This is a genomic window from Holdemanella porci (assembly GCF_019052655.1).
Taxonomy (GTDB): domain Bacteria; phylum Bacillota_I; class Bacilli_A; order Erysipelotrichales; family Erysipelotrichaceae; genus Holdemanella; species Holdemanella hominis.
In genome coordinates this window covers 1-49,242 of record NZ_JAHQVB010000008.1, presented here as the reverse complement: position 1 = coordinate 49,242, position 49,242 = coordinate 1, and the positions used below count along the sequence as shown (strand labels likewise).

The 49,242-nt window shown below is 36.0% G+C and carries 63 protein-coding genes and 3 tRNA genes; 43 read left to right on the top strand and 23 right to left on the bottom strand.

The features are described from left to right. Window positions 1–24: 24 nt before the first annotated feature. Both KTQ83_RS03005 and KTQ83_RS03000 read right to left on the bottom strand, forming a co-directional pair. On the bottom strand, window positions 25–828 hold the full coding sequence (locus KTQ83_RS03005; protein WP_217255970.1) for a DeoR/GlpR family DNA-binding transcription regulator: 804 nt from the start codon (window positions 826–828) through the stop codon (window positions 25–27). After that, complete coding sequence (locus KTQ83_RS03000; protein WP_217255969.1) at window positions 825–1,607, bottom strand: hypothetical protein; 783 nt, start codon at window positions 1,605–1,607, stop codon at window positions 825–827. The genes KTQ83_RS03005 and KTQ83_RS03000 overlap by 4 nt, the downstream gene beginning before the upstream one ends. Before the next feature lie 213 nt (window positions 1,608–1,820). Between KTQ83_RS03000 and ulaG the strand changes: the two genes are divergently transcribed. From ulaG to cysK, 11 genes are all read left to right on the top strand, one after another. Further along, window positions 1,821–2,924, top strand: coding sequence for an L-ascorbate 6-phosphate lactonase (gene ulaG, locus KTQ83_RS02995; protein ID WP_117925471.1), 1,104 nt, complete (start codon window positions 1,821–1,823; stop codon window positions 2,922–2,924). A 15-nt stretch (window positions 2,925–2,939) separates the two neighbouring features. Then, a complete protein-coding gene (locus KTQ83_RS02990) occupies window positions 2,940–3,392 on the top strand; it encodes a PTS sugar transporter subunit IIA (protein ID WP_217255968.1) in 453 nt (150 codons plus the stop codon). 17 nt (window positions 3,393–3,409) lie between these two features. Next, window positions 3,410–4,876 (top strand): PTS ascorbate transporter subunit IIC, encoded by a 1,467-nt coding sequence (locus tag KTQ83_RS02985; RefSeq protein WP_117925467.1) that lies wholly within the window; start codon window positions 3,410–3,412, stop codon window positions 4,874–4,876. A gap of 14 nt (window positions 4,877–4,890) precedes the next feature. Beyond that, a complete protein-coding gene (locus tag KTQ83_RS02980; protein WP_117571377.1) occupies window positions 4,891–5,187 on the top strand; it encodes a PTS sugar transporter subunit IIB in 297 nt (98 codons plus the stop codon). Between the two features lie 69 nt (window positions 5,188–5,256). Further along, the gene (locus KTQ83_RS02975; RefSeq protein ID WP_117925465.1) at window positions 5,257–6,291 is read left to right on the top strand and encodes a hypothetical protein; all 1,035 of its coding nucleotides are present in this window, start codon (window positions 5,257–5,259) and stop codon (window positions 6,289–6,291) included. Window positions 6,292–6,294: 3 nt separating this feature from the next. Then, on the top strand, window positions 6,295–6,996 hold the full coding sequence (locus KTQ83_RS02970) for an L-ribulose-5-phosphate 4-epimerase (RefSeq protein ID WP_117925464.1): 702 nt from the start codon (window positions 6,295–6,297) through the stop codon (window positions 6,994–6,996). Then, the gene (locus KTQ83_RS02965; RefSeq protein WP_227402401.1) at window positions 6,980–7,828 is read left to right on the top strand and encodes an L-ribulose-5-phosphate 3-epimerase; all 849 of its coding nucleotides are present in this window, start codon (window positions 6,980–6,982) and stop codon (window positions 7,826–7,828) included. The genes KTQ83_RS02970 and KTQ83_RS02965 overlap by 17 nt, the downstream gene beginning before the upstream one ends. Then, the gene (locus KTQ83_RS02960; protein WP_217255966.1) at window positions 7,829–8,647 is read left to right on the top strand and encodes a transketolase; all 819 of its coding nucleotides are present in this window, start codon (window positions 7,829–7,831) and stop codon (window positions 8,645–8,647) included. Continuing rightward, on the top strand, window positions 8,647–9,573 hold the full coding sequence (locus KTQ83_RS02955; protein WP_217255965.1) for a transketolase family protein: 927 nt from the start codon (window positions 8,647–8,649) through the stop codon (window positions 9,571–9,573). Before KTQ83_RS02960 ends, KTQ83_RS02955 begins: the two co-directional genes overlap by 1 nt. After that, the gene (locus KTQ83_RS02950) at window positions 9,564–10,343 is read left to right on the top strand and encodes an HAD family hydrolase (RefSeq protein ID WP_117925456.1); all 780 of its coding nucleotides are present in this window, start codon (window positions 9,564–9,566) and stop codon (window positions 10,341–10,343) included. The genes KTQ83_RS02955 and KTQ83_RS02950 overlap by 10 nt, the downstream gene beginning before the upstream one ends. Before the next feature lie 159 nt (window positions 10,344–10,502). Then, window positions 10,503–11,432, top strand: a complete 930-nt coding sequence (gene cysK, locus KTQ83_RS02945; RefSeq protein WP_186999569.1) for a cysteine synthase A — start codon at window positions 10,503–10,505, stop codon at window positions 11,430–11,432. A 22-nt stretch (window positions 11,433–11,454) separates the two neighbouring features. On the opposite strand, the gene KTQ83_RS02940 is transcribed toward cysK, so the two are convergent. The 3 genes from KTQ83_RS02940 to KTQ83_RS02930 all read right to left on the bottom strand — a co-directional run bounded on the left by KTQ83_RS02940 (window position 11,455) and on the right by KTQ83_RS02930 (window position 14,289). Then, window positions 11,455–12,435: a homoserine O-succinyltransferase gene (locus tag KTQ83_RS02940; protein ID WP_186999568.1), complete on the bottom strand. Its 981-nt coding sequence runs from the start codon at window positions 12,433–12,435 to the stop codon at window positions 11,455–11,457. A gap of 80 nt (window positions 12,436–12,515) precedes the next feature. Beyond that, a complete protein-coding gene (locus KTQ83_RS02935; protein ID WP_117925450.1) occupies window positions 12,516–13,793 on the bottom strand; it encodes an O-acetylhomoserine aminocarboxypropyltransferase/cysteine synthase family protein in 1,278 nt (425 codons plus the stop codon). 67 nt (window positions 13,794–13,860) lie between these two features. Beyond that, on the bottom strand, window positions 13,861–14,289 hold the full coding sequence (locus KTQ83_RS02930; protein WP_186999567.1) for an RrF2 family transcriptional regulator: 429 nt from the start codon (window positions 14,287–14,289) through the stop codon (window positions 13,861–13,863). 68 nt (window positions 14,290–14,357) lie between these two features. Between KTQ83_RS02930 and KTQ83_RS02925 the strand changes: the two genes are divergently transcribed. Further along, on the top strand, window positions 14,358–15,182 hold the full coding sequence (locus KTQ83_RS02925) for an HAD-IIB family hydrolase (protein WP_186999566.1): 825 nt from the start codon (window positions 14,358–14,360) through the stop codon (window positions 15,180–15,182). Here KTQ83_RS02925 and KTQ83_RS02920 read toward each other — a convergent pair. Continuing rightward, entirely contained in the window at window positions 15,160–15,681 is a 522-nt protein-coding gene (locus KTQ83_RS02920; RefSeq protein WP_117925444.1) for an HdeD family acid-resistance protein, read from the bottom strand. The two genes, KTQ83_RS02925 and KTQ83_RS02920, sit on opposite strands and share 23 nt — an antisense overlap. Before the next feature lie 56 nt (window positions 15,682–15,737). On the opposite strand from KTQ83_RS02920, the gene KTQ83_RS02915 reads away from it, so the two are divergent. Beyond that, window positions 15,738–16,289 (top strand): DJ-1/PfpI family protein, encoded by a 552-nt coding sequence (locus KTQ83_RS02915; protein WP_244975747.1) that lies wholly within the window; start codon window positions 15,738–15,740, stop codon window positions 16,287–16,289. 35 nt (window positions 16,290–16,324) lie between these two features. Here the strand turns inward: KTQ83_RS02915 and uraA are convergent, their stop codons facing one another. Beyond that, the gene (gene uraA / locus KTQ83_RS02910) at window positions 16,325–17,578 is read right to left on the bottom strand and encodes a uracil permease (protein WP_186999565.1); all 1,254 of its coding nucleotides are present in this window, start codon (window positions 17,576–17,578) and stop codon (window positions 16,325–16,327) included. A 91-nt stretch (window positions 17,579–17,669) separates the two neighbouring features. On the opposite strand from uraA, the gene KTQ83_RS02905 reads away from it, so the two are divergent. The 3 genes from KTQ83_RS02905 to KTQ83_RS02895 all read left to right on the top strand — a co-directional run bounded on the left by KTQ83_RS02905 (window position 17,670) and on the right by KTQ83_RS02895 (window position 18,473). Beyond that, a tRNA-Arg gene (locus KTQ83_RS02905) sits at window positions 17,670–17,746 on the top strand. Between the two features lie 12 nt (window positions 17,747–17,758). Beyond that, complete coding sequence (locus tag KTQ83_RS02900) at window positions 17,759–18,385, top strand: HAD family hydrolase (protein WP_217255963.1); 627 nt, start codon at window positions 17,759–17,761, stop codon at window positions 18,383–18,385. Window positions 18,386–18,396: 11 nt separating this feature from the next. Beyond that, a tRNA-Arg gene (locus KTQ83_RS02895) sits at window positions 18,397–18,473 on the top strand. Between the two features lie 58 nt (window positions 18,474–18,531). Here the strand turns inward: KTQ83_RS02895 and KTQ83_RS02890 are convergent. Further along, window positions 18,532–18,801: a Fic family protein gene (locus KTQ83_RS02890; protein WP_217255962.1), complete on the bottom strand. Its 270-nt coding sequence runs from the start codon at window positions 18,799–18,801 to the stop codon at window positions 18,532–18,534. A gap of 193 nt (window positions 18,802–18,994) precedes the next feature. Here KTQ83_RS02890 and KTQ83_RS02885 point away from each other — a divergent pair, with 193 nt between their 5' ends. Beyond that, window positions 18,995–19,288 carry a hypothetical protein gene (locus KTQ83_RS02885; RefSeq protein ID WP_425331020.1) on the top strand — a complete coding sequence of 98 codons (294 nt, stop codon included), beginning with the start codon at window positions 18,995–18,997 and terminating at the stop codon, window positions 19,286–19,288. Window positions 19,289–19,368: 80 nt separating this feature from the next. Here KTQ83_RS02885 and KTQ83_RS02880 read toward each other — a convergent pair whose 3' ends face one another. Then, window positions 19,369–20,589: an MFS transporter gene (locus KTQ83_RS02880; protein WP_002584949.1), complete on the bottom strand. Its 1,221-nt coding sequence runs from the start codon at window positions 20,587–20,589 to the stop codon at window positions 19,369–19,371. Between the two features lie 778 nt (window positions 20,590–21,367). Here KTQ83_RS02880 and KTQ83_RS12220 point away from each other — a divergent pair. From KTQ83_RS12220 to KTQ83_RS02865, 3 genes are read left to right on the top strand one after another with little or no spacing between them, the layout of a single operon-like run. After that, window positions 21,368–21,619, top strand: a complete 252-nt coding sequence (locus tag KTQ83_RS12220) for a DUF2500 domain-containing protein (RefSeq protein WP_330601554.1) — start codon at window positions 21,368–21,370, stop codon at window positions 21,617–21,619. Between the two features lie 21 nt (window positions 21,620–21,640). After that, a complete protein-coding gene (locus KTQ83_RS02870; protein WP_009247028.1) occupies window positions 21,641–21,883 on the top strand; it encodes a hypothetical protein in 243 nt (80 codons plus the stop codon). Window positions 21,884–21,911: 28 nt separating this feature from the next. Then, the gene (locus KTQ83_RS02865; RefSeq protein ID WP_009247027.1) at window positions 21,912–22,145 is read left to right on the top strand and encodes a PF20097 family protein; all 234 of its coding nucleotides are present in this window, start codon (window positions 21,912–21,914) and stop codon (window positions 22,143–22,145) included. A 32-nt stretch (window positions 22,146–22,177) separates the two neighbouring features. Here KTQ83_RS02865 and KTQ83_RS02860 read toward each other — a convergent pair whose 3' ends face one another. The 5 genes from KTQ83_RS02860 to KTQ83_RS02840 all read right to left on the bottom strand — a co-directional run bounded on the left by KTQ83_RS02860 (window position 22,178) and on the right by KTQ83_RS02840 (window position 27,777). Beyond that, window positions 22,178–22,600 carry a hypothetical protein gene (locus KTQ83_RS02860; protein WP_002801797.1) on the bottom strand — a complete coding sequence of 141 codons (423 nt, stop codon included), beginning with the start codon at window positions 22,598–22,600 and terminating at the stop codon, window positions 22,178–22,180. A gap of 38 nt (window positions 22,601–22,638) precedes the next feature. After that, a complete protein-coding gene (locus KTQ83_RS02855; protein ID WP_002801799.1) occupies window positions 22,639–23,211 on the bottom strand; it encodes a hypothetical protein in 573 nt (190 codons plus the stop codon). A 658-nt stretch (window positions 23,212–23,869) separates the two neighbouring features. After that, the gene (gene tet(40), locus KTQ83_RS02850; protein WP_009247026.1) at window positions 23,870–25,090 is read right to left on the bottom strand and encodes a tetracycline efflux MFS transporter Tet(40); all 1,221 of its coding nucleotides are present in this window, start codon (window positions 25,088–25,090) and stop codon (window positions 23,870–23,872) included. Window positions 25,091–25,140: 50 nt separating this feature from the next. Further along, window positions 25,141–27,060 carry a tetracycline resistance ribosomal protection protein Tet(O) gene (tet(O), locus tag KTQ83_RS02845; protein WP_000691758.1) on the bottom strand — a complete coding sequence of 640 codons (1,920 nt, stop codon included), beginning with the start codon at window positions 27,058–27,060 and terminating at the stop codon, window positions 25,141–25,143. A 366-nt stretch (window positions 27,061–27,426) separates the two neighbouring features. Further along, the gene (locus KTQ83_RS02840; protein ID WP_039930742.1) at window positions 27,427–27,777 is read right to left on the bottom strand and encodes a TnpV protein; all 351 of its coding nucleotides are present in this window, start codon (window positions 27,775–27,777) and stop codon (window positions 27,427–27,429) included. Between the two features lie 11 nt (window positions 27,778–27,788). On the opposite strand from KTQ83_RS02840, the gene KTQ83_RS02835 reads away from it, so the two are divergent. Together KTQ83_RS02835 and KTQ83_RS02830 are read left to right on the top strand one after the other, a co-directional pair. Next, window positions 27,789–27,929 carry a hypothetical protein gene (locus KTQ83_RS02835; RefSeq protein WP_244975746.1) on the top strand — a complete coding sequence of 47 codons (141 nt, stop codon included), beginning with the start codon at window positions 27,789–27,791 and terminating at the stop codon, window positions 27,927–27,929. A gap of 30 nt (window positions 27,930–27,959) precedes the next feature. Then, a complete protein-coding gene (locus tag KTQ83_RS02830; RefSeq protein ID WP_008976817.1) occupies window positions 27,960–28,136 on the top strand; it encodes a glycine zipper domain-containing protein in 177 nt (58 codons plus the stop codon). 104 nt (window positions 28,137–28,240) lie between these two features. Here KTQ83_RS02830 and KTQ83_RS02825 read toward each other — a convergent pair whose 3' ends face one another. The 6 genes from KTQ83_RS02825 to KTQ83_RS02800 form a co-directional block, all read right to left on the bottom strand. After that, window positions 28,241–28,450 (bottom strand): helix-turn-helix domain-containing protein, encoded by a 210-nt coding sequence (locus tag KTQ83_RS02825; protein WP_009247025.1) that lies wholly within the window; start codon window positions 28,448–28,450, stop codon window positions 28,241–28,243. Window positions 28,451–28,533: 83 nt separating this feature from the next. Further along, window positions 28,534–28,947, bottom strand: a complete 414-nt coding sequence (locus tag KTQ83_RS02820) for a dUTP diphosphatase (protein ID WP_009247024.1) — start codon at window positions 28,945–28,947, stop codon at window positions 28,534–28,536. Beyond that, window positions 28,937–29,716 (bottom strand): FAD-dependent thymidylate synthase, encoded by a 780-nt coding sequence (locus KTQ83_RS02815; RefSeq protein WP_217255961.1) that lies wholly within the window; start codon window positions 29,714–29,716, stop codon window positions 28,937–28,939. Before KTQ83_RS02815 ends, KTQ83_RS02820 begins: the two co-directional genes overlap by 11 nt. Continuing rightward, entirely contained in the window at window positions 29,703–30,029 is a 327-nt protein-coding gene (locus tag KTQ83_RS02810) for a hypothetical protein (RefSeq protein ID WP_217255960.1), read from the bottom strand. Before KTQ83_RS02810 ends, KTQ83_RS02815 begins: the two co-directional genes overlap by 14 nt. A 27-nt stretch (window positions 30,030–30,056) precedes the next feature. Further along, a complete protein-coding gene (locus tag KTQ83_RS02805) occupies window positions 30,057–31,604 on the bottom strand; it encodes a relaxase/mobilization nuclease domain-containing protein (RefSeq protein WP_016439441.1) in 1,548 nt (515 codons plus the stop codon). After that, a complete protein-coding gene (locus tag KTQ83_RS02800; protein WP_016439442.1) occupies window positions 31,576–31,968 on the bottom strand; it encodes a plasmid mobilization protein in 393 nt (130 codons plus the stop codon). Before KTQ83_RS02800 ends, KTQ83_RS02805 begins: the two co-directional genes overlap by 29 nt. Window positions 31,969–32,333: 365 nt before the next feature. On the opposite strand from KTQ83_RS02800, the gene KTQ83_RS02795 reads away from it, so the two are divergent. The 18 genes from KTQ83_RS02795 (at window position 32,334) to KTQ83_RS02720 (ending at window position 43,532) form a co-directional block, all read left to right on the top strand. Beyond that, window positions 32,334–32,753: a peptide deformylase gene (locus tag KTQ83_RS02795; protein ID WP_330390373.1), complete on the top strand. Its 420-nt coding sequence runs from the start codon at window positions 32,334–32,336 to the stop codon at window positions 32,751–32,753. Between the two features lie 30 nt (window positions 32,754–32,783). Beyond that, a complete protein-coding gene (locus KTQ83_RS02790) occupies window positions 32,784–33,056 on the top strand; it encodes a hypothetical protein (protein ID WP_009247019.1) in 273 nt (90 codons plus the stop codon). A 100-nt stretch (window positions 33,057–33,156) separates the two neighbouring features. Further along, window positions 33,157–33,333 carry a helix-turn-helix domain-containing protein gene (locus KTQ83_RS02785; protein ID WP_009247018.1) on the top strand — a complete coding sequence of 59 codons (177 nt, stop codon included), beginning with the start codon at window positions 33,157–33,159 and terminating at the stop codon, window positions 33,331–33,333. Window positions 33,334–33,433: 100 nt separating this feature from the next. Further along, on the top strand, window positions 33,434–34,393 hold the full coding sequence (locus tag KTQ83_RS02780) for a helix-turn-helix domain-containing protein (RefSeq protein WP_009247017.1): 960 nt from the start codon (window positions 33,434–33,436) through the stop codon (window positions 34,391–34,393). Between the two features lies 1 nt (window position 34,394). Beyond that, window positions 34,395–35,786 carry a site-specific integrase gene (locus tag KTQ83_RS02775; RefSeq protein WP_039925177.1) on the top strand — a complete coding sequence of 464 codons (1,392 nt, stop codon included), beginning with the start codon at window positions 34,395–34,397 and terminating at the stop codon, window positions 35,784–35,786. Between the two features lie 188 nt (window positions 35,787–35,974). Next, the gene (locus KTQ83_RS02770; RefSeq protein ID WP_244975745.1) at window positions 35,975–37,036 is read left to right on the top strand and encodes a Fic family protein; all 1,062 of its coding nucleotides are present in this window, start codon (window positions 35,975–35,977) and stop codon (window positions 37,034–37,036) included. An 84-nt stretch (window positions 37,037–37,120) separates the two neighbouring features. Further along, window positions 37,121–37,597: a DUF4869 domain-containing protein gene (locus tag KTQ83_RS02765; protein WP_244975744.1), complete on the top strand. Its 477-nt coding sequence runs from the start codon at window positions 37,121–37,123 to the stop codon at window positions 37,595–37,597. Between the two features lie 15 nt (window positions 37,598–37,612). Next, window positions 37,613–38,071: a Fis family transcriptional regulator gene (locus KTQ83_RS02760; RefSeq protein ID WP_008977274.1), complete on the top strand. Its 459-nt coding sequence runs from the start codon at window positions 37,613–37,615 to the stop codon at window positions 38,069–38,071. Window positions 38,072–38,112: 41 nt separating this feature from the next. Beyond that, window positions 38,113–38,553 (top strand): DUF4869 domain-containing protein, encoded by a 441-nt coding sequence (locus tag KTQ83_RS02755; RefSeq protein ID WP_009247014.1) that lies wholly within the window; start codon window positions 38,113–38,115, stop codon window positions 38,551–38,553. Between the two features lie 99 nt (window positions 38,554–38,652). Beyond that, window positions 38,653–38,787 carry a hypothetical protein gene (locus tag KTQ83_RS12480; protein WP_279217270.1) on the top strand — a complete coding sequence of 45 codons (135 nt, stop codon included), beginning with the start codon at window positions 38,653–38,655 and terminating at the stop codon, window positions 38,785–38,787. 293 nt (window positions 38,788–39,080) lie between these two features. Continuing rightward, window positions 39,081–39,158: transfer RNA gene (locus tag KTQ83_RS02750), tRNA-Arg, on the top strand. 429 nt (window positions 39,159–39,587) lie between these two features. Next, the gene (locus KTQ83_RS02745; RefSeq protein WP_217255959.1) at window positions 39,588–40,202 is read left to right on the top strand and encodes a class I SAM-dependent methyltransferase; all 615 of its coding nucleotides are present in this window, start codon (window positions 39,588–39,590) and stop codon (window positions 40,200–40,202) included. A 106-nt stretch (window positions 40,203–40,308) separates the two neighbouring features. Then, a complete protein-coding gene (locus KTQ83_RS02740; protein ID WP_217255958.1) occupies window positions 40,309–40,665 on the top strand; it encodes a hypothetical protein in 357 nt (118 codons plus the stop codon). 432 nt (window positions 40,666–41,097) lie between these two features. Then, the gene (locus KTQ83_RS02735) at window positions 41,098–41,934 is read left to right on the top strand and encodes an ATP-binding protein (RefSeq protein WP_244975743.1); all 837 of its coding nucleotides are present in this window, start codon (window positions 41,098–41,100) and stop codon (window positions 41,932–41,934) included. After that, complete coding sequence (locus KTQ83_RS12215) at window positions 41,918–42,067, top strand: hypothetical protein (RefSeq protein ID WP_244975742.1); 150 nt, start codon at window positions 41,918–41,920, stop codon at window positions 42,065–42,067. The genes KTQ83_RS02735 and KTQ83_RS12215 overlap by 17 nt, the downstream gene beginning before the upstream one ends. 309 nt (window positions 42,068–42,376) lie before the next feature. Continuing rightward, the gene (locus KTQ83_RS02730) at window positions 42,377–42,673 is read left to right on the top strand and encodes a transposase (RefSeq protein ID WP_217255957.1); all 297 of its coding nucleotides are present in this window, start codon (window positions 42,377–42,379) and stop codon (window positions 42,671–42,673) included. A 184-nt stretch (window positions 42,674–42,857) separates the two neighbouring features. Continuing rightward, window positions 42,858–43,238: an integrase core domain-containing protein gene (locus KTQ83_RS12615; RefSeq protein ID WP_333791012.1), complete on the top strand. Its 381-nt coding sequence runs from the start codon at window positions 42,858–42,860 to the stop codon at window positions 43,236–43,238. Between the two features lie 57 nt (window positions 43,239–43,295). Continuing rightward, window positions 43,296–43,532: an ATP-binding protein gene (locus tag KTQ83_RS02720; RefSeq protein WP_342367244.1), complete on the top strand. Its 237-nt coding sequence runs from the start codon at window positions 43,296–43,298 to the stop codon at window positions 43,530–43,532. Window positions 43,533–43,914: 382 nt separating this feature from the next. Here KTQ83_RS02720 and KTQ83_RS02715 read toward each other — a convergent pair whose 3' ends face one another. From KTQ83_RS02715 to KTQ83_RS02705, 3 genes are read right to left on the bottom strand one after another with little or no spacing between them, the layout of a single operon-like run. Further along, the gene (locus tag KTQ83_RS02715; RefSeq protein WP_217255955.1) at window positions 43,915–44,121 is read right to left on the bottom strand and encodes a hypothetical protein; all 207 of its coding nucleotides are present in this window, start codon (window positions 44,119–44,121) and stop codon (window positions 43,915–43,917) included. 20 nt (window positions 44,122–44,141) lie between these two features. Next, window positions 44,142–45,239, bottom strand: coding sequence for a M56 family metallopeptidase (locus KTQ83_RS02710; RefSeq protein ID WP_217255954.1), 1,098 nt, complete (start codon window positions 45,237–45,239; stop codon window positions 44,142–44,144). Further along, complete coding sequence (locus KTQ83_RS02705; RefSeq protein ID WP_217255953.1) at window positions 45,239–45,604, bottom strand: BlaI/MecI/CopY family transcriptional regulator; 366 nt, start codon at window positions 45,602–45,604, stop codon at window positions 45,239–45,241. The genes KTQ83_RS02710 and KTQ83_RS02705 overlap by 1 nt, the downstream gene beginning before the upstream one ends. A 216-nt stretch (window positions 45,605–45,820) precedes the next feature. Between KTQ83_RS02705 and KTQ83_RS02700 the strand changes: the two genes are divergently transcribed. The 3 genes from KTQ83_RS02700 to KTQ83_RS02690 all read left to right on the top strand — a co-directional run bounded on the left by KTQ83_RS02700 (window position 45,821) and on the right by KTQ83_RS02690 (window position 48,652). Beyond that, window positions 45,821–46,501, top strand: a complete 681-nt coding sequence (locus KTQ83_RS02700) for a YiiX/YebB-like N1pC/P60 family cysteine hydrolase (RefSeq protein ID WP_217255952.1) — start codon at window positions 45,821–45,823, stop codon at window positions 46,499–46,501. 78 nt (window positions 46,502–46,579) lie between these two features. Then, window positions 46,580–47,650, top strand: coding sequence for a hypothetical protein (locus tag KTQ83_RS02695; RefSeq protein ID WP_217255951.1), 1,071 nt, complete (start codon window positions 46,580–46,582; stop codon window positions 47,648–47,650). 714 nt (window positions 47,651–48,364) lie between these two features. Further along, the gene (locus tag KTQ83_RS02690) at window positions 48,365–48,652 is read left to right on the top strand and encodes a hypothetical protein (protein WP_217255950.1); all 288 of its coding nucleotides are present in this window, start codon (window positions 48,365–48,367) and stop codon (window positions 48,650–48,652) included. Window positions 48,653–49,242 lie beyond the last annotated feature (590 nt).

The window sequence follows — 49,242 nt, the reverse complement described above, 5'->3', positions numbered from 1 at the left end:
GCAAATGAAAAGCGCCCATACAAATCATTTTATATGATTTGATGGGCTTTTTTTATAGTTAAGTAGGGGATCTAATTGTTTGACAAGAATACCTTTTTCTTCAAATTCTTCTATTTGTTCAGCAGGTACTCGAGTATCTGTTACTAAGTAAGCAAATGAGTCTGGCTTTGCGACTACAAATTGATGCACATAATTAATTTTTGTCGCATCTGCTAAAATAAAGGCAGCCCCACTGCACCTAGAAATCATAGATTCATTGATGATTACTTCCGGAAGAATTGCCGTACTCATGCCAACTTCGTTGTCAAATCCGTTACAACCTAAAAATGCTTTGTTGGCTTTGACTCTTTGAAGATTGTTTAAGGCAAAATCACCGGTCATTGTTTCTTTAGGAAAACGAAGCTCGCCTCCAGTCATTACTATTTGTACATTTGGGTCATGATCACAGAAAATAGCTTTTCCGTTATTTGTGATGATTGTGACCCTTTTTCCGATAATATATTTTATGACTAATAGTGCAGTTGAGCTTGTGTTGATGAAAATTGTATCTCCATCATCTACAAATGTTGCAGCAAACTTGGCAATCGCATGTTTATAAGCTTCGTTTGGATCTATGTCATGTTCAACAAAGTTTTGAACAAGTTTAGCACCACCATAGAAACGTTCAATAGCTCCCATGTCTTCCCAATATTGTAAATCTCTGCGAATTGTTAATGGTGTTACATTCAATTCTGAAGCCAGTTCTTCCACGTTTACAGTACCTTTGACCTGTATTTTTTGCATGATTTTTTTTCGTCGCTTATCTACGACTTCTTTTGTCATTTTCATAAAACCTCTCCCTTTTTACATGTGTTACTTAACCCTTTTAATGTTATTATTTTATTTTTATAATTTTCACAAAGATGCTTTTCTTTTATTTTATTACATAATAAAGTGAATTGATAATAGTATTGTATTTTTTCTCTAGGATTCATATTTTCTGTGTTAACGGATTTAAATACATTCAAACTTTGTTTATAATCCTTTCTTGATACTAAGTATACGGCATCCATAAATTCCCAGTTAAATAATGGTGAAACCTTTGCACCTTTTACTTTTGTGTTACGCATTCTTTCTAATTTATTATATTCTTGTTTTGCACAATCTAAATCATTCAACATAAATGAACAATAGAACTTTGTGTAATGATAGATCAATAACTGATCAATTGAACTGTGGAAAAACTTTGAGTTTTCTTCAATATGTTCCAAGCACTTCTTATATTCCATTTGATCTATATAATATAAAGTATCGAATATTTTTTTATCATTTTTATAGGCGTGAAATACGTCTTTTTTTAATAGTTCATTAAATTGTTTATTTGCTTTTTCAGGATTTAAATCATAGGCAATTGTTTTGATTGCCTTTCTATATAAATGCTTTAAATATTCAGAATAAAGTGCAATGCCCAAGATAATGATTAATAGAATGATAAATAGTATTTTAGTAGATATAAATTCAGCTTGAATGATCTTATAAATACTGTAGCCTGCAAATAAAATATAGAATGTATAAGATATAATTTGTTGAGCATTTTGTGAAAAAGACATCTTTTCTAATGTTTTCATGTTGTACCTTCTTTCTTTAAGTTTATTTTATCTAAAAAGAACATATAAGTCAATCATATAACGGGATTAAAAGAACGTAAAAATGGATATAAAGAATTAAATAATCATAAAAAAGTTAAAACAAACATATAATGCGATTGTTTTTAATCTTTTAATGTTTTATGATTTGAACGTCAAAAAACCATGGTAAAAAAACAGAAAGAGGAAAACAAAATGTCAAAAGTAGATGAAATTACAAGAGATTCTTGGATCATGTCAACTTTCCCAGAATGGGGTACTTGGTTGAATGAAGAAATTGAAAATGAAGAAGTAAAACCTGGCACTGTAGCAATGTGGTGGCTAGGATGTACTGGTATTTGGTTTAAAACACCTGGTGGTGCAAACATTACAATTGACTTATGGGCAGGAAATGGTAAACGTACTCATGGTGATGGAAAAATGAAAGTTGGCCATCAAATGGCTAATATGTGCGGATGTAGAAATATGCAGCCAAATTTAAGAGCCGTACCATTTGTAATCGATCCATTCGCAATTAAGCAAGTAGATGCAGTATTAGCAACACACTATCATCAAGATCACATGTCAGCTGAATATGCTAGTCACGTACTAAAATCAGGAATGACTACAGTGGATGAAAATGGAAATGAAATTCCAGTACCATTCATTGGTCCTAAAAAATCTGTTGAATTGTGGCAAAAATGGGGCGTACCTGCAGATCGTTGCATTACAGTAAAACCTGGAGATACATTTAAAATTAAAGATATTGAAATTGTTGTGCTAGATTCATTTGATCGTACTTGTATCACAACAACGGATTCACAGGGGCCGGATCGTGAAGATCTTCGTGGCAAATGTCCAACAGATATGGATGATAAGGCTGTGAATTACTTAGTAAAAACACCAGGAGGAAATATTTATCATTCAGGAGATTCTCATTATTCAATTTATTATGCAAAACACGGTAAAGATTACGATATTGATGTTGCGTTTGGATCATATGGAGAAAACCCAGTTGGAATGCAAGATAAAATGACAAGTGTAGATATCTTACGTATGGCTGAGGCTTTAAGAACAGATGTAGTTATTCCTATTCACTATGATGTTTGGACTAACTTTAAAGCAGACCCAAAAGAAATTGAATTGTTATATAATTATAAGAAAGATGTGTTAGATTACAAATTCCATCCATTTATTTGGGATGTAGGTGGTAAATATGTATATCCAACAGATAAAGCAAAACGTCAATATCACTATCGTAGAGGATTTGAGGATTGCTTCGAAGAGGAACCTAACGTTCCATATCGATCAGTTTTATAAGAAGAGGTAATGAATATGTTGAAAGAAATTGTTGAAAAAGGACACTATTGTTTTGTTGAGAAAGTTGATTCGTGGCAAGACGCCATTCGACAAAGTTATGCACCTTTGTTAAAGGATAGTACAGTTGAAAATGAATATGTAGAAGCTGTTATTGAATGTGTCAATAAATATGGACCTTATATTGTGATTGTTCCAGGTATTGCGATGCCACACTCAACAGAAGGAGCAGTAGGATGTAATGGAACAGCTATTTCATTTATGAAGGTGGAAGAAGAAGTTGATTTTGATCCAGAAGATCCAGATAAAAAGGCAAAATTGTTCTTCTCTTTAGCAGCAATTGACCATGATCAGCATATTCAAAATATACAATCATTAATGGATACTTTGATGAATGAGGATATCGTTGAAGCATTGATGAATGCAAAAACAAAAGGTGATTTAGAAGAAATCGCTGATCAATATGAATAATATATGAGGAGAGTAAAATGAATATAATAATGACAGTATGGGACTTTTTTGCGACAAATATTTTGACGCAACCCGCATATTTTATCGGTTTGATCGTATTTATCGGTTACTTATTATTGAAAAAACCAATTTACGATGCATTTGCAGGATTTATTAAAGCTACAGTAGGATACATGATTTTAAGTGTTGGTTCTTCTGGCTTAGTTGGAAACTTTAGACCAATCTTAGTTGGATTAAAAGATCGTTTCAATCTACACGCAATGGTTATTGATCCATATTTTGGACAAAACGCTGTTACAGAAGGTTTACAGGAACAATTTGGTAGAACGTTCTCTCAAGTTATGATCTTATTGTTGATCGCATTTATTATGAACTTAATTTTAGTTCGATTAAAAAAATGGACAAAAATGCGTGCTGTATTTACAACAGGTCATGTACAGATGCAACAAGCATCAACAGCATTCTGGTTGATTCTATTCTGCTTCCCTAAATTAGGAAGTACACCAATTCTAATTGTTATGGGATTGATTTTAGGATTATATTGGGCTGTAGGTTCAAACTTAACAGTAGAAATTACGCAGGAATTAACTGAAGGTGGAGGTTTTGCGATTGCTCACCAACAAATGTTTGGTATCGCATTATTTGGTAGTATTGCTAAAAAGATGAAGGGTGAAAATTCAAAACGTTTGGATGATTTAAAATTTCCAGGATTCTTATCTATCTTTAATGAAAATATGGTCGCAACATCTATCTTGATGTTCTTATTCTTCGGTGCTATTTTAATGGTATTAGGAAAGGATTATTTAGTTGAAGCTGGATTTATCGCAGAAACACAAAACTTCTTCTTCTATACTATGACAACAGCGTTTAACTTTGCGGTATATCTAGCTATCTTACAATTAGGTGTTCGTACATTCGTTACAGAACTTACAAATTCATTCCAAGGTATTTCTAATTCATTCTTACCTGGAGCTGTTCCTGGTATTGATTGTGCCGCTGTATTTGGATTTGGTAGTTCAAACGCTGTAACAGTAGGATTCTTAATGGGTGCTTTAGGACAATTCTTAGCGATTGGTGCTTTATTGTTGATGCATTCACCAACATTGGTAATTGCAGGTTTCGTTCCTGTATTCTTCGATAATGCAGTTATCGCTGTATATGCTGATAATCGTGGTGGTATCAAAGCTGCAATGCTTCTTCCATTTATTTCTGGTTTAATTCAAGTATTCGGATCTGCTTTAATCGCTGGCTGGGTAGGATTAAGTCAATACGGAGGATATTTAGGAATGTTTGACTGGGCAACAGTATGGCCAATCTTTACAGTAATCATGAAATATGCTGGATACGTAGGTGTAGGAATCGTAGTATTGATTTTGGTGGCAATTCCACAATTACAATATCGTAAACACCCAGATACATATTTCTTAATTACAGAAGATTATGATGCATATTTAGAAAAAGTACAAGCTGTAAGTGCTGAATAAAAGGAGATATTACAATGGCAAAATTAAAATTATTAGTATGTTGTGGCAATGGTGCTGGAACAAGTATGATGATTAAATTAAATGTTGAAAAAGTGGCTAAAAAGATGGGACTTGATGTACAAGAAATTCATCACTGTGCAGTGAGTGAAGGAAAGTCTGCTGCTGGAAATTATGATATCGTATTGTGTTCAAAAAACTTCGTTCCTATGTTTGAAGACTCAAAGAAACGTGGAACTAAAGTTGTTGGACTTAAGAATGTAATGTCTGCAAAAGAAATCGAAGAAGGCTTAAAAGCAGCACTTAGTGAATAATAAAAAAATGAAAGCTGCGTTTATGCAGCTTTTCTTATACCCAAAAATAGACAAAAAGAGGAGATAATCATGAAAATTGTTAAGAAAAAACTAGATGATATGTACCGTTGCTATTGCGCAAGTAATATTTATTTTGATGGTCAAAACCATATTTTATTGGCAAGTGAAGATCCAAATGTCGCATGTAATATGTATTATGGAAAAGATTATGAAACAAAAGAAAATGTATGGACACATCCAGGTGGATGTATGTCAATCGTTCCAATTCCAGGAAAAGAAAAAGAGTTCCTTTGCGTTCAAGAATTCTATTTAAAGGTTACTCCATCTTTGGCAAAAATCGTATGGGGAAAATACGATAATGGAACATGGCAATTCAAAGATGTTGTGTCTGTGCCTTATGTACATCGTTTTGGAATTTTTAACCAGAATGGTATCAACTATTTGATCCTAGCAACAGTAGCTACTTCTAAAAAAGAAAAGAATGACTGGAGTGTTCCAGGAAGAATTTATGTAGCTGAATTACCAGAAGATCCAAGTACAGGAGTTGAATTAGAAGTATTATGTGATGGATTATATCGTAACCATGGTTTCTGGCAAACAAAAGAAGATGGTAAAGATGTTGGATACTTTGGAAGTGATCAAGGAATCTTACGTGTAAGTGCACCAGAAAAACGTGGTGGACAATGGAAGGTGGAACCAATTTTATCTGGACATATTGGTGAGATTGCTACAATCGATATCGATGGAGATGGCCAGGATGAAATCATGACGATCGAAGAATTCCATGGAAATACAATTCAAATTTATAAGAAAGATGGAAGTGAATATAAGAAAGTATGGCAATACGATAATGAAATTGATTTTGCGCATGCCTTAGTTGGCGCTAAACTTGCAGGACAAAATGCATTTGTATGTGGTGTCAGAAGAAAAGATTGCGAATTATTTGTCGTTACATATGAAGATGGAGAATACAAAGTCACAATGGTCGATAAAGGTGTAGGACCAGCCAACCTATGTGTTGTACATGAAGATAATAGAGACATCATTGTTGGTGCAAACCATACTGCAGCCCAAGCAGCAATCTACTTTGTTACGGAGGACTAAGATATGTTAGAAGAATTGAAGCAACGTGTATTAGATGCAAATTTATTATTACCAAAATATGGGTTGATCACATTCACATGGGGAAATGTATCTGAAATCGATCGAGAAAAAGGAATCGTAGCGATTAAACCAAGTGGTGTAGAATATGATGTCATGACGCGTGATGATATTGTGCTTGTGGATTTAGATGGAAATATTGTAGAAGGAAATCTACGTCCAAGCTCTGATTTAGATACACATTTGGAATTCTATCGTAATTTTCCAAATATTGGAGGTGTTGTTCATACACATTCCACTTGGGCAACGAGCTTTGCACAGGCAGGAAAAGATATCATTCCATTAGGAACTACACAGGCAGATTACTTTCATGGAGCTGTTCCTTGTACCCGTTTTATGACAGAAGAGGAAATTCATGGTGATTATGAATTGGAAACAGGAAAAGTAATTGTAGAGGAATTTAAAACACGCAACATTGATCCAGATAGAGTTCCTGGTGTATTGGTACATTCACATGGACCTTTCACTTGGGGAACGGATGGATTCAATGCAGTTCATAATGCGGTTGTTTTAGAAGAATGTGCAAAGATGAATGCAATCGCATCTTTATTAAGTAACAATGAAATTGATTCCATGCAGCAGGTTCTATTAGACAAACACTTTAATCGTAAACATGGACCAGGAGCTTATTATGGACAAGCTAAATAGAGAATATAGACTCGGTCTATATGAAAAGAGTATGCCAAGTACGCTTACTTGGGTAGAGAAATTGACAATTGCCAAGAAGAGTGGATTTGATTATTTGGAAATCAGTATTGATGAAAGTGATGCAAAGCTTGCAAGATTGGATCAGCCAACGAATGAAATCAAGGAAGCCATTCAAAAAACGGGTGTTCCTATTTCTTCAATGTGTTTAAGTGGACATCGTAAATATCCACTTGGATCACATGATAAAGAGATTCAAAAGAAATCATTGGAAATCATGAAGAAAGCCATAGATTTTGCGGCTGATTTAGGTGTTCGTATTATTCAGTTAGCTGGATATGACGTCTATTATGAAACTGGGGATCTATACACAAATCATGATTTTGAAACAAATCTAAAGAAATGTGTGGAAATGGCTGCTGAAAAAGGAATTGTATTAGGTTTTGAAACAATGGAAACACCATTTATGGATACAGTAGAAAAAGCGATGCGCTATGTAAATTTAGTAAGCAGTCCATATCTAGGTGTATATCCAGATATTGGAAACTTAAAAAATGCATCTTTATTATATGGTGTAGATGTAGACGAAGATTTGATGTGTGGAAAAGGACATATTTTTGCGAGTCATTTAAAAGAAACTGTTCCAGGTAAATATCGTGAAATTCCATTTGGGACAGGGCATACAGAGTTTGTGAAAAATATCAAAACATTGAAACGACTTGGAGTGCGTATGTTTGTTGGAGAATTTTGGTATGTGAACAATGAAGACTGGCAAGATGTTGTAAAAGATGCTGGGGTATTTTTAAGAGATAAGTTAGATAAGGGATTTGAGTAAATGAATATAAAAGAATTAGAACTTCATGCGAACAATATTCGTAAGAATATATTAACCGAAGTATATAGTGCCAACTCAGGACATCCAGGAGGATCCTTGAGTGGTGCAGATATTTTAACAGAAATCTATTTTGAACAGATGGATATCAATAAAAACAATGTTGATTCAATTGATCGCGATCGTTTTGTGTTAAGTAAAGGGCATGCGAGTCCATTATTGTATGGAACATTAAAAGAAAAGGGGTTGTTAGATGATGATTTAACTACATTTAGAAAGATCAATTCAAATTTACAAGGACATCCCAACATGAATGAAGTTACAGGTGTAGACATGTCTACAGGATCTTTAGGACAAGGTGTTTCTTGTGCTGTGGGCATGGCTATTGTCAATAAGCATGTCGATAAGAATACACATCGAATTTATTGCTTATTAGGTGATGGGGAATGTGAAGAAGGACAAGTATGGGAAGCTTGCATGGCAGCAGCTCATTATAAATTGGATAACTTATGTGCCGTTTTAGACTACAATCATTTACAGATTGATGGAAATATTGATGATGTGATTTCACCAGAGCCATTCGCAAGTAAATTTGAATCTTTTGGATGGAACGTATTGGACGTAAATGGACATGATTTTTATGAATTAAGAAATGCGTTTGAACAAGCTAAACAAGTTAAGGATAAACCAACTATGATTATTGCCCATACAATCAAGGGTAAAGGTGTTTCTTATATGGAAAATAACTATGCATGGCATGGAGCTGCACCAAATGATGAACAATATGAAACGGCAATGAAAGAGTTAGGAGGTCTTGAATAATGGCAAAAGAAGCAACACGTAATGCCTATGGGAAGGCTTTGGCAGAATTAGTTGTAGAAAGAGATGATGTATTAGTATTAGATGCGGATCTTACAAAATCTACAAAGACAATCGATGCCAAAAAGGCAAGACCGGAACATCATTTCAACATGGGAATTGCCGAAGGAAATATGATGGCAGTCGCTGCTGGTATGGCAGCAAGTAATAAAGTAGTTTATGCATCTAGTTTTGCGATGTTTGTGGCAGGAAGAGCTTTTGAACAGATTCGCAATAGTATTTGTTATCCAAACTTGAATGTAAAAGTATGTGCAACGCATGCTGGAATTACAGTTGGAGAAGATGGTGCAAGTCATCAATGTATTGAAGATATAGCACTTATGAGAAGTATTCCAAATATGAAAGTATTTGTACCATGTGATCAATATCAGGCAAAGGCTATTGTAAAGGCAGTGGCCGATATAGATGGACCATGTTATGTAAGACTTGGGCGTGGTGCAGTAGAAGATGTATATGATGAAAACTGTAAGTTTGAATTGGGTAAAGGAAAAGTTTTAAGAGAAGGTCAGAAAATCGCATTGGTTGCGACAGGAATGATGGTGCAAGAGGCATTGAAAGCCACTAAAATTTTAGCTAAAGAAGATATTTCTGTTACAGTTGTAGATATGCCTTGTATCAAGCCAATCGATGAAGAGTTGATTGAAGAAATCGCAAAATCCCATGAAATCATCATCACTTGTGAAGAACACAATGTGTATGGAGGACTTGGAAGTGCTGTTAGTGAAGTAACTTCTAAGAAGAGTCCAGTGCGTGTGGAAATGATTGGTATGCAGGATACTTTTGGAGAGAGTGGAACACCGAAGGAATTATTAGCGAAATATGGTTTGAATGTAGATCATATTGTTGAAAAGGTAAAGGAATGTCTTTAAAAAATATTAAATTGATTGTTGCTGATTTAGATGGTACGCTTTTGCATGATGATAAAAGTTTAGATCAAAATATTAAAAGTGTTCTGATTGAAAAGAATGTTCCACTTACTTTTGTATCGGGTCGAAATGTGCATATTATTCAGGATTATATAAAAGAATTAAATATTACTTTACCTTATATTACGAATAATGGAGCAAACATGTTTTTGGGTGATACATGTATTTATGAATGTCCAATTGATTCTAGTGAATTAAAGACTTGTTTAAATATATTAGTCGCAAACAAAGTTGCGTTCCTGGCTTATACGAATCAGACAATCTATTCAGTTGGATCTCAAGATGGGTTAGATGAATTTAAGAAACGATTGATTGGTAAATGCAAAATTGTTGAAGATGCCAATATTGCAGATATTGTTAGGGAATCAATATTTAAGGTTGTGATGATTCATCCAAATATGGAAAAGATAAAAAATCAATTAAATTCTGTTTGTGACAAAACATTATGTATGCAATCGGAAGGCATTATTTACACTTTAACAAATTCAGATACTACAAAAGGGAAAACCTTAAAAAAGCTATTGGAATACCTTGATATAGACGCAAACAGCGTACTGGCTTTTGGTGATAACTATAATGATATTTCTATGTTTGAAGTTGCAGATGGTGTTGCTGTAGAAAATGCACAGGAGAGTTTAAAAGAAGTCGCAAAGTATTTAACAAAATCAAATGAAGATGATGGAGTTTCTTATTTCATTCAAAAGAATTTGTGATAGATAAATTTCTATCACTTTTTTATTGACTTTGGAAAAACAAACTCCTATAATGCCTATAAAGTTACTAGGAATAGTAAGCGGAGGTACTAATTATGAAACGATGTTGTAGCTCTTTAAATGAATAATATTGAATTTATTTAATAGGAGGAAAAGAAAATGACAGTATATAAAGCAATTTCAGATTTAATTGGAAATACACCATTAGTAGAATTAACACATATTGAAGAAAAAGAAGGTTTAGAGGCTAGTGTTGTTGCGAAAGTAGAATTCTTTAATCCAGCAGGTAGTGTAAAGGATCGTATCGCAAAGAAAATGATTGAGGATGCTGAGAAAAAAGGGTTGATCAAGCCAGGTGCTACATTGATTGAGCCAACAAGTGGAAATACTGGTATTGGTATTGCATCTGTTGCAGCAGCTAAGGGATATAAGGCTATTATGACAATGCCTGAAACAATGAGTGTAGAGCGTCGTAACTTATTGAAGGCGTATGGTGCAAAAGTTGTTTTAACAGATGGCAAAGCAGGTATGAAGGGGGCTATCGCAAAAGCACAGGAATTGGCAGCTGCTACACCAAACAGTTTTATTCCAAGTCAATTTGAGAATCCATCAAACCCACAGGCACATTATGAATCGACTGGTCCAGAAATTTGGAAGGATACAGAGGGGAAAGTTGATATTTTTGTTGCCGGTGTTGGAACGGGTGGTACTGTAAGTGGTACAGGTAAATATTTGAAGAATCAAAATCCAAATGTGAAAGTGGTTGCGGTTGAACCTAAAACAAGTCCAGTATTATCCCAAGGTCATGCAGGTCCTCATGGTATTCAAGGTATTGGTGCTGGTTTTGTTCCGAATACTTTGGATACAAGTGTATATGATGAAGTCTTTACAGTCACAAATGAACAGGCTTATGAAACAGGTCGTTTAATTGCACATAATGAAGGTATGCTAGTGGGTATTTCAAGTGGTGCTGCTACATATGCCGCTATTCAAATCGCAAAACGCCCTGAAAACAAAGGGAAAACAATCGTCGTATTATTACCAGATACAGGTGAGCGTTATTTATCTACTCCAATGTTTGCGGAATAATAAAAAAATACGAAGTAAAAAATTACTTCGTAAATGTCTTGGCATAGCCATGATCTTCTCTAGAACCCGTACCAATGGGTTCTTTTATTTTTCCAATTTCTTCAATTTCAAATGGTGTTAATTGATATACATAGTTTAGCCAGTTTCGATATAGAAGATTGGCATGGCTTCTCCATTTTAAGATAGGTTCTTTTTCTGGATCATCATCGGGAAAATAATTGAATGGAATATGGATGGGTTTATTGGCTTTTAAATCTCTAAAATATTCATCTTTTAATGTTTCTTTTCCATATTCTAAATGACCTAAAATAAATATTTGACGATAGTCTTTTGTGACAATGATGTTTGAACCAATTTCATCATTTTTAGATAGTATGGATAAGCATTTTACTTTTTTAACTGCTTCTTCATCAATAGCCGTATGTCTTGAATGTGGCGTATAGTGGATTTCATCAAAGCCATTGGTTAAAAAGTCATATTCATCGACTAATTGTTCTGGGAAGATGCCGAATACTTTTTCTGGCAAGATATGCTTTTGAACTCCATAATGATAATACAGTCCGGCTTGGGCTCCCCAACAAATATGTAGTGTAGAATAGACGTGAGTCTTAGACCATTCCATGATTTCTTCAAGTTCATTCCAGTAATCAACATCTTCGTATTCAAGATGTTCTACTGGAGCTCCTGTAATGATCATTCCATCGTAATAATTATTTTTTAATTTTTCAAAGTATGTGTAGAATTTGACTAAATGATCTTGGCTTGTATTTTTAGAAACATGGTTTTTGACCATCATAAAATCAATATCAACTTGAAGTGCACTTTTTGAAATTAATCGTAAAATTTGTGTTTCCGTTTCTATTTTTTTTGGCATTAGATTTAAAATCACGATCTTTAATGGTCGAATTCTTTGTCTATGTGCACTTTTATCTTCAATCGCAAAGATTTTTTCACTTTCTAATATGTCTTTTGCGGGCAATGCATCGGGTATGTTGATTGGCATATATGAACAACTCCTTTATTTGTATACACTTTATTATACGCGAAAAAAAACAGAATGGAAATTTTCCATTCTGTAAAAGACTATGCTTTCATTGCGTCTAGTGCTTGTTGTAAATCGTTGATAATATCTTGTGCAGCTTCAAGACCTACAGAGAAACGAATTAAATCTGGAGCAACACCGGCTTCTTTTAATTGTTCTTCACTCATTTGACGGTGTGTATGACTTGCTGGGTGTAATAGACAAGTTTTGGCGTCTGCAACATGGGTTACAATAGAAGCAAGTTTTAAGCTGTCCATGAATTTTTCAGTTTGATTACGATCTGCTTTTAATCCAAATGACAATACACCACAAGTTCCGTTTGGACAATATTTTTTAGCTAATTCATGATGAGGGTCACTTTCAAGATCTGCATATTTTACCCATGCAACATCTTCATTGGCTTCTAAGTATTTAGCTACAGCTAGTGCATTTGCACAATGTGCCTTCATACGAACGGCTAATGATTCTAATCCTAGATTTAAGTAATATGCGTTTTGAGGTGCTTGGATTGATCCTAAATCACGCATCAATTGACTTGTAGCTTTTGTGATATAAGCTAATTTACCAAATTTTTCAGCATATACAATACCATGGTAGGATTCATCGGGTGTAGTTAGTCCTGGATATTTATCGGCGTGTTCTAGCCAGTTGAAGTTACCACTATCTACAATAGCTCCACCTACACAAGATGCATGTCCATCCATATATTTTGTGGTAGAGTGAGTAACAATATCAGCTCCCCATTGGATTGGTTGACACATAATTGGTGTAGCGAATGTGTTGTCAATGATTAATGGAACTCCATTCGCATGAGCAACTTTCGCAAATTTTTCAATATCGAAAATACGTACAGTTGGATTTGTGATGGTTTCTCCAAAGACACATTTTGTGTTTGGTTTGAATTCTTTTTGAAGATCTTCTTCACTGATTTCTGGGTCAACAAATGTACAGTCGATACCCATTTTCTTCATTGTTACACCAAATAGGTTGTAAGTTCCACCATAGATGGCACTAGAAGCAATTAAATGATCTCCAGCTTCACAAATGTTGAATACCGCAAAGAAGTTGGCAGCTTGTCCACTTGATGTTAGCATAGCAGCAATACCACCTTCTAAAGCAGCAATCTTACTTGCGACAATATCGTTTGTTGGGTTTTGAAGGCGTGAATAGAAATATCCACTGTCTTCTAAATCGAATAATCTTCCCATTTGAAGACTTGAATCATATTTAAAAGTAGTACTTTGATAAATTGGTACTTCTCTAGGCTCGCCGTTTTTGGGTTCATAACCGGCATGTAAACATTTAGTTTCTGTTTTCATAATTTTTTACCCTCCGCTTTTATAATCATTATTTTAAGCTTTTCTTTATAAAAAGTAAAAGAAAAGCTTAGATTACATAATCAAAGCTTTGTTCACGATTTAAAATGTCTTGTAGTGATATTCCTTTTAAATAGGTTTCAATCACTTGATTTAATCCTTCATAAATATAAAGTGTAGTACAATCTTCTTTTCTTGGACATACATTTACTTCAGTGTCTAAGCAGGCAACACAAGACAAATTGCCTTCCGTTGCGACTAATACGTCATATACAAGGATTTGGTCTGGATTTTTTGCGAGCTTATATCCCCCTTGAAAACCACGGTTGGATTGAACTATTCCACTTTTTGTAAGAATTGGAACGATTTGTTCTAAATATTTTTTAGAGATGTTTTGTCTGTCGGCAATATCCTTTAGTGTTATAAAGCCTGAATCATTATGTTGAGCTAAATCTATAAGTAGGCGAAGGGCATAGCGACCTTTTGTAGATATTTTCATTTTTATTCCCCTTTTCTTTTTATTATAATAATATATATTTAGTAGGTTTTCTAGCAAAGAGGTAAAAAATGGTTAAAATTGTCGTTTTTGATTTAGACGGAACACTATATGATTCACATAAACATATTGATAAAGATACAGTTTATAAAATAATTGAACTTGAACAAAAAGGTATTGTAGTTGGGATTGTGACTGGAAGGTTTTATGAAGAGTTGGATGAAGTTATCGAAAAACTAAAACTAAGAGAATACAATGGTTTTGTAGCAAGTTCGAACGGTTTAGAAATACATGATTTTTTAGATGGGAAAATAAAGTGCTTTACGCGACTCTCAAAAGACGAAGTAAAAGAATTGGTAGAAGAAGCAAAGAAACATCATATGATTAGTTATGTTTGGCAAAATGGTCGTTATTCGATGTTTGATATATCATTTATGAATGGATTAAAAAAGCTTGCTTCAGCAATTCCCTTTGATGAGCATTATATAAAAGCATTAAGAGAGACTGAATTTGAGAAGAGTATATCTTTAGAGGTACCTTTATATGATAAGGTGTGTTTTGCGGGACTTCCAATCTTGAAATTAAAAAAATCAATCTTAAAACAGCATTCAGAATATCGGTTTTATGATGTTGGAAGACTCGGAACTGAATTATGCAAGAAGGATGTTGGGAAGCTTGAAGCTATTCAATTCATTTGTGGGAAGAAAAACACCTCTATAGATTGTGTAATGGCTTTTGGAGACAACGGAAATGATGTGAATTTACTAGCCTCTTGTGGATATGGAGTTGCGATGAGAAATGGGAGTGCACAGGCAAAAAAAGCCGCTAAATATATTAGCGACTATACAAATAATGAGCAGGGTGTGCTTCGATTTATAAATTCGTTTTTTGGATGAAATATTGATCTAAAAAGATAAGAATTCCATTTAGTACAAGGAAGAATCCAGTTAAAGAGAAAATAAAGTCTAAGGATTGAATGGGTTTCATAAGTAATACAATTCCGACAACTAAGATAAAGATAGCTCCGGCAAGATTGACTTTCCATTGTTCAAAACCATTATCTTTTAAGAGTAATACTTTTTGAAAATGAGATAGGGAATTAATAATCAATAGAATTCCTACAAGCATAGGTAAAATACTAATGAATTTTTTTGGTTCAAAACTCATATATAGGCCTACAGACAATAAGAATATGCCTAATACAAGAGTTGTTAGTGTTGTACTATTTCTTTTCTTGAAATATGTATATAGAAATAGAATCGCAATGACTAAAAAGATACATCCAATAACTCGCGTAATTGTTGTTAATATGGAGACGTTAAATATGCATAAGACTAAGCCAGATAAAATGCATAGAATTGCCGATGAGATAGCTTCTGTTTTTGTTTCTTTCATATAATCACAACCTTTCACAATTATTATACTCTGTTGTATAATTATTTTAAGAGGTGATGAACGTGAAAGTTGCAGTTTTGTTAGAAAATGGATTTGAAGAATTAGAAGCTATGGGTCCAATTGCCTTACTTAGACGTGGTGGACTTGATGTGGATATGATTGGTGTCAACAATGAGGAACAGGTTACAGGTCGTTTTGGCGTAACCTATTCGAGTGTGTTTCCAATGAACAAATATGACTTTAGTGATGTGGATTGTTTAGTTTTACCTGGTGGTCCACATTATCAAAAGCTAGAAAAGAATGAAGAAGTATTAAAATTAGCTCATGAGTTTGCCGAAAATAAAGTATTGGTAGCTATTTGTGCTTCTCCAACAATCTTAGGTCATGAGGGTATCTTAAAAGGTAAGAAATATACTTGTTTTAAAGATATGGATGAAGATTTTGGTGGTGAATATCAATATGAATATGCCGTTACAGACGGAAACATCATTACGGGTGTAAGTGTAGCAGCAAGTATTGAGTTTGCGTTTGCGATTCTAGAAAAGCTTTGTGGTAAAGAACACACAGAAAAAGTAAAAGCATCGATTTATTATGATGCAAAGCACTAAAAAAATTGTCATCGTGAATGATGACAATTTTTAGTTTATGCTTCTTCATTTAATAAATGGAATTTTTCAAAGATATAGAATAGTAAAGACATGATCATTCCTGTGATACAAGCAAGTACCATTCCTGATAAGGAAATATTTCCTAAGTGAATTGTTACTCCGCTAAGTCCAACAACGAACACAACGGATGTTAAAATCATGTTTACACTTTTTCCATAATCTACTTTTTGATCGACTAGAATTCTTAATCCACTTGTACCAATCATACCGTATAGTAAGAAACTGATTCCACCGATAACTGGATTTGGAATTGTTTGAATCAATGCAGATAATGGACCAATGAATGAACAGATGATGGATAGGATGGCAGCTCCAGCAATAACTTGTACGCTGTATACGCCAGTAATCGCCATAACTCCAATGTTTTCTCCGTAAGTTGTAGTTGGAACAGATCCAATTAAACCTGAAATCATTGTTGAGAAGTTATCTGCAAATAAAGAGCGATGTAGTCCTGGATCTTTGATTAAGTTTCTTCCTACAACTTCACCTGTAACGATTTGGTGACCAATGTGTTCTGATGCGATAACTAATAATACGGGAAGCATCATTAGAATGGCATCCATACTGAATTTTGGTGCTTGGAAGTTTGGAATTGAAATAAAGCTTGCTTCTAATACAGGAGTAAAGTCTACAATGCCTACGGCAACAGCAGTTAAATATCCTGTAACTACGGCAATTAAGATTGGAATGACGCTTAAGAATTTTTTGAAGCATACACTTCCAATTACGGCCATACCAAGTGTAACCGCAAAAACAATCACGTTTTTAGGGTCAATGTTATCTCCTAGAATTCCAGCTGTATTTGCAGCAGATGAAGATAATTCTAGACCAATTAATGCAACAACGGGTCCCATCGCGGCAGATGGTAGTACGATATCAATCCATTTAGTTCCAAATTTCTTGATGATCATTGCCAATAAACATCCGCAAAAACCAACCACAACAAATCCACCACATGCGTATGGATATCCAAATTTTGCGATAATGATATTTGCGGGAGCAATGAAGGCAAAGCTACTTCCTAAATAGGCTGGTGCTTTTCCTTTTGTGATAAAAATAAACAACAATGTTCCGATACCATTCATGAATAGTACGATAGCTGGGTTAATACCGAATAAGAATGGTACTAATACACTGGCTCCAAACATTGCGAACATGTGTTGAATACTTAATGGTATCAGCAGATTTGCGGGTACTTTTTCTTCAACTTGAATAATTCGTTTTGCCATGAAAAATATTCTCCTCCTAAAATATACCTTAACTTTTATACCACATTTTAATGGATTATGAAACTAATTTAGGCTATAATTATCAAGTAGTGCGCCTGTAGCTCAACTGGATAGAGTATCAGATTCCGATTCTGGCGGTTGCAGGTTCGAGACCTGTCAGGCGCACCATTTAGGTGAAATATGGAAACAATACTTTTTGATTTAGATGATACATTAATTGAATCGATGCACGTATGGGAAGATGCCATCATTCGTTTATTTAAAAAGATGGATTTGTATATGAGTATGGAAGAGGCTCGTCAAATCTTTTTTACGATGAAATTTTCGGAAGTTTTAACATACATTAAAGAAAGATTTCATACTAAACAAGATGAGGCTTGGATGTTCAATGAAGTAAATGAAGATATCTTGAATCAATATGCGTATCATATTGAGGCAAAGAAGGGTGCTTTGGATTATATAAAGAAGTGTGCTTCAGAAAATAAAAAGATGGCTGTATTAACATCAAACACAAGGGCATTATCTGAAAAAGTATTAGATCGACTTGGTATGTTGGAATATATGGAGAATGTATATTCAGCAGATGAATTGAAGATGTCAAAAAGAGAAGTGGATATCTATGAGTATGTATTGAAAGATTTAAATACAACTGCAGAAAGTGCGATTGTATTTGAGGATTCGATGTATGCGATCAATACAGCTCGATCATTAAATATTGAGTGTATTGGTTTAGTAAATCCAAACAATCAAAAGGTGTTTGAAAAAAACCATGTAAAAACAATCGTTGATTTTACAGAATTGTGTTAAAATCATGATATGTCCCAGTAGCTCAGTTGGATAGAGCATTCGCCTCCTAAGCGAAAGGTCGTAGGTTCGACTCCTATCTGGGACGCCATATTGAGTTAAAAATAGCGCTGAAATCGTTTGACTTCAACGCTTTTTTGTATTCTCTTTTAATCAGAATAATACTTTTGATTTTTACTTTTTGGCTTGTCAGGAATTGTCAATTTTAGTTTACCTGCATCAACTAGTGGTTGAATATATTCTTTTGTCACAAAAGATGTTGTTTTAATATCTAAATATTCAGCAATTTCTTTTCTTGATTTTGGTGACTTACAAAAACGTATTAAGTCAATATCTTCATTGTCGTTTGAGGTATGTTGATTATAATAATGGAAAAACAAATAATTGCTTGAGGCTTTCCAGTTCCTCTGATTTTTCAAAAGTTAGAGGATATTTTTTTCTTTTCCATGCAAGAATCAATAGATATTCAAAGTATCCGTATTCCGCAGAAGTACATTCAAGAAAATTCATGTCTATTTTATCGTTGGTTGAAATGATAAACTCCCTTGCTATCTGGATTGAATCAGAGTCTGTAAGACAGCTTATCACCGCCCATATTGATGAGGACGAGTTTTGCCGCTATGTGATACAACGGGACATAAACGGGATTGCCCTTGCTCTGCGGGAAACACACAAGGACGATTTTTCAGCGTCCCAGAGGATAACCCGCTAAAAGAAATGCTGGAAACTGCTGGTGAAATCGTCAGCCAGGACAGCGACACGGAACAAGCGTACTTGGCGTTTATCTGCAAACGGCTCAAGCTGAATTTTAGGAAGCTGTCAGTAGAAGAACGGAAGTGGCTGAAAAAGATTGCGGAAAAATCCGACTTGCTGAAGAATCCAAAACCGCAGAGAGGACGAAGATAAAAAATGCCTGAACGGCGGTTCTGGTTTTTCAGAACCACCATCCAGGCATTTTGTTTAGTAATAGAAAAAGGTGCAGTTGATTATTGCGTATTGTCAATCTCTCTCAAACCGGGTAGTAAAAATACGGCAAGCGCAACGATGATAATGCCAATTCCGCAAATGACAAACCATTTCTCAACTCCCAGCCGCTCCGCCAGAGGCCCGGAAATGACAAGGCCAAACGGCATGGCGAGGGAAGCGGCGCTTGTCAGTAGAGAAAAAACTCTCCCCAGATATTCTGGTTTGACCGTTTCTTGAAAAATCGCATTTTGCACACCGTAAAATGGAGCGGAAATTCCCATAACAGTACAGCACACAACAAAGACAAGAAATGCGTCTGGCGGCAAAAGCCCGGAGAGCATATTGCTAACGCCCATCAGGAGAACGGAAAGACCGATGGTGTACCGCCGTTTCTTAAAACCGCCCCAAATGCTCAGAATGACTCCGCCAAGCAGCATACCAACCGCAAAAGCAATTTCAGCGGCAGAGGCATGGGCCGGTGTTCCTTTGAAGTATGACATACAGATGAGAGGAAAAAGCGTACTGATTGGCATATAAAAGAACATATAAATTACACCAATCCAGAGCAGAGCAAAGAGGCCCCTGTTTTGCTTTAATACCACATACCCCTCTTTCATATCCTGTAAAAACTGTTGTCTTTTCGTTTCTGGACATAGTTCAGGCGTTGGTATGGACGAAATCGCAACAGTCACACAGGCAAGGATTGCACCCACAATATCTAACAATATAATTGCATTAAGAGGCCAAACAGCATATAAAAACGCTGCGGCAGCTGGACTGATAATCGCACTTACTGCTTGCATGGTCTGCGTGTAACCAGCGCATTTTGTAAGTTCCTCTTTTGGCACAATCATAGGTGTTGCTGCGCTGAATGCTGGAGAATGAAAAGCAGTTCCCGCACTTCGGATTAACAGGACAACCATAATAGACCATACGGGCAATTCCATGTAAAACGCCACCAGCGCCAGAATACCGCCAGCGGCGGCAATTATCAAATCCGCACCAATCATTACGCTTTTACGGCTGTGCCGGTCAACAAAAGCACCTGCAAACGGGCCTAAACAGGCTTGCGGCAAAAATCCAATCAGTGTTGCCGCCGTCAATATGATTGCAGAATTAGTTTTCGCAACCAAATAAAAGATAATGGCCATTTGCAAAATACCGCTGCTAATAAAGGATATTGCTTGTCCGGCAAGAAGTGTAAAATAAGTTTTTCTCCATGAATTGTTGTTTTGGGTCATAATGCGAACCTCCTTTTTTATTGCATTGTTCCTTTGTTTCTGCAATAAAAAGCAGGCGTTGTCCCACAGAGAGGGCAGACGCCTGCATAACAACAAAGCACGAAAAAACACCACGATACAGTTCAAAGACTGCTCGTGTCAAACCTACGTGTTCCTTTGCATACGCACGCAAAAAAAGCCCACCATCATGTGGAAAGGTACTTCTACTTTTTATTGCTTATTAGCGTACACAAATTAACATACGTAAGCCTCCTTCCAATCTCAAACTGTCGCACAGTATAACACACATCCGATAGACTTGTCAACCATTTTTAACCTTGTTTTCCATCTTGTTTTTCCATCTCTTACGGGCAGTAGCAAAGCCAGGCGAGCCAGTCAACGGTCAAGATGAACGGCGCTTTCAGCGCCGCCGTTGACAGTCTCGCCCGTCTTTGCTAATGGGTAATCAAGGCGGGAAAGCCATTTTAGGGCTTTCCCGCCCATTTCAATTTTGGGAGAAGAAAGGCCCCAAAATGAACGAGTGCGGCCAAACACTTTTAGGGATTGGCCACCTTGTCCACCCATCCAGCGGGGCGGCGGGGAACGGTCAAGGCCGGGCGTCAGCCCATTCATTTCAGCCTTGACGGTTTCCTGCCGTCCTGCTACTTTTCCCGGAGTGTGGCCACACATCTGGTCACGGTGTCCAGAGCTTTGGGACTTTTTGTCCCATAGGCCGGGGGCGGAGGACGAGGGACGGGGGCTTTCATAATACGCCCTGTCTGCTGCTGAAATCAGCCCTTTGTTTCCGGCTTACCAGCCCCAAACAAAGCCCTGCTTTCCTGCCGCGTCAAATGCCCTTGTAGGTGATTTGAGCAGTGCACACGGATTCCATACTACAACCAGCACTTCGTATTATGTGACGTTTTTGGTGGAAAGTGGAGACAGAATAGAGCTTTGCGTTTCTGGAACAGAATATGGAATGCTTGTAGAAGGTGATACTGGCAGGCTGACTTTTCAAGGAACGAGATATTTGTCGTTTGAACGAATATGAATTTGTAAAGGAGGACTATGTATGCGTATATGGAAAGCAATATTTAGCGTATTAACTATCATTTTTGGCTCGCTGGGACTGATGAACATAGTTTCTACTAATATAACACTACCGATTATGTTTGTATTTATGGGATTAACTTTTTTGACAAATGCAAAGGAGTGTTATGATAAGGGTGCGAAGAAAGATGCTATGATATTTGTAGGCATCGCAATTTTCGTCTATGTAGTCACAGCATATAACCTGATAAGCAGACTTATGTAAAGAATTTACGTGGAGGTGAAAGTAGCATATGAAATGTTTAGATTGTGGAATGGAAATGGAACAGGGAACTGTTCAAGGTATAGGACAAGGTGGTGGGCATTGGTACGAATTTACTTCTGATGAAGAAAAAAACTGGAAAACTGGAATAAAAGGCTTTTTTACGCAAAAAAGCATTAGCCTAAAAACATCAGTTATAGAAAGTCCTGCATGGCATTGTCCTAATTGTAAGAAGGTTTTAATGTGGATGGATAGTAAAGAATAATTCCAACTTGTAAAATTGAAAATTAGAATTTGTTACTCTTTTGTATCGTAAATAATTTTGCCCGTAAAGTAAATTGAAATGTCCATTTGAACTAAATCTTCTGTTTCTAAGATAGATAAATAACCAGAATACAATACTTGATTATACCCGTATAATTCATCTACAATTTCAAAGCTATAGTTTTTGTATCTCTTTATAAAGCGTTCCAGTTCTAATTTCTCACCGTTGAATTTTCCATAGTTTCCCCATTTGCTCTGCAACATAACGCAGGTACAATCAAAATCCACACCTTCGATTGTGATGTTTCCCTCGACCTGTTCAAAAGGTTCTGTAAGTTTTTCATATCCGTCCTCGAATTCAAGGACTATTGTTTTATCTTGAATTATAATCTTTTTGACCCGCATATCATGCAGACTATATGGAATGGGCGGATTGTGTTTATATTCTGTCCTCATGAGACCTCCCCGTCAAATTCTAATTTATCGATTTCTTTTTACTTACTAATCATACCATACAACAGCATAAGAAACACTAAAATATTGCAGACCATACCGCCCCAAAACAGGTACAACTTCAAGCCCTCATATCTAAAAAAACTGTTCTTACTTTCCTCAAGCTCCCGGATCTTCTGCTTCATCACGCTCGTAAGTGTATCAGACTGCTTCTCAAGAAGCTTTGTAGCCCTCTGTATAGCCTCTATATTCGCCTGTAACGCCTTTCTAACCTCTTGGACGGTGTTTTCCTTAACCTCATCTTTCAGGCTCCCAATCTCGCCCGATATAGCGTCTTGAAGCAATTCGTTGCTGTTCTTCAGCAGCTCTACGCTCTGCTTCAGCTCGCTGATGAGCTTCCTGTTCTGCTCTGCGTCTCTCTGCCTGTTCTGCTCTGCCCTCACTTGTTCTTGATTTGACTGCTTCATCAATTCCTCGCAGTTCTCGCTCGACATCGCCAACGCTTCTTTGAGCAGACTGTTTTCCAGCTCTGTCCGGCTCTGTCGGTTTAACTCTTGAAGCTGCTCTCTTGGACTGCTCTGCTTCTGCTGTTCGTGCATTTCTCTCAAACTCATGCTCCATACTCTCCTTTCCAAAATCCATATTGTAGTATTTTTCCAGCTTGTTATCCCTGATTTTACAAGCCTTTTCTCCTGCCTGTTCCCTGGCTAAGTCGGTATATGTGATGTACTTGTGGCTGTCCTGCCAGTCCACCCCGTACCCTCTTTCATTCATCAGCCGGATAAAGGTTTCCCGGCTGGTCGCTGTTTCCTTACAATCCAGCACCGCAAGGGCAATATCCTGCACATAGCTTTTGACCTTTCCCTGCTCTGCCTGTTTCAAAAGCTGGTAGGTGTCTTTGCTCCATGCCACCGTTTCTTCCCGGACTTCTCCAGCAAATGTCTTTCCTTTCTCCGGCACATGCAAGCCCTGTTCCCAGCTCTGCTCGTTGCACCGTTCCTTTAAGTCTTTAAGGTCGTGCTTACTCAGAGGGTAATTTAGGGTATAACAAAATAACCCACCCGAATATCGTTTTTTTTATTTGGTGAGTTTGTTCTTTCAAATACGAAACAAATGCTCATGTACGGTAAAGTATCACAAGAAAATTATGTCGAATTGACAGCCGCCTCCGCTATACCGAATAAGGAAATAAAGAGTCCTCAAATTTTGCGCTACTAAATGAAGACGAGCGGAAGTAATCTCCCGCTCGTCAGTAAACTTAACTATGCCATATCAATCCCGCTTCTTTCCCGCCACCGGCACTAAGAACAGCGCGGGCAACAGCAGGAAAGCGGTACAGACCAGCCCCCAGGGTATGGACACCTGCTGGGCTACCAGCCCCACAATAGGCCCGCCGATGATCTGCCCGAAAGAGTCCAGCTGTCCGCTGGTGGAAAAGACTGTGGCGCGCATTTTCTCATCCACATGGTCGTTCATCCAGGCGGCCAGCACAGGCTCCTTGATGGTGCGCATAAGCCCCGCCAGCAGGAACACCAACAACATGAACCAAAAGCTCCGCCCCACCGCGAAGAGAACCAGGCACAGGATATACCCGGCGCTGGTGGACATGACCACACTGGTTCGGCTGACAGTCCCTTTTTTCTCCATGCGGGCGATGAGCAACTGAGAAGCCAGAATACCTAAGCCGCTGCCGATAAGACTGATAACACCGAACCAAGTGACGCTGTTCAGCGGCCCGATAACGGGTATTACCGTGTCATCCAGAAAATGAGCGGTGGAGAGCCGGTCAAAGCCTTCACTGGCAAGTCCCCCGCATAGTGTGATTGCTAAGAGCGCCAGCAACACAGGTGCGCCTTTCACAAAGCCCAGGTTGAGCTTGAACAGGCAGACAAAGTCTTTAAGCAAGCCCTGCCGTTCCTCAATAGCAGGGGAGAAGTTGGTTTCTGGCATGATGCGAACCAACACCAGCCCCAACAACAAGCACAAACTGCCCCCCAAGATGACAGGCATTTGCAGGTTTATGTTTCCCAGCAGTGTGCCCAGCACCACGCCCAGAACGCCGCCGATTTGCCCCATTTGACTGCCCCGCAGGAACACCTTGTCTATGGGTTTGTCCTCTTCCTCCGAGGCAATCCACGCCTCCAGAGCGCCGGTGATGAAGGTATCACCGCAACCCCAGACAACCTGGGCCAGCAGAACCGGCGCGAACCACGGTAGCGCACCCTCCATCAGAAAGCCCAGGCCGTAGAGGAACATTCCAATCAGCACCGAGCGCCGACGGCTATACAAATCCGCCACCACACCGGTGGGTATCTCGAACAGAAAGCAGGAGGTCTCCAGAACCGTCCCTACCAGGACAAGCTGGAAAGCATCCAGCTGCACCACCTCCAGGTGGTACACGATGGAAAGCACTGTGGACATAGAAACCGCCAGGGAACAGACAAATCGGAACAGCAGGTAGACAGAATATGCCTTTGAATTTTTAGCAAACATGAAGTTACATTCTCCTTTCAAATCTCATTTTATATGACTTTTGCAAGCTGTTAAGCTAACTTGTGGAACATATGCCGAACCTTATCTATACGGCTATTCGGGCGGCGGGGTTGGCAAATAAATTTACCAATAGCTGGCTGGTATCCTTTTAACTCTGTCAAGCAGACTCCCTGCCCATTTGTGAAATAAGTTAAATCGTTCCTGTATTCTTGAATACATCTAGCAGGGATTTCTCCTTTCAGAATGACCTCGTCATTCTTTATCTGAGTACTTACAATATCTGCACAATACCTTGGAGCATCATGATACGCCCGTGAGAGATATTCCTGCGGTGCATAAATTTCAAAGTGGAGATATGGCTCTAATAGTTCTGTCCCTGCTTTTTTTAAAGCCTGCTCCAATACGATAGGGGAAAGCAGCCGAAAGTCTGCGGGGGTACTTACAGGACTATAATACAATCCATATTCAAAACAGATTTTACAGTCTGTCACTTTCCATCCATACAGCCCCTGCTCGCAGCCATAAAGAACCCCCTCCATAACCGCATTTTGGAACGATTGATTTAAATATCCAAGTGAAACTCTGCTTTCATACTGCACTCCGCTTCCAATAGGGAGCGGCTCTATGGACAACCCGACAGAAGCCCAGAAAGGATTTGGCGGGACTTCTATGTGGATGGTATATTCTGCTTTTCTAAGCGGTCTTTCCATATATATAACAGTAGGCTCTTTTATTTCTGCCTCCACATGATATTTTTCCTCAAGGATGGCACAAATGACTTCCATCTGCACATTCCCCAAAAAAGAAAGTATAATCTCATGCGTTGTAGTATCCACATAATATTTTAAAAGAGGGTCGCCATCTGAAATTTCTGTAAGTGCCCCAAGCAATATTTCCCGCTGTTCAGATTTCTTTACTGCAATCGTTGTTTGGAGCATAGGGAGAGGATTTTCAATAAATTTTCTCTGCGGCAACAGTATTTCGTTCCCCAAAATACTGTTTAGCTGCAAAACATCATTTGGTAAAATTACAATATCACCAGAGCAGGCTGTATCGGATGAATATAATTCACCGTTTGTCGGAACACACATCTCTGTGATTTTTATTTTCTCTTTTTCAGATATTCTAATAACATCCCTCAAATGCAATGTTCCGCTATATATACGCACATAAACAAAACGCCGCCTTTTCTCTGAATATTCAATCTTAAAAACCTGCCCGCATAGTTCAGATTGACCTTCAGGCGTTGATGAATAAAATTTACTGGCAATTACTTCTATAAGCTGCCGAATCCCCAGATTGTTTTTAGCGCTTCCGTGATAAACGGGAAATAACGTTCCGTTTTGGAATCTCCTGTTTTCTTCCTGTTCCAGTTCTGACATTTTAAACGGTTTCCCTGACATATATTTCTCTAATAGTTCATCGTTTCCCATAATTACCGCATCCCACTGTTCCATATCGTCATTGTCCGTTACATTTATATGGGGATGCTGCCCAACCTTTTGCTTCACTATAATTTCCGAAGAAAGCTTTGCTTTCATTTCCCGATATACCATTGGCAAATCAATCCCCTCTTGGTCAATTTTATTGATGAAAAAAATTGTCGGAATCTTCATTATCTGTAGTGCATGAAACAGTATACGGGTCTGTGCCTGTATGCCATCCTTTGCAGAAACTAATAATACTGCTCCGTCTAATACGGATAAAGAACGGTATACTTCCGCCAAAAAATCCATATGGCCTGGCGTATCTATAATGTTGACTTTTACATCCTCCCACTGAAAAGATGTCACTGCTGTCTGGATAGTGATTCCCCTTTGACGCTCCAAATTCATTGTATCTGTCCTTGTTGTGCCTTCATCTACGCTCCCTAGTTCTGCAATTGCACCACTGGTATACAATAAACTTTCCGTTAATGTTGTCTTTCCTGCGTCAACGTGAGCCAGAATGCCTAAGTTAATTATTTTCATGTGATTTTCCTCCTATCAACACCCAAAAAAGGGCATAAAAATACCCAGTGATAAATACTCCTATCACTGGGTAAATAACTCCAATAGCCCCAAAACACTTATATGTTTTCGGGCATATAAAATTACATGATAAAAGTATTCTTAAACTGGGTACAAAAAACTAAGCCCCATATTAAAAGTGAAACGGGACTGCTACTTTTTGTTCCCACTATCAAATTGACAGTTTATTTAAGAATACCTTGCCGCATATTTATTAAATCCTTGTATAATACTGAATCTAATTATATTCCTTAACCCTTTATTTGTCAAGCTGACAAACTAAAGCAGAAAAAGCGGCAGGATTTCCCCCTGCCACTAATCATCTGTTTATGCAAAAATAATTTCCTTTTCCACAATCTCCCTCGCACAAGCCCTTATGTTATTGAGGCATCCTGTCCATTCTAAGGCGTTTTCTGCCTGTAGCTGTTCCGTTATGCCCTGTGCCTGTTTCATACCCTCTATGAGCCTTTCAAAGCGTTCCTGTGCCTGTCTGTTGATGTCGGCAAGGTAGGCGTTTAGCCTGCCGCTTGTAAGAAGATTGGTGTATGTAACTTTACGGTACTGTTTTAGATAATCTAAATGCCGTTGCCCCCAGATGCCTATTGCCTGTTCTTCTTCGGCGGGTACAGTTAAGCACGGTATCAAATAATCCCCTTGCCTTTCGTATTTGCCGCCCAGTTCCTCAAATAATGATTGATCGCAGAGCTGTTAATGAATATCTTACTCTGATTGGAGAAAAAGAATTGCCCCTAAATTTTTTTGAAATAATTGACATTGAAGACCGATTTCCGGTTGAAAGAGTAAATAAACTATTGAATGGGAAAGAATAATAAATCTTGAATTTGCAAAGGAGACCAGTTATGAAAAAAACTAATAAATATAATGGAATGATATATGGGATGTGCATCGGTGTAGGTGTAGGAACTGCATTAGGCGTGGTATTCAATCATACTATATTAGGATTAGCTATAGGACTGGGAGTGGGAATGTTTGTTGGGAGTCTTTTTACTAATAAACATGATGATGATATAGAGTAGTAAGCGAAAATAAAATTCCAGTTTGACAATTTTATATCTACACACAAAGCAGTTAACCTTAGGATTATTAGAAATTTATAGTGGTAGTGGAACAAATGTTAAGGTTAGTTAATTTTGTCGTAAAGTGATAATACTCCAAGTATTTTATCCAATTTAACAAGGATTTCATCGAGAGGCTTTCTTGTAGTTGCTTCATATTGTGTAATTCTGATATCAGTAGAATCTTCGGGGAAGCCAAGTGCGATACCAAGTTCTTTTTGTGTGAGATGATTTTTCTGTCTCAAATGATTTAATTTTCTTCCAAATGTAATCATAGTAGTTATTCCTTTCTGCAAGTTATTTTGAGTGTGTGAGGTGTCGAATCATAAATTATTCGGCACCTCTGGTTTTATGATCTTTATTCCCCGGTACTTCCAAAAGCCCCGATATCTCTTGCTTCTCCGAGATCCAGAACAAAGTCGGCGATTAGAACCGGAGTGATAACCAGTTGCCCTACACGGGTATCTTTGCGGAGTATTTGGGATTCTGAACTAACATTACTGATGATGGCATGAATTTCTCCTCGATATCCGGAATCAATAGGCGGAAGTTCGCAGACCAACCCTTTTGCTGCCATGCTGCTTCTTGGAAAAACATAACCGGCATATCCATCTGGAATCATGAGACCAAATCCTAATGGGATTCTTGCAATCTCTCCTGGTTTTAATGTGTAGTCATAAGGCATATATACATCGGCCCCGGCATCGTTTTCATGAGGTCGGAAAGGATAATGATCTTTCTCTAACCCAAAGTCGATCAATTTAATTTTCATAAACAGTTTCCCTCCCTTCTACGAGCAGAGGATAATCTGCTCTCATTATTTCTAATGGAGACCATTCTTTTGGGATAGGAATTTCACAGGACATAGCACCTTCTTCACAACATCCCCTCTGGCAGAAAGGACCGGTCAGCTTCGGTGAAAATAACACCGGATCAAATTCATATAATTTCTGCCAGATGTCCAACATTACAATTCTTGTTTCGTCGGTATTTCTCCTGCAGATTCGCTGACTGATCATATGTTTCCACTCATAAGGTGTAGCGCAGATAATCAGAATATTTCTTAAAGCATGAGGGAGGGCATATCCTGCAGAATCATGATGAAATCCCACAGAGCACAATTCCTGATAACATCTGAGATCCGATAAGCAGCTTTTCAGATAGAGATCAATGTATCTCTGTTCGGAAAAAAGGATTTCATATGGGATCGTAAATGCAGCTTTTTCTGAATAGTTGCTATATTGCAGAGATGCACTCATGAATTTTACTTCGTTTTGATGACGAGTAATCTGTGCAAGAAAACGTCTGCTTGCCCCCACAATCGCAACAGTGATCACCGTAAATTTCTGTACGGTTGGATGAGGAAGACTGGCAATCCGATCTACGGTTTTATCTGTAAAAGATTTCTGATAAAGAGCCATAAGATCATCCATGTTTTGAATGGAATGCCCCTGTTGGGTAAGCCTTGCTGCGAATACCATGTTCTGAGCTGCTTCTTGAATGGTATAACTATTTAAAATCTTTGTCTCAATGTGATCCATAGGCTTGTTCCTCCTTTATCAATGCTTTCAGTAGAATGAGATAGTTGATGCAGTCTGTGATCTTCTCATCCCATTGTTCTAAGTCAAATTGGAGCAGCGAAGAGCAACACATGTCATAGAGAGATACGACATGCTTCGACATCATTCCGGCCAGAGCAGCCTTAGGTGTGCATCCCTGTAATGAGGCAGCGATTTTAAACGCACTCAGGCGGTCAATGCGGTCTCCGGTGTATTCTTTCTTCTTGTGTGCCAGGACATCGGCACATTTTCGATATTGTTGTTCAAGGACAACATTAAATTCATTTTGTGTCATATTGTAATTCCTCCTTCGTAAAATGATTTATAATTCGGGTTCCTGTGTCTTTTGCTTTTTCGGAACCTGGTTGTGGAGAATTGCTTCCACATTTTTGTCTACGGTTCTTAAATCTTGTGTCAGATCCTTTAGAGATCGGATGGATGATTTTTGCTGGTCGATCTGTTCCTGCAAGCTGTTTTTTTGTTCCTTCAATGTTTTGATAGGAAGCATCTTTCCATCGGGATAAAAAGATTTCAGCCAGTCACGGGCTTCTTCATATGCCTGAATTTCAGCGGTGTGTTCCTTTCGGAATCTGCCTTTGTTTTTCGCCTTTAAAAATTCGGTATAGATTGCTTTCTGTGAAAAATATTGTCCGGTGTAATGGATCTGACGGTTGATGTTTTTCAAATCTGCATTCATTTTCATTAGCTGATCTGTTGCCTGATCTAACTGTTTTTGAGATTCGGAAAAGGCATTTTTTAATTCGATTTGGGTATTGTATCCATGTTCTTGCACATAGATAATGGTATTTGCCATTTCTTGAAGATTGGATATTTTTACCCGATGAGCATATCCGGGACTTTGCATTGCTTTCACATTTTTCTGAAGATCTACTACCAACCGTAAATGCGATCTGACATAAAGAATGGTTATCGGATCTTTTCGTAAGAAGAGCTGTTCTAAATGTTCTTTGCCGTATTGAGTTCCCAAAGCCTTCTCTGTAATCCGTTTGTTCCGATCCGGATGGAGATAACGATATCTTCCTCTTTCTTCAATGACGGAAATCTGATATTTTTCAAAAAGAAGAGATTGAAATTCTTGAAAGCTTTTAGAATGCGAGCTGCATTCTTCGATGGCATTTCGGAGTTCCTGCTTCTGCGTCTGAAACATTGTGGCATTTGGTTTCAATCCATCTGCAATGATTTTTTTGTTGGTCTCTTCTAATTTTTTCTGCCCGGATTTTTGGGCCATATATTCAGCCTGTGTGATCTTTGTTTCAGCCGGAGAGAGAAGATCAACCTGATGAAGTCCCTCCTGGATGCACATATCCATAATTTCCTTTTTGAAATAATTCAGGAATTTATTTGTGGATCGGTGTTTGTATCCGGCAATTTCTTCATGGGGCTTATCCATGTAACGTTGCCTTCTGACAGCTTCCTTACGGACGCTGTTGATCACAATATGCGTATGGATATTGCCGGAACCATTGTGACCATCGGTATGTGTCACGATAAGAGCCTGATATCCCGGAAATATTTTTTTGGCAAGGTCTAAAGATAGAGCCTGTGCTTTTTCTCCCGTCAGATCACATTCAATAGCATCAGCAGGATCATAACTGATGATATAGTGATGACTTTTGATTTCAGATGATTTTTTGTTTTTATGAAATTTCGCATTTGTCAGACTACACTCCTTGTCAAAAGACATCGGATCACAGTTGAGACCATCCATGTAGAACTCATCTCTTAAAAGACTTCGCCCCATTTCATCTTTTATCTTTTTTCCAGTGCTCTCATCATGTTGGAAAAGCAGATAATCAATGGCATTTGAATAGTTGGCATTTCTACTTTTGATGTGTTTTAGTATTGCCATGAAAATCACCTGCCATTTCTAACACTTTTTTTCGCAAGAGGAAGAGGTCGGAGATACATTGATGGATTTCATTTTCCATAGCCTGGGAATGAGTTCCACCGGTATTAAAATACTTGGCGATCTGGTTCAGATTGGAACCGATTTTACCGTATTGCCCGACCAGCTCCCGAAGTACTTTGATGTCTGCGACAACTTCATAATGAATTTGAATTGGTCTATTTAGGAACAATCTTCGTAGATATTCTGAACGAGAGATTCCCACAGAGCTTGCGGCCTGATTTAATATTTCCAATTCAATGTCTGTAAGTTTCAGACAGATTATGTTTCGATGCTTCAATTCCTTTGATTTTTCTTTTGGTGGCATACTCCTCCTTCCTTTCTAAACTGTGACATCGAATAGTGTTACAGTTCACTAATTTTTATCGGCTGTCCCTTCCGATAGAGAATTAGTGCAGTATCCATTTTTGTGGATACTGACTGCATCTTTGATGCAAAAGCGAGGGTATGGGGAAACGTAATCCCCATCAAGATACCTAACCCGGGGATAAGACCGTTCTCATAAAATGAGGATACGGTATTACCCGGGTGGATCTTGCTCTTGAAAGATTAACCCTCTCATATAACGAAAGGCTCAGGGCAGAAAATACAGGGTGAGATAGAAAAAAAGTAAAAAAACTGCTATACTACAATTCAGAACAAAGCAAAAAAAACGATTTTGAGAATAGAGGTATGAAGAAAATGGTAAAACCAATTATGAAAGATATATTTTTTCTGGGACAAAAATCTGAACCGGCAACAAAAGCCGATCTTCAAGTTGGAAAAGATTTAATGGATACGTTAGCTGCGAACCGTGAGGGATGTGTTGGAATGGCAGCGAATATGATCGGTGTGAAAAAAAGTGTCATTATTGTAAATATGGGATTCGTAGATGTGGTAATGTTTAATCCTGTATTGGTAAGAAAAGAATCACCTTATGAAACTGAAGAAGGATGCTTATCTCTTACAGGAGTGCGTAAGACAACGAGATATCAGATGATAGAAGTTGAATATCTGGATATGAATTGGAAGAAACAGAAATTGAAACTTGATGGTTGGACTGCACAGATTTGTCAGCATGAGCTGGATCATTTGGAGGGCATACTGATTTAAGCCGAGAGAAATTTACAGGAGTGATACTTTATGGGAACGGAAAGAACAGATGAATTATATAAGGTTTTACTTACCAAAGGATATCCGAAAGAACTTTGTGCAGAAATAGCCTATAAGAATCTGAATACAGATTATACAGCGACCAGGATGTTGGGATACTTGTATCGTTACACAGAGCCCAGATTGGAAGATGTGATAGATGAAATGATTGCAATCCTAAGTGACCGGGAAGAAATCATAAAGAAAAAAGAAATGGAGCAGTCGCAGGCTGTTATAAATGAGATTTATAGAAATGGATTATAAATTTTTTTAGTCACCCTGTAAAAATCCTCTTTTTCCTTTCGTTATATAGAAGGATCTTTTTCCTTCCTATATGTATGAAAGAAGAAAGAGGGTTTTTTATATGTCAGAAAAAAGATGTTATACCGTAAAAGAGATTCAGGAAATTTTAGATGTAAGCCGCCCGACAGTCTATGCATTATTAAAGAAAAAAGAGTTCCGATGGATCCAGTTGGATGGAGGAAAGTATAGAATTTCAAAAAAGAGTTTTGATGACTGGCTTGATAAACAGCCGGAGTAAAAAATCTGGGATGTTGGTTGAGAGAAAAAGTCGCAATCGACATCCTAATTTTTTATTTGAAAATGATGTATGATGCAGAAAAGAAAGGAGAGTTGATCAGATGAATCAAGTTGTTATAGAAGAAACTTCGTTTGAAGAAGTGCTTTCAGAAATAGAGGAGAACAGTAAATACAAACGACTTCCTCCAAAGGAAAAAACCTGGATGACAGTTCCAGAGATTGGAAATCTTTTGGGACTAAAGAAGACAGGCAGATACTGGCTGGTTCAGAAAAATTATTTTGAATGCAGAGAAATCGCAGGACAGATGCGAGTGAATATTGCGAGCTTTGAGAAATGGTATGCAAACCAGGTGAAGTATCATAAAGTGAACGGGGAAGAACCGGGGAAAAACCTAAAAAAATGGTCTTATTCCATATCAGAAGTTGCCAAGATGTTGGGGATTAGTGAAACTACGGTTTATGATCTGATTAGACGTGACGGTATAAAAACAGTTACTGTTGATTACTGGATCAGGATTCCGAAAAAATCTTTTCAGGAATGGTATGAGAAGCAATCGAAATATCGCACACAGAAAGACAGGGAAAAGGACAAGGAGCTGGAAGGAGCAACAATTACCATGCCAGAAATGGCAAGGCTTCTGGGAATTCCAAGACGTCAGGTATATGAGATTTTGAAGAATTCTAAATACAGCCATTTTTTTGAAACGATTGAAATTGCAGAGAAGAAAAGAATTACAAAAGAGAGCTTTCAGAAATTTTTAGATGGACAAGATCATTATAAATTGGATCCGGCCAACGATTATGAAGAGTTGTCAATGGAACAAAATTTTAGTTTGGCAAATTACAGGCGAAAGAAATTAGCCAAAACCGGAGATCGTAGTAAGAATGGAAATCTGAGTTATCTGACATTTGATGAGGCAGCGTTTCTTGCAAAGGTCAGTAGAGGGATGATTTACAAATGGATGGATGATGGGAAATTTTCAGCAGTGAAGATTGGAAACATATCCAGAGTAAAAAGAGATGAATTTGAAGCTTGGTTGGAAGAAAGGAAAGGGAATTAGCATGGCATCGATCAGAGAACGAAACGGAAAATTTAATGTGATCTATAACTATAAGGATGATTCCGGTAAACGGAGACAGAAGTGGGAAACATATGATACAAAAGCAGAAGCAAAGAAGCGAAAAAGAGAAATCGAATATAAACAGGAAATGGGCGCACTTGTTGTGAGAAAGTGCAATACATTGTCGGATCTGCTCACGGAATACGTTTCTTTGTATGGAAAAGAAAAATGGGCATTATCCACTTATGAAGGGAATGTAGGGCTGATCAGAAATTATATTGAGCCTATGGTTGGCTCTGTGAAACTTTCGGAGATTAACACCCGCTTTATGGAAAAATATTATCAGGGATTGCTACAGACAAAAGCAGTCGGAAATCCGGTGAAGGGGAATAAGAAAAATGAATTTGTTTCTGCGAGTACTGTCAGAGAAATCCACAAGCTGCTCCGTAATTGTTTTGAGCAGGCAATCAAATGGGAGATGATAGAAAAAAATCCGTGCACCTATGCAACGGTGCCGAAACATAAATCACAGAAACGGGAAATCTGGACAGCAGAAACCTTGATGTATGCAATGGATGTCTGTGAAGACGAACGGCTGAAGCTGGCAATCAATCTGTCATTTTCCTGTTCCCTACGATTAGGGGAAGTGCTTGGTTTGACCTGGGATTGTGTAGATATTTCTCCGGAAGCAATCGAAGAGAATCGTGCATACGTTTATATCAATAAAGAAACACAACGGGTAACAAAGGAAACTCTGAAAAATCTGGAAGGGAAAGATGTGTTGCTGGTATTTCCTTCGCAACATAAAACCAACAAAACTGTTCAGATTTTAAAAACACCAAAAACAGAAAGCAGTATCCGTAAGGTATTTCTTCCCAAAAGCGTTGCTAATATGTTGGTTGAGTGGAAAGCGGAGCAGGACGAAGTAAAAGAAGTCTTAGGTGAGGAATATATAGATTATAATTTGGTGATGGCAACGACATTTGGAAATCCCATTGGTACCGGAGCAATCCGGGGACAATTAAATAAACTGATCGAAGAATATAATCTTCCGCCGGTTGTCTTTCATAGTTTGAGACATAGCAGCGTGACATATAAATTAAAACTGAATGGCGGAGATATCAAAGCGGTTCAAGGGGATTCCGGGCATTCACAAGTGGATATGGTAACAGATGTGTATTCCCATATTATTGATGAGGATCGAAGACGAAATGCAGAATTATTCGAGGAAGCGTTCTATGAGAAGAAAAACCTGGATCCAAAGATGCGAGAGGAAACCACAACTCAGACAGTAGATGTGCCGGATGATGTGGATGCAGAGCTGCTTGCAAAAGTATTGGCAAATCCGGAAATGAAAGCACTATTGGCTTCGTTGGCAAAGGCGATGAAGTAATGAAAAATAGTGAAATTTTAGTGGAAAATTCGATGTGCAGAATTTTCAGCAAGTTAAAATATAAAACAGCAGTTTTTATCCAACTATTGAAAGTTTCATCCAAAATGGGGTATAATATGGACGAAAGAACAAAGGAATGGATGATAAACCTAAGGAAGGTAGGTGTAGAGGTGAGAAAGTTTGATTATATGAAATTAGCAGATAGATTGTGGGATGGAGAAGTCGTGTCATATATTGCAAAAATTCATGAATGTAAAGGGCGTCAGGAATTATTTACAAGGCAGAAGCCGGTTGAACTGGAGCGTTTGATAGAAATTGCACGTGTACAGAGTACAGAGGCATCAAATAAAATAGAAGGTATTGTTACAACAAGTACACGTATTAAACAGCTTATGAATGAGAAAACAACACCTAAATCACGAGATGAAAGTGAAATTGTTGGATATCGTGATGTACTTAATACCATTCATGAGAGTCATGATTTCATACCAATTAGAACAGCATATATTTTACAATTACATCGTGATTTGTTAAAACATGCAGGTCTTTCCTATGGAGGTCAATTTAAGAATACACAGAATTATATCAATGAGACAAAGGCTGATGGAACAGTAGTAACAAGATTTATTCCGTTGTCACCGTATGAAACGGAACAGGCAATAGAGGCAATTTGTGAAAGTTATAGAAGAACATTGGCAATGGAAACGGTTGATCCGTTGATTTTAATTCCAACATTTATTTCTGACTTCCTTTGTATCCATCCATTCAATGATGGAAACGGAAGAATGAGCAGATTACTGACTTTATTGCTTCTGTATCAAAATGGATATGAAGTTGGAAAGTATATCAGTATAGAGAAGCAGATTGAAAAAACCAAAGATGCGTATTACGATGTATTGGAACGAATTGATTATGGATGGCACGAGGAAGAGAATGATCCAACTCCTTTTATTAAGTATATGCTTCAGGTAATTCTCGCTTGTTACAAAGAATTTGAAGAGCGAGTTGGATTGATGTCAGAAAAAAATAGAAGTACGGTATATGATGTTGTTAAAAATTATGTAACTGAAAAAATAGGTAAATTTACTGGTGCGGAGGTTATCGCAGCATGCCCGATTGGTAGTCGATCAGCTGTTTTAAATGCATTGAATAAGCTTACAAAAGAAGAGATAATTGTAAAGTGCGGTTCAGGGAGGGGAACGTTCTATGTACGGAAAGATGCTATGGAAAATGAGAACCTTCCCCAATAGAGGTGATATTATTCATAATATGTTGGAATATGTTGATATTGCTGGAGAGTATGTTTAAATCAGGTAAATGCCCGAAAAGTCTTAATGAAAATCACAATATACGAAAAAAAGGAAGGGATTTTAATGCTGAATATTTATTATGGTGATATGAAAGAAGCTGTATATAATACATCGGCTTATTTTAAATATGATTATGAAGATAGTTGGATTGTAGATCCTTTTGTGAAAGAAATGATTCAAGATGTAGATAAGTCAACAGTTTTGGATAGTGGAGTAATAGATAGTCCGGTTTTAGGAAAGATTCCGCCAACCGGGTTATCCGGAGGAGTAAAAACGTTAATCCTTTTTAAGTTTAATAAAGATAAAATTTTCAACGTATCAACCTGTGGAGATAACTGTGCGAAATGGCTGCTTAAAATTGCAGAATCGGAAGACAGGACTGTAAATCTGAGGCATCTGATGGATTTCGGTAAGGAACCTTTTGAAATTCGTATTTTGAATACTAATGAAATTGTTCATTCTATGAAAGAACTGGTACCGATTGCAGGAGAATTTGTCTAATGGAGGGGTGGTACGATGAGAGGGAAACATAGAGTTATTGTATCAACAAAACGCTTAAAATATGATTTTGAAATTCGGAAAAATTTAACGATCATTCGCGGGGACAGCGCTACGGGAAAAACTACTCTTGTAGATATAATTCAGGAATATGTGAACAATCCAACAGGAAGTCCGGTAGATTTGACATGCGATAAGAAATGTTATGTGCTGGAAGGTGCTTTGTGGAAAGGACAACTGGCGGAGATTACGGACAGTATCGTATTTATTGATGAGGGAAATGATTTTATCAAGACTGAGGAGTTTGCTAGAGAAATTCAGAAAACAGATAATTATTATGTGATTGTAACGAGAGAATCCTTGCCAGCTTTACCATATAGTGTGGAAGAAATTTATGGGATCCGGACATCCGGGAAGTATGGAACATTGAAGCAAAGTTACCATGAATTATATCGGATATATGGGACAAATGAGTAGCTTGGAGAATATGCATGGACTATAAGTAGCAGGAGATCACTATGTTAAAAATATATTTAGGAAATATGGAGAATGCGATTTATCATCCTCCGACTTATTTCGATAATCGATATGAGGATGAATGGATTACAAACGAATTATCAATCAGAATAATTAAAGCTGTAGATAAGTCAGAAGTGATAAGTTCTCATCTGATACAAAGTCCAGTATTAGGAACGATTTCCACAAAAGAACTGTCAGGTTCTGTAAAGACATTGATGCTGATGGCATTTGACCAATCTGGAAAAGTGTTTAATGCGTCTGTATGTGGAGATGATTGTGCAAAATGGATTCTTTCTATAGGTAAATCAAAAGACTTGACAATAAATTTAAGACATATTATGGATTTTGGAGAAGAAGATTTTGAAATAGAAATTCTCAATACAGGTGATATTGTTCATAATATGTTGGAATATGTTGATATTGCAGGAGAGTATGTTTAGATCAGGTAAATGCCTGAAAAATATAACTTTACTAATGTTTTGGATGTCACTACAAGTAATATATCATGGGAGTTACATTTGAAAAGCGTGAATCTATTCATGACGGACAAACAGAAAGATGATATTTTTTCATCATTTATTACGGATGAAATTTCTGATTTTAATTCTAATGTATATTATACGAATCCGGATTACTTGCGATGTTCCTATTTAGAAGGAAAAATGTTGGCATAAAAAATTTACATTATCAGTAGTCAAAACACCGTAGACAACCAGTCTAAAGTACGGTATTATATATGTAGAAATCAATTCAATTTCATATTGTTTATCATTCTCGAATGCTTGAACGATGGTAGCCATATTTTTCATAATGGTGGTGACACGAAGGTATTCCCCAAGTATTAGCTGATGCAAATATTCTGCTAATAAACAGGTCTTATCTAAGGCATATATGTGGGGTACAGGAATTGACTTGATTTGACTCGGAAGTAGAAAAAAGCCGTGACTTTAAAGGGCTTATAATGATAGTTCTTGTCTGGAATTGACACTACCTATTCGCTCTCCTAAGCGAAAGGTCGTAAGTTCAAATCTTATCGGGGACACCATATAGCTCATAAATAAATGTTTTTTAGCATCTTCTTATCAGAAATTAGATGAATTTATCTGCTTTTCCAGCTAATATGCATCTTTTAAGAACACTTGATGAGTGGTCAAACATAAGAGTATTAGAAATATAAAACAAGACAATATGAACAAACTCCTTTTACATAGCCAGAAAATCCTGATATATGAGAAAGGAGTTTTTATTATGCGAAATTGTAAAGTAATCGCAGTCACAAATCAAATAAGAAAAAATCATTTAATTTGTAGATTGTTAGTTAAAATGATATATTATGAAGGAAGAGTCGGTATGGAGACTATAAACCCATGCCATTGATCGGAACAAAGACCTAAAACTTGTTCTAGTGCAGAGAAAACTGCTAAACATCTTAAAAGGCGAGCAATCGCCTTTTAATTTTGTGGAGGAAATAAGTATGTTAAACAATAAAGCATTCGACCTTTGGGCAGATGGTTACGACAAAACTGTCGGCATTTCTGATGAGAAAAACACATATCCTTTTGCTGGTTACAAAAAGGTACTTGGATTCATTTTTCAGACTATAATGAAAACTGAAAATGCCATTGTTTTGGATATTGGGTTCGGGACAGGTACATTAACAACAAAGCTATATGAGCAAGGGTGCTCCATATATGGACAGGACTTTTCATCTAGGATGATTGAGTTGGCATCTGAGAAAATGCCCAATGCACATTTATATCAGGGGGACTTTTCAAAAGAGCTTGTCGAACCATTGCAAAATTTTCGTTATGATTATATTGTTGCGACATACTCTTTGCATCATTTGACGGATGATCAGAAGAAAGATTTCTTTCTAGAATTGCGTAATCACTTAAAGAAAAACGGCAAAATTATAATCGGCGATGTTGCCTTTGAAACACGAAAGGATTTAGAACAGTGTAAATTGAAGGCAGGAGACACATGGGATAATGATGAAATCTACTTTGTCGTTGAAGAACTGAGAAAAGATTTTCCAGGTCTTTTATTTACGAAAATGTCCAGTTGCGCTGGTGTCCTGATTTTGGACTGACAAATTCAAGTTTATTGAAAAAAGAAAGAAGTGATAGCATTGACAAGAATTTGCTGTTCTCATTGTGGTCATGAAACGGCAAAAAATTGTTTATAGAATTCCAATAATGACTACTCAACTTCAAAAAGATATAGATGATCATAAAATTTATTTGGTACGTGGTAAAACGATGCCACCTTCAAGTCGATATTGTTTTCATTGTCATAAAGATGTTTGTTATTCATTTTTACCTATTGATGAAACTTCTACTACTTCAGTTGAATCTGAAATGGGTGGTTTTTATGAAGGATATCAAAAGATTGTTGTAAAAAAGATTAAAGATTGGTTTGTTGATTCTTATTCAGATTCTATTGGTACTTTAGAATGCAAAACAAGTATTGATTTAACTGAAAAGGAATATAAGAAGTTTATCCATAATATATATCCTACATTAAAGAATGGAATGAAAACTATGATGATTTAGATATTTGTGATAAAACAACCTGGTCTATTATTATAAAAGCAATTAACAGTTTAGGTTTACCTGAATTTCAATAGGCATTAGCACTTCAGCTAGTGCTTTTCTTTAATCAAGTGAGCAACATAATGTTCACACTATTAGAAATTAAAAGAATCATTCTATTACCGAAAATTTAATAATTTTTAAAAAGTGGGAATAGGAGAGAATGTTATGCAACTTATTGTTAGAAAAAATATTTAGATGAGTTGATTGAATTATATGGTACACCCGATATAAAGGTTATTACTGGAATTCGTTGTAGTGGGAATCAGTATTACTTCAGGAATTTATCACATATTTAAAATCATTAAATGAACAAATCAATATTGTGATGATTAATCTTCAAGAGTTGGAATTGATCATTTGTTAGAATATCATGCCTTGCATAAATATATTATGAATCAATACAAAGAAAAAATGACAAATGTACTGTTAATTGATGAGGTACAGATGTGTCCTCAATTTGAACTTGCAATTAATAGCATTTATGCAAAAGGAATCTATGATATTTATATTACAGGTTCTAATGCGTTTTTACTCAGCTCAGATTTGGCAACACTGTTTACTGGAAGAACAATGGAAATAAAAGTATACCCATTTTCATTTAAGGAATATCTAACTTATTATAAAATCACAGATGGATATGATGATGCTTTTGATCAATACGTCAAAACTGGAGGAATGCCAGGTGCTTATGTCTATAAAACGGAAAATCGACAATATGACTATGTACGAGATGTTTATTCAACTATTATCATTCGAGATTTAGTTGAAAAGTATAAGATAAGAAATAAACTAGAATTTACGAATATATCCGAATTTATGATGGATAACATTGGAAACTTTCTTTCTCCAAATAATATCTGTGAGACTTTAAAGAATAATCAAAGTGAAATAACAAGAAAGACTGTTTCAAAATACATTGGTTATTTAGAAAATGCTTTTCTATTTTATGAAGCAAAACGATATGATTTGAAAGGAAAAAAATACCTAACCAACAATAGTAAGTATTATCTTTGTGACTCTTCTTTTCGTTATGCAGTAAATGGTACACGAAATATGGACTATGGAAGAGTATACGAAAATATTGTTTATTTAGAGCTACGTAGAAGAGGTTATGAAGTATATGTTGGCAAACTGTATAAAAAAGAAATCGACTTTGTTGCCAAGAAACGTGATACACAAATATATATTCAAGTAAGTGATAATATTTCGGATGAAAAAAACATTTGAAAAAGAATACACACCATTACTTGCGATAAAAGATGCATACCCTAAGTTGATTATTACAAGAACATGTCATGAAACATATGATTATCAAGGTATTCAAGTTATTGATCTTTGCAGATGGCTTAGAGAAGAATAACGATTCGTTTTCAAAAGCATCATGGGTTCTTTCCAGACAATGTCTGGATGACTTTATTGTATGAGTTAAATCTACAGTGTTACTTAACTGAAAATAATTAGGTGCCTAAAAATCAGTACAGAGCATTACCACTTTGGTAGTGCTTGATGCTAGTATATTTATAGGACAGGTAAAACATCTCGAATTTGATTTGATAAGGAACCAATCACATTAAAAATAGAATGAGATATTGAACATGACTGTCCTAGATATTGTAGATTCTTGTGCATATGTTACAATGTCAAGATAATAAAAAAGGAGTATAAAAAAATGTCAAAAAACAATAAAGCCTATGACCAAGAATTTAAAGAAAATGTTATTAATTATGTTTTAGAACATCCAGAAGAAAAATACACTGCGCTTGGAAATAAATTCGGTGTTCATCCTACAACAATTGGTGGTTGGATGAAACAATATCGCAGCAATGATAATCAAGTCATCGTTAGAGGCAGTGGTAATTATGCAAGTGATGAAGCTAAAGAAATCGCCAAATTGAAAAAGGAACTAAAAGACACAAAGGACGCGTTAGAAGTATTAAAAAAAGCTATTGGCATAATGGGCAAGTAAAGCAGCGTGAAATCTACGAAGCGGATGATCAACAAAAGAAAAAAGATCAAACCATTTCCGTAGCCAGTGTGCTAAAAACAATTGGGGTTATTCGTTCAGGTTTCTATAGCTATAAAAAGAATGAAAATCTACCTACTCAGACACAAATAAGAAATGAGCATCTTCAAAAAAGAAATCAAGAAAAATTATAGCATGGGTATTAACGCGAACAATGGATGCGGACAAGGTGTTAGAATGCTTAATAAAAGCTAAAGAAAGACGTGAAACTGATCATCCGATTGTGATCCAAAGTGACCGCGGAGTACAGTATACATCAGAATTATACCAGCGATTAACTAAAGGTATGGTTGTTAGCTATTCATGGAAAGGAACTCCATGGGGCAATGCGTGCATTGAATCTTTTCATTCCTTGATAAAAAGAGAATGGCTACAATTTTATAAAATTGATAATTATTATGGAGTATATAAAATCGTATTTGAATATATAGAAGGATTTTATAATACAACACGAATTCATTCACATTGTGGATATGAATCTCCACAAGATTTTGAAAACAATATTTGAAACATAAACATTAAAAAACCAGATATTTAAGTTGTCTTAAATCTGGCGTAGTATCAAATTATAGATGATTTCGGACTTATGAATCTTGATGTCGAGAAATGTAGACATCTATTTGAAATTCTTGATTCAAGAGAAAGTAGAAAATCGACAGTGATAGTTTCTCAAATCCCAGTAAAAGAATTGTACGATTTATTTAAGGATTGTGCATACGCTGACGCGTGTTTAGATCGAGTCCTATGTAAAGCATATCGTTTAGAATTCAAAGGTGAATCACTAAGAAATCAAAAATTTTGACACACCGATTGACCGCTACAGATACACCGATGGTTCGCTAAACGCGCACCATTTTTCCGTCATATGCATAGGTCAAAATGCTAATATTCGCCAAAAGCATGTAAAGGTGCAATAATTCAATAAAATGCATAAAATCCTATAGCTTTTATCTTTTTTTTAAAATTTTGCAGTTAATTTAGTATGAAATGGATTGTGATTATCTGATGGATTTATCTTTCAAAGAAAGTTATAAATTAAATGCATATGACGGAAAGACAATAAAAAGGCATCCAAGACTCCGTTGTTTAAAGACGGAGAGGGATACCAATCTGAATATATACATAAGCTGTAAACTTATGTCAATTCCCACCTATACAAAGATATTGAAAGATTATTTAAAATATTAACAAGGAATCCAATGGTCTCCAACCCATTTATTCAATGTTTGATTCCATAATCTTTTATATAATTTTCCATTTATAACTTTGTATTTCCAGACCAGCTTCTCTTGGCATGGCATAGTAACATAAATATTTGCAGAGGCTTTAGTTTCATTTGCCAAAACAGGTGTTACTCTATTCATTGATGCGATCAATACTAACATAATCATTATTTTTTTTCATAAATTATTTACTCCTTTATAATTGGAACAGCTTTAAAACAATCATCGTTTGGATTTGATATTTTGAAACGTGTTTTGCCTAATACTAATTCATATGTTCCGTCTTTATGTTTAATAATATATCCCTTGTCTATATCTGATTGATCATAAAAATCCTCGTTGTTTGGAGGATCAAATGCAGACTCCAAAATAATGCTGTTTGTAAGTAATGGAAGAGCTAATACGACAATCATTAGAATTTTGCTCGTTTTTTTTCGATACATTCCATCCATTAAATAATTTATACGATATTCTAATACATTTGCATTATCTTGAATCATAAAATGTGTAGATTGTCCATTAAATTCATTTCTACCTTGAATGTTTTTTTGGATTTCTATAAGCGTATGCATATATTTCATTACTTCCTCTTTAGAAAATGGATTCGTTGTTTGATAGTCTACACGCATTTCCAAAAATAAATCAATCTTGTCTCTTAATCTATATACTGGAATAAACCACCAATACATGATAACTAACAGATTGATAATCTGTTTATTGCACACATCATGATTTTTAATATGCCATGTTTCGTGAAGTAATACATTTTTTAAATTTTCTTGTGAAAGGCATACGTCTGGTATCAATATAGTTTTATTAAAGCCCATGACCATAGGGGAAGAAACATAGTTCGTTCTTAATACTACATAATTTTCTTCTTGATAGTTATCAATAAAATTGCTTATATGATAATGTTCTGAATGTTTTTCAATACGTTTGTACATGTCTTTGGTAATTTGAATTGCGCGAATCCATTTAATCAGGTTCCATATAATACCTAATACCCAAACTAATAATAAGAATTGATATACTTGCACATTTGCATAAATTTTATATTGCAACAGTACAATGATTGGATTCATGATTGTGGGCACTATAATGGTTTTAGTAAATTTGAATTCAAGTGGCACAAACATTCTTACTACGACAACAACGATTAGTACTGTTATAAAATCTGTCCGAAATAATTTATAACTTTTTTTATATGAAAGTAAAATGTCTAACAGAAGAATCAACAAAAAACTGATACACAAAGTAATGAAAAGAGATGATGCAGAAAATCGCATTATTTTAACTCTTTCTCTTTTTCTTGAATCAAATTCTTTAATTGTTCAATCATCTGTAAATCATCTGTGTGCTCAACAAAATAAGCTGAAATTTTTGCTCGTGTATCTTCGCCAATAAATGAATTCACATATTCTGCTTCGGATATAACTGGTCTATATAATCTTGTGATTGCCTTCTTGTTCTGTCCGATTCCTGCAACCTTGATATATTTTATCTCTAATAATTTTTGTAGCGTTTGCTGAATCGTATTGATACTCAAATCTTTGGAAGCTAATTTAATATCGTTTGCAGACATTGCAACATCATGCTTCCATAAGATATCCATGATCTCATTTTCCTTCTTAGTAAATTGAATGTATTTCATGTAAGTTCCTCCATTTAATTTTTTTATGTATATATCTTCTCTTAAATTATATGATTAAATATTTATTTTTTCAATTTGAATATGATTAATTATAACGAATATAAAAAAAGATAAATGATATAAATATATGTATTGTATTTTTAAGGGTTTTATATTATATTTGAATTAGAGATATCGCTATCCATAAAAGAACAAAATAAGAAAGAGAGTAAATTGATGAAAAAAACATTTTCTTTATTTATTTGCTCAATGCTGAGCATTATGTGTTTTACTAGTCCTATTTTGGCTAATGAAGATACATTAAATGAGCAGAATTTAACTGAAGAACAAAAAGAAATACTTGAAACGATGCCTGAAAGAGAACAAGAATATTTAGATTATGGGTTTCAGGCACCAATTTATGGTGATTTTAAGAATCCAACAACAAGATCAGCAACTGGTTCATGGTCTTGGAGAGATGGCGTGATATGTGTAACAACCGAAGGGTTTGGGACTAATACTGTTAATACTTGGCATTCTGCAATAGTAGCTCCGCAACGAATTGAGGCGGTAATTGAAGCACAAAAGCCGGGGAAAACAGCAGATTTTAGGCATGGAGTATGGACAAGTAGTACACATACAATTTGGCAAGTGGGTGTTAAGAGCACAACCGTTAATCAAGATTATAATGCTGGTTATTGGGCTGGACAGCAAAAAGGTAAACCTTACAATCTTAATTTTTGGAACTGTTATCAAACTGGTAGTTTTTATTGTTCTCAATTAGTATGGGCAGCTTATTATTATACTGCAGGTGTTAATTTAAATAAATCTGATAATGATATCGGTGGTGCAATCGCAGTACATCCAGGAGAATTTGTTAAAAATTCTAAAACATTAATTACATATAGGAATAGATGATTTTCCCAGATTATGAAGCAGTTTAAATTGTACAAACACATTAAAAAAATTATTTCATACTGTATAATCGCATTCCTTTTGATTGGAACAGTAGGTTGTCAAAAAACAAATCGTTTTGAAACTTCAGACGAGGTTGATTTTTATGTGCTAGGCAGCGATGGAATAATTGGCTATCAATTCAATGATGAAAAGTTAAATGAAATAACCAAAACAGATATTAAGATTATAAATACGAATATAAACCCTGTGGTTCATCGTTCTGAATTGTTAAATCAGTATTTAGTATTTACCGAAGAAGATTTTCCTGGTCGAGATAAGCAATCTTTAGTTTCAATAGACTTCAACACAGGGTTAATTCATCGTTATCAAACGGACCATTGTGCATATACATCATCAGGAACTTCTCATAATTACTATTTTGCATCTACTACAGGAGAAAACTCGTTTATTTCAGTTTATACACCAGAATTAGAAGAAGTGGAATATCTAAAACTTGAGAAGGATATGTTATTTAGTGATTTCATTACTTCGTCTGATAAAGTTTATACTATTGGAACAGAGGTTGAAGCCACAGAAGTTGAAAATGGGAAGAATTATTTTAAAAATATTTTGATTTCTATTTCTGAAAATGATGGTGATTTTTCAATAGATACAATAAAAGAACTTGAAGCCAATAAAGAGAAGCAATATTTCTTTAGTGATGTTATTACAAAAGGGAATTATTTATACGCTGTTTCAGCGGGTTGGCGAGATCTTGGTAGTTTAGAAAAAATATATGCTGGTGCAATATATAGATATGACTTAGTTAACGAAACAAGTGAATTCTATACGATTGAAGAAATATTTCCTTCCGATATTTATGATATTGGAGATGATTTTCTTGCTATATCACATGAATCGATAACTATAGATAAACTGGGTTTTACTATTTTTAATTATGAAACATTGCAAAGCGAATTTGTTGATATTTCACCGTATGCCATTTCTGAAAATGAAAGAATTGTAGATATTAAAAGATTAGACTTAAATCATCTTTTACTTCTTACCGAGAATCAATTGATTGTGTATGATATACTAAAAAGTACTATCACACTTCAGTTAAAATGTGATGATACTTTAGGAACGGTTTTTCATATATGGATTAATTAAGAATAATATCAATACATTAAGTTTTATTTGTTAATAATCTGATAAGGCAATTTGTCTTATTTCATAAAACAGTATAAGGGGCGCATATACCCCAAAACGGTTTATAGCTAATATCGGGCTCGAATAACAAATAAAAAGGGAGGGATTGCTGATACAACCCTACTCTTCTAGATATCAAAAAATATAAGTTTTATAAGACTTATGTTTTTATAAAAATGATGTAAATAAAAACTATAGAGAAGTGAACAATGTTATCTATTATTGAACTGTGATAGCATTAATAGCATTGAATTTTGATTTATAATCTATAAAAAACACATAAGGAGATTGATACCCATGGGAACCAATAATTTTTAATCTTAGCAGGTATATTAGAGGATAATGATCATAATAATGTGAACAAATTTTAATTCGAACGAGTATTTTTATTATAACGGAAAGGGATGATGGATAATATGAAAGATAAATTTGCACAGTTTTCTGGGATATCTATTATGTTAGTAAGCGCAAGTATGACGCTATTTACACATTTGGTTGATGGTTATTATGAATTAAAAAATGTATTAAGTATTATTATAACTCTTTATATCTGTATAAATTTAGTCATAGTGATTTATCTTTATTGTAAAGATTAGAACAGAGAATAGGAGAATAATGTGATGAATAAAATTAAAAAGATATTTTCGTGTATGTGCGTTCATTTTATCTATTACTTTGATTAACGTTGATGCTAGGGCATATGAGACTAAAACTGATGAACAAATTTTAGCTGAAATGCAACAAATGCAAGATCGAATAACAGAAACTTTAATTATAGAAGATAATAAATATATTTATGATTATGATACAATCAAAGAAATAGTTGATGTTTATGACTTTGATGAATTTAATCAAGTAGCAGGAACGAATTATACGAAAGAAAGTTTCTTAGATATTGCAATTGATTCTATTGAAAATACAGATTTAACTCCACAAGTTATACCTACGGGAATATGTGGTTAGACTTGGAAAATCGAAGGTTGGAATTATGTAAGAACTGCTCAAACCAAAGCTGTATCAAATGCTTTAGTTAACGATGCAAAAAATTATGCAGAAATAATTCGTGCTGGTGGAACCATTGGTGGTGCAGCAACTGCAGCTGTTCCAGCAGTTGCTGCAATTTTGATTGCATCTTCAGTATTGGGGGTTGCATATTATAATACGTTTGCAAATAATTTATCATATCAAAATTCATTGTCAAAATGTGGAACTGTAATTGATATCAATAAATTTTATTTTCATTATCAAATTTGGAATCAGGCTAACTACAATGGATAAAAAATTGTAGAAAAAAGTGCGCAATAAATTTGGATGTGGTAAGGTGAATTTGCTCTTCAAGATTTTAAGGGGCGGCATATACCCCAAAACGGTTTATAGCTGATATTGGACTTGGACAACATTTAGTTGTCCGGGTCTTTTTTTCAATTATTTTAATGCTTGTTGATTGCCAAATTATTTGAATATGAAAGTTAATAATCTAATCACATTAAAGTAAGCGTCAAATTTAAAGGTGGTACAAATAAACTGCTGACGAATATATAATAAAGCCATCC

What these genes read in the sequence shown, in the direction of transcription:
- KTQ83_RS03005 (WP_217255970.1), bottom strand. Translation starts at nt 828, where the DNA reads ATGAAAATGACAAAAGAAGTCGTAGATAAGCGACGAAAAAAAATCATG.
- KTQ83_RS03000 (WP_217255969.1), bottom strand. Translation starts at nt 1,607, where the DNA reads ATGAAAACATTAGAAAAGATGTCTTTTTCACAAAATGCTCAACAAATT.
- ulaG (WP_117925471.1), top strand. Translation starts at nt 1,821, where the DNA reads ATGTCAAAAGTAGATGAAATTACAAGAGATTCTTGGATCATGTCAACT.
- KTQ83_RS02990 (WP_217255968.1), top strand. Translation starts at nt 2,940, where the DNA reads ATGTTGAAAGAAATTGTTGAAAAAGGACACTATTGTTTTGTTGAGAAA.
- KTQ83_RS02985 (WP_117925467.1), top strand. Translation starts at nt 3,410, where the DNA reads ATGAATATAATAATGACAGTATGGGACTTTTTTGCGACAAATATTTTG.
- KTQ83_RS02980 (WP_117571377.1), top strand. Translation starts at nt 4,891, where the DNA reads ATGGCAAAATTAAAATTATTAGTATGTTGTGGCAATGGTGCTGGAACA.
- KTQ83_RS02975 (WP_117925465.1), top strand. Translation starts at nt 5,257, where the DNA reads ATGAAAATTGTTAAGAAAAAACTAGATGATATGTACCGTTGCTATTGC.
- KTQ83_RS02970 (WP_117925464.1), top strand. Translation starts at nt 6,295, where the DNA reads ATGTTAGAAGAATTGAAGCAACGTGTATTAGATGCAAATTTATTATTA.
- KTQ83_RS02965 (WP_227402401.1), top strand. Translation starts at nt 6,980, where the DNA reads ATGGACAAGCTAAATAGAGAATATAGACTCGGTCTATATGAAAAGAGT.
- KTQ83_RS02960 (WP_217255966.1), top strand. Translation starts at nt 7,829, where the DNA reads ATGAATATAAAAGAATTAGAACTTCATGCGAACAATATTCGTAAGAAT.
- KTQ83_RS02955 (WP_217255965.1), top strand. Translation starts at nt 8,647, where the DNA reads ATGGCAAAAGAAGCAACACGTAATGCCTATGGGAAGGCTTTGGCAGAA.
- KTQ83_RS02950 (WP_117925456.1), top strand. Translation starts at nt 9,564, where the DNA reads ATGTCTTTAAAAAATATTAAATTGATTGTTGCTGATTTAGATGGTACG.
- cysK (WP_186999569.1), top strand. Translation starts at nt 10,503, where the DNA reads ATGACAGTATATAAAGCAATTTCAGATTTAATTGGAAATACACCATTA.
- KTQ83_RS02940 (WP_186999568.1), bottom strand. Translation starts at nt 12,435, where the DNA reads ATGCCAATCAACATACCCGATGCATTGCCCGCAAAAGACATATTAGAA.
- KTQ83_RS02935 (WP_117925450.1), bottom strand. Translation starts at nt 13,793, where the DNA reads ATGAAAACAGAAACTAAATGTTTACATGCCGGTTATGAACCCAAAAAC.
- KTQ83_RS02930 (WP_186999567.1), bottom strand. Translation starts at nt 14,289, where the DNA reads ATGAAAATATCTACAAAAGGTCGCTATGCCCTTCGCCTACTTATAGAT.
- KTQ83_RS02925 (WP_186999566.1), top strand. Translation starts at nt 14,358, where the DNA reads ATGGTTAAAATTGTCGTTTTTGATTTAGACGGAACACTATATGATTCA.
- KTQ83_RS02920 (WP_117925444.1), bottom strand. Translation starts at nt 15,681, where the DNA reads ATGAAAGAAACAAAAACAGAAGCTATCTCATCGGCAATTCTATGCATT.
- KTQ83_RS02915 (WP_244975747.1), top strand. Translation starts at nt 15,738, where the DNA reads ATGAACGTGAAAGTTGCAGTTTTGTTAGAAAATGGATTTGAAGAATTA.
- uraA (WP_186999565.1), bottom strand. Translation starts at nt 17,578, where the DNA reads ATGGCAAAACGAATTATTCAAGTTGAAGAAAAAGTACCCGCAAATCTG.
- KTQ83_RS02900 (WP_217255963.1), top strand. Translation starts at nt 17,759, where the DNA reads ATGGAAACAATACTTTTTGATTTAGATGATACATTAATTGAATCGATG.
- KTQ83_RS02880 (WP_002584949.1), bottom strand. Translation starts at nt 20,589, where the DNA reads ATGACCCAAAACAACAATTCATGGAGAAAAACTTATTTTACACTTCTT.
- KTQ83_RS02870 (WP_009247028.1), top strand. Translation starts at nt 21,641, where the DNA reads ATGCGTATATGGAAAGCAATATTTAGCGTATTAACTATCATTTTTGGC.
- KTQ83_RS02865 (WP_009247027.1), top strand. Translation starts at nt 21,912, where the DNA reads ATGAAATGTTTAGATTGTGGAATGGAAATGGAACAGGGAACTGTTCAA.
- KTQ83_RS02860 (WP_002801797.1), bottom strand. Translation starts at nt 22,600, where the DNA reads ATGAGGACAGAATATAAACACAATCCGCCCATTCCATATAGTCTGCAT.
- KTQ83_RS02855 (WP_002801799.1), bottom strand. Translation starts at nt 23,211, where the DNA reads ATGAGTTTGAGAGAAATGCACGAACAGCAGAAGCAGAGCAGTCCAAGA.
- KTQ83_RS02835 (WP_244975746.1), top strand. Translation starts at nt 27,789, where the DNA reads ATGATTGATCGCAGAGCTGTTAATGAATATCTTACTCTGATTGGAGAA.
- KTQ83_RS02830 (WP_008976817.1), top strand. Translation starts at nt 27,960, where the DNA reads ATGAAAAAAACTAATAAATATAATGGAATGATATATGGGATGTGCATC.
- KTQ83_RS02825 (WP_009247025.1), bottom strand. Translation starts at nt 28,450, where the DNA reads ATGATTACATTTGGAAGAAAATTAAATCATTTGAGACAGAAAAATCAT.
- KTQ83_RS02820 (WP_009247024.1), bottom strand. Translation starts at nt 28,947, where the DNA reads ATGAAAATTAAATTGATCGACTTTGGGTTAGAGAAAGATCATTATCCT.
- KTQ83_RS02815 (WP_217255961.1), bottom strand. Translation starts at nt 29,716, where the DNA reads ATGGATCACATTGAGACAAAGATTTTAAATAGTTATACCATTCAAGAA.
- KTQ83_RS02810 (WP_217255960.1), bottom strand. Translation starts at nt 30,029, where the DNA reads ATGACACAAAATGAATTTAATGTTGTCCTTGAACAACAATATCGAAAA.
- KTQ83_RS02805 (WP_016439441.1), bottom strand. Translation starts at nt 31,604, where the DNA reads ATGGCAATACTAAAACACATCAAAAGTAGAAATGCCAACTATTCAAAT.
- KTQ83_RS02800 (WP_016439442.1), bottom strand. Translation starts at nt 31,968, where the DNA reads ATGCCACCAAAAGAAAAATCAAAGGAATTGAAGCATCGAAACATAATC.
- KTQ83_RS02795 (WP_330390373.1), top strand. Translation starts at nt 32,334, where the DNA reads ATGAAGAAAATGGTAAAACCAATTATGAAAGATATATTTTTTCTGGGA.
- KTQ83_RS02790 (WP_009247019.1), top strand. Translation starts at nt 32,784, where the DNA reads ATGGGAACGGAAAGAACAGATGAATTATATAAGGTTTTACTTACCAAA.
- KTQ83_RS02785 (WP_009247018.1), top strand. Translation starts at nt 33,157, where the DNA reads ATGTCAGAAAAAAGATGTTATACCGTAAAAGAGATTCAGGAAATTTTA.
- KTQ83_RS02780 (WP_009247017.1), top strand. Translation starts at nt 33,434, where the DNA reads ATGAATCAAGTTGTTATAGAAGAAACTTCGTTTGAAGAAGTGCTTTCA.
- KTQ83_RS02775 (WP_039925177.1), top strand. Translation starts at nt 34,395, where the DNA reads ATGGCATCGATCAGAGAACGAAACGGAAAATTTAATGTGATCTATAAC.
- KTQ83_RS02770 (WP_244975745.1), top strand. Translation starts at nt 35,975, where the DNA reads ATGAAATTAGCAGATAGATTGTGGGATGGAGAAGTCGTGTCATATATT.
- KTQ83_RS02765 (WP_244975744.1), top strand. Translation starts at nt 37,121, where the DNA reads ATGAAAATCACAATATACGAAAAAAAGGAAGGGATTTTAATGCTGAAT.
- KTQ83_RS02760 (WP_008977274.1), top strand. Translation starts at nt 37,613, where the DNA reads ATGAGAGGGAAACATAGAGTTATTGTATCAACAAAACGCTTAAAATAT.
- KTQ83_RS02755 (WP_009247014.1), top strand. Translation starts at nt 38,113, where the DNA reads ATGTTAAAAATATATTTAGGAAATATGGAGAATGCGATTTATCATCCT.
- KTQ83_RS12480 (WP_279217270.1), top strand. Translation starts at nt 38,653, where the DNA reads ATGACGGACAAACAGAAAGATGATATTTTTTCATCATTTATTACGGAT.
- KTQ83_RS02745 (WP_217255959.1), top strand. Translation starts at nt 39,588, where the DNA reads ATGTTAAACAATAAAGCATTCGACCTTTGGGCAGATGGTTACGACAAA.
- KTQ83_RS02740 (WP_217255958.1), top strand. Translation starts at nt 40,309, where the DNA reads ATGACTACTCAACTTCAAAAAGATATAGATGATCATAAAATTTATTTG.
- KTQ83_RS02735 (WP_244975743.1), top strand. Translation starts at nt 41,098, where the DNA reads ATGAATCAATACAAAGAAAAAATGACAAATGTACTGTTAATTGATGAG.
- KTQ83_RS12215 (WP_244975742.1), top strand. Translation starts at nt 41,918, where the DNA reads ATGAAAAAAACATTTGAAAAAGAATACACACCATTACTTGCGATAAAA.
- KTQ83_RS02730 (WP_217255957.1), top strand. Translation starts at nt 42,377, where the DNA reads ATGTCAAAAAACAATAAAGCCTATGACCAAGAATTTAAAGAAAATGTT.
- KTQ83_RS02715 (WP_217255955.1), bottom strand. Translation starts at nt 44,121, where the DNA reads ATGATTATGTTAGTATTGATCGCATCAATGAATAGAGTAACACCTGTT.
- KTQ83_RS02710 (WP_217255954.1), bottom strand. Translation starts at nt 45,239, where the DNA reads ATGCGATTTTCTGCATCATCTCTTTTCATTACTTTGTGTATCAGTTTT.
- KTQ83_RS02705 (WP_217255953.1), bottom strand. Translation starts at nt 45,604, where the DNA reads ATGAAATACATTCAATTTACTAAGAAGGAAAATGAGATCATGGATATC.
- KTQ83_RS02700 (WP_217255952.1), top strand. Translation starts at nt 45,821, where the DNA reads ATGAAAAAAACATTTTCTTTATTTATTTGCTCAATGCTGAGCATTATG.